Annotated in this window: 54 protein-coding genes and 1 pseudogene; 29 read left to right on the plus strand and 26 right to left on the minus strand. The window is 68.8% G+C overall.

Annotation, left to right across the window (positions count from 1 at the left end):
* The 5 genes from NBRGI_RS12590 to NBRGI_RS12610 all read left to right on the plus strand — a co-directional run.
* Nucleotides 1-791, plus strand: a 791-nt coding sequence (locus tag NBRGI_RS12590) for a 1-deoxy-D-xylulose-5-phosphate reductoisomerase (protein ID WP_029895772.1), incomplete at its 5' end; no start/stop codon positions are given.
* A 203-nt stretch (nucleotides 792-994) separates the two neighbouring features.
* Nucleotides 995-2194, plus strand: coding sequence for a M50 family metallopeptidase (locus tag NBRGI_RS12595; protein ID WP_029895775.1), 1200 nt, complete (start codon nucleotides 995-997; stop codon nucleotides 2192-2194).
* Between the two features lie 140 nt (nucleotides 2195-2334).
* Nucleotides 2335-3492, plus strand: coding sequence for a flavodoxin-dependent (E)-4-hydroxy-3-methylbut-2-enyl-diphosphate synthase (gene ispG, locus NBRGI_RS12600; protein WP_029895777.1), 1158 nt, complete (start codon nucleotides 2335-2337; stop codon nucleotides 3490-3492).
* Nucleotides 3493-3556: 64 nt separating this feature from the next.
* Nucleotides 3557-4423: a GNAT family N-acetyltransferase gene (locus NBRGI_RS12605; RefSeq protein ID WP_029895780.1), complete on the plus strand. Its 867-nt coding sequence runs from the start codon at nucleotides 3557-3559 to the stop codon at nucleotides 4421-4423.
* Between the two features lie 53 nt (nucleotides 4424-4476).
* Complete coding sequence (locus NBRGI_RS12610; protein WP_029895782.1) at nucleotides 4477-6285, plus strand: penicillin-binding transpeptidase domain-containing protein; 1809 nt, start codon at nucleotides 4477-4479, stop codon at nucleotides 6283-6285.
* Between the two features lie 6 nt (nucleotides 6286-6291).
* On the opposite strand, the gene NBRGI_RS48115 is transcribed toward NBRGI_RS12610, so the two are convergent.
* From NBRGI_RS48115 to NBRGI_RS12655, 9 genes are all read right to left on the minus strand, one after another.
* The gene (locus NBRGI_RS48115; RefSeq protein ID WP_158439858.1) at nucleotides 6292-6450 is read right to left on the minus strand and encodes a hypothetical protein; all 159 of its coding nucleotides are present in this window, start codon (nucleotides 6448-6450) and stop codon (nucleotides 6292-6294) included.
* Nucleotides 6451-6755: 305 nt separating this feature from the next.
* Nucleotides 6756-7727, minus strand: a complete 972-nt coding sequence (locus tag NBRGI_RS12620) for a hypothetical protein (protein ID WP_029895784.1) — start codon at nucleotides 7725-7727, stop codon at nucleotides 6756-6758.
* Nucleotides 7711-8160 carry a hypothetical protein gene (locus NBRGI_RS12625; protein ID WP_051727697.1) on the minus strand — a complete coding sequence of 150 codons (450 nt, stop codon included), beginning with the start codon at nucleotides 8158-8160 and terminating at the stop codon, nucleotides 7711-7713. The genes NBRGI_RS12620 and NBRGI_RS12625 overlap by 17 nt, the downstream gene beginning before the upstream one ends.
* A 4-nt stretch (nucleotides 8161-8164) precedes the next feature.
* A complete protein-coding gene (locus NBRGI_RS12630) occupies nucleotides 8165-8887 on the minus strand; it encodes a WXG100 family type VII secretion target (protein ID WP_029895788.1) in 723 nt (240 codons plus the stop codon).
* On the minus strand, nucleotides 8884-9204 hold the full coding sequence (locus NBRGI_RS12635; protein WP_029895790.1) for a type VII secretion target: 321 nt from the start codon (nucleotides 9202-9204) through the stop codon (nucleotides 8884-8886). The genes NBRGI_RS12630 and NBRGI_RS12635 overlap by 4 nt, the downstream gene beginning before the upstream one ends.
* Nucleotides 9205-9345: 141 nt before the next feature.
* Nucleotides 9346-9846, minus strand: a complete 501-nt coding sequence (locus NBRGI_RS12640) for a peroxynitrite isomerase (protein ID WP_014986983.1) — start codon at nucleotides 9844-9846, stop codon at nucleotides 9346-9348.
* 118 nt (nucleotides 9847-9964) lie between these two features.
* The gene (locus tag NBRGI_RS12645; RefSeq protein ID WP_029895792.1) at nucleotides 9965-10474 is read right to left on the minus strand and encodes a hypothetical protein; all 510 of its coding nucleotides are present in this window, start codon (nucleotides 10472-10474) and stop codon (nucleotides 9965-9967) included.
* On the minus strand, nucleotides 10471-11526 hold the full coding sequence (locus tag NBRGI_RS12650; protein WP_036558765.1) for a MerR family transcriptional regulator: 1056 nt from the start codon (nucleotides 11524-11526) through the stop codon (nucleotides 10471-10473). The genes NBRGI_RS12645 and NBRGI_RS12650 overlap by 4 nt, the downstream gene beginning before the upstream one ends.
* Nucleotides 11527-11559: 33 nt before the next feature.
* Entirely contained in the window at nucleotides 11560-11907 is a 348-nt protein-coding gene (locus tag NBRGI_RS12655) for a winged helix-turn-helix transcriptional regulator (protein ID WP_235210929.1), read from the minus strand.
* Nucleotides 11908-11980: 73 nt separating this feature from the next.
* Between NBRGI_RS12655 and NBRGI_RS12660 the strand changes: the two genes are divergently transcribed.
* From NBRGI_RS12660 to NBRGI_RS12670, 3 genes are all read left to right on the plus strand, one after another.
* Nucleotides 11981-12730 carry an SDR family oxidoreductase gene (locus NBRGI_RS12660; protein ID WP_029895798.1) on the plus strand — a complete coding sequence of 250 codons (750 nt, stop codon included), beginning with the start codon at nucleotides 11981-11983 and terminating at the stop codon, nucleotides 12728-12730.
* 52 nt (nucleotides 12731-12782) lie between these two features.
* A complete protein-coding gene (locus NBRGI_RS12665; RefSeq protein WP_051727698.1) occupies nucleotides 12783-13724 on the plus strand; it encodes a phosphotransferase in 942 nt (313 codons plus the stop codon).
* Between the two features lie 191 nt (nucleotides 13725-13915).
* Nucleotides 13916-14368, plus strand: coding sequence for a hypothetical protein (locus tag NBRGI_RS12670; protein ID WP_029895803.1), 453 nt, complete (start codon nucleotides 13916-13918; stop codon nucleotides 14366-14368).
* On the opposite strand, the gene NBRGI_RS12675 is transcribed toward NBRGI_RS12670, so the two are convergent.
* Nucleotides 14369-14869, minus strand: a complete 501-nt coding sequence (locus NBRGI_RS12675) for a hypothetical protein (RefSeq protein ID WP_235210930.1) — start codon at nucleotides 14867-14869, stop codon at nucleotides 14369-14371.
* Nucleotides 14870-14934: 65 nt separating this feature from the next.
* Nucleotides 14935-16299, minus strand: a complete 1365-nt coding sequence (locus tag NBRGI_RS12680; RefSeq protein WP_036558769.1) for an APC family permease — start codon at nucleotides 16297-16299, stop codon at nucleotides 14935-14937.
* Nucleotides 16300-16506: 207 nt separating this feature from the next.
* Between NBRGI_RS12680 and NBRGI_RS12685 the strand changes: the two genes are divergently transcribed.
* Nucleotides 16507-17349, plus strand: coding sequence for an ABC transporter permease (locus NBRGI_RS12685; RefSeq protein ID WP_370627737.1), 843 nt, complete (start codon nucleotides 16507-16509; stop codon nucleotides 17347-17349).
* Nucleotides 17346-18167, plus strand: coding sequence for an ABC transporter permease (locus tag NBRGI_RS12690; protein ID WP_029895810.1), 822 nt, complete (start codon nucleotides 17346-17348; stop codon nucleotides 18165-18167). Before NBRGI_RS12685 ends, NBRGI_RS12690 begins: the two co-directional genes overlap by 4 nt.
* 2 nt (nucleotides 18168-18169) lie before the next feature.
* On the opposite strand, the gene NBRGI_RS12695 is transcribed toward NBRGI_RS12690, so the two are convergent.
* Entirely contained in the window at nucleotides 18170-19030 is an 861-nt protein-coding gene (locus NBRGI_RS12695) for a helix-turn-helix domain-containing protein (RefSeq protein WP_029895813.1), read from the minus strand.
* A 179-nt stretch (nucleotides 19031-19209) separates the two neighbouring features.
* Between NBRGI_RS12695 and NBRGI_RS12700 the strand changes: the two genes are divergently transcribed.
* Together NBRGI_RS12700 and NBRGI_RS12705 are read left to right on the plus strand one after the other, a co-directional pair.
* The gene (locus NBRGI_RS12700; RefSeq protein WP_029895814.1) at nucleotides 19210-19635 is read left to right on the plus strand and encodes a ribonuclease domain-containing protein; all 426 of its coding nucleotides are present in this window, start codon (nucleotides 19210-19212) and stop codon (nucleotides 19633-19635) included.
* Nucleotides 19636-20105: 470 nt separating this feature from the next.
* On the plus strand, nucleotides 20106-20462 hold the full coding sequence (locus NBRGI_RS12705; protein WP_029895816.1) for a DUF4254 domain-containing protein: 357 nt from the start codon (nucleotides 20106-20108) through the stop codon (nucleotides 20460-20462).
* Between the two features lie 188 nt (nucleotides 20463-20650).
* Here the strand turns inward: NBRGI_RS12705 and NBRGI_RS12710 are convergent, their stop codons facing one another.
* From NBRGI_RS12710 to NBRGI_RS12745, 8 genes are all read right to left on the minus strand, one after another.
* Nucleotides 20651-23938, minus strand: coding sequence for a hypothetical protein (locus NBRGI_RS12710; RefSeq protein ID WP_029895818.1), 3288 nt, complete (start codon nucleotides 23936-23938; stop codon nucleotides 20651-20653).
* Between the two features lie 60 nt (nucleotides 23939-23998).
* Nucleotides 23999-24595 (minus strand): DUF4126 domain-containing protein, encoded by a 597-nt coding sequence (locus NBRGI_RS12715; RefSeq protein ID WP_029895820.1) that lies wholly within the window; start codon nucleotides 24593-24595, stop codon nucleotides 23999-24001.
* A gap of 216 nt (nucleotides 24596-24811) precedes the next feature.
* Complete coding sequence (locus tag NBRGI_RS12720; protein ID WP_029895822.1) at nucleotides 24812-25609, minus strand: ABC transporter permease; 798 nt, start codon at nucleotides 25607-25609, stop codon at nucleotides 24812-24814.
* A 3-nt stretch (nucleotides 25610-25612) separates the two neighbouring features.
* Nucleotides 25613-26512 carry a 2-aminoethylphosphonate ABC transporter permease subunit gene (locus tag NBRGI_RS12725; protein ID WP_029895823.1) on the minus strand — a complete coding sequence of 300 codons (900 nt, stop codon included), beginning with the start codon at nucleotides 26510-26512 and terminating at the stop codon, nucleotides 25613-25615.
* The gene (locus NBRGI_RS12730) at nucleotides 26509-27684 is read right to left on the minus strand and encodes an ABC transporter ATP-binding protein (protein WP_029895825.1); all 1176 of its coding nucleotides are present in this window, start codon (nucleotides 27682-27684) and stop codon (nucleotides 26509-26511) included. The genes NBRGI_RS12725 and NBRGI_RS12730 overlap by 4 nt, the downstream gene beginning before the upstream one ends.
* Before the next feature lie 28 nt (nucleotides 27685-27712).
* Nucleotides 27713-28786 (minus strand): 2-aminoethylphosphonate ABC transporter substrate-binding protein, encoded by a 1074-nt coding sequence (locus tag NBRGI_RS12735; protein WP_029895827.1) that lies wholly within the window; start codon nucleotides 28784-28786, stop codon nucleotides 27713-27715.
* Between the two features lie 66 nt (nucleotides 28787-28852).
* Nucleotides 28853-29542: a phosphonatase-like hydrolase gene (locus NBRGI_RS12740; protein WP_029895828.1), complete on the minus strand. Its 690-nt coding sequence runs from the start codon at nucleotides 29540-29542 to the stop codon at nucleotides 28853-28855.
* 8 nt (nucleotides 29543-29550) lie between these two features.
* The gene (locus tag NBRGI_RS12745) at nucleotides 29551-30678 is read right to left on the minus strand and encodes a TIGR03364 family FAD-dependent oxidoreductase (RefSeq protein WP_029895830.1); all 1128 of its coding nucleotides are present in this window, start codon (nucleotides 30676-30678) and stop codon (nucleotides 29551-29553) included.
* A 95-nt stretch (nucleotides 30679-30773) separates the two neighbouring features.
* Between NBRGI_RS12745 and NBRGI_RS12750 the strand changes: the two genes are divergently transcribed.
* The gene (locus tag NBRGI_RS12750) at nucleotides 30774-31544 is read left to right on the plus strand and encodes a GntR family transcriptional regulator (protein WP_235210931.1); all 771 of its coding nucleotides are present in this window, start codon (nucleotides 30774-30776) and stop codon (nucleotides 31542-31544) included.
* A 31-nt stretch (nucleotides 31545-31575) separates the two neighbouring features.
* On the opposite strand, the gene NBRGI_RS12755 is transcribed toward NBRGI_RS12750, so the two are convergent.
* The 3 genes from NBRGI_RS12755 to NBRGI_RS12765 all read right to left on the minus strand — a co-directional run bounded on the left by NBRGI_RS12755 (nucleotide 31576) and on the right by NBRGI_RS12765 (nucleotide 35197).
* On the minus strand, nucleotides 31576-32703 hold the full coding sequence (locus NBRGI_RS12755; protein ID WP_081878020.1) for a monodechloroaminopyrrolnitrin synthase PrnB family protein: 1128 nt from the start codon (nucleotides 32701-32703) through the stop codon (nucleotides 31576-31578).
* A 210-nt stretch (nucleotides 32704-32913) separates the two neighbouring features.
* Nucleotides 32914-33924 carry an LLM class flavin-dependent oxidoreductase gene (locus NBRGI_RS12760; protein WP_029895836.1) on the minus strand — a complete coding sequence of 337 codons (1011 nt, stop codon included), beginning with the start codon at nucleotides 33922-33924 and terminating at the stop codon, nucleotides 32914-32916.
* Between the two features lie 130 nt (nucleotides 33925-34054).
* On the minus strand, nucleotides 34055-35197 hold the full coding sequence (locus NBRGI_RS12765) for a PucR family transcriptional regulator (protein WP_051727700.1): 1143 nt from the start codon (nucleotides 35195-35197) through the stop codon (nucleotides 34055-34057).
* A gap of 138 nt (nucleotides 35198-35335) precedes the next feature.
* Here NBRGI_RS12765 and NBRGI_RS12770 point away from each other — a divergent pair, with 138 nt between their 5' ends.
* The 8 genes from NBRGI_RS12770 (at nucleotide 35336) to NBRGI_RS12805 (ending at nucleotide 42533) form a co-directional block, all read left to right on the plus strand.
* Nucleotides 35336-36874 (plus strand): class I adenylate-forming enzyme family protein, encoded by a 1539-nt coding sequence (locus NBRGI_RS12770; protein WP_029895840.1) that lies wholly within the window; start codon nucleotides 35336-35338, stop codon nucleotides 36872-36874.
* 39 nt (nucleotides 36875-36913) lie between these two features.
* Nucleotides 36914-37729 (plus strand): alpha/beta fold hydrolase, encoded by an 816-nt coding sequence (locus tag NBRGI_RS12775; protein WP_051727701.1) that lies wholly within the window; start codon nucleotides 36914-36916, stop codon nucleotides 37727-37729.
* Entirely contained in the window at nucleotides 37726-38640 is a 915-nt protein-coding gene (locus tag NBRGI_RS12780; protein WP_029895844.1) for an NAD(P)H-dependent flavin oxidoreductase, read from the plus strand. The genes NBRGI_RS12775 and NBRGI_RS12780 overlap by 4 nt, the downstream gene beginning before the upstream one ends.
* 41 nt (nucleotides 38641-38681) lie before the next feature.
* Entirely contained in the window at nucleotides 38682-39545 is an 864-nt protein-coding gene (map, locus tag NBRGI_RS12785; RefSeq protein WP_014986950.1) for a type I methionyl aminopeptidase, read from the plus strand.
* Between the two features lie 58 nt (nucleotides 39546-39603).
* The gene (locus NBRGI_RS12790; protein WP_029895847.1) at nucleotides 39604-41157 is read left to right on the plus strand and encodes a cobyric acid synthase; all 1554 of its coding nucleotides are present in this window, start codon (nucleotides 39604-39606) and stop codon (nucleotides 41155-41157) included.
* Nucleotides 41158-41248: 91 nt separating this feature from the next.
* On the plus strand, nucleotides 41249-41536 hold the full coding sequence (locus NBRGI_RS12795; protein ID WP_200882160.1) for an AbrB/MazE/SpoVT family DNA-binding domain-containing protein: 288 nt from the start codon (nucleotides 41249-41251) through the stop codon (nucleotides 41534-41536).
* On the plus strand, nucleotides 41533-41925 hold the full coding sequence (locus NBRGI_RS12800; protein ID WP_014986947.1) for a PIN domain-containing protein: 393 nt from the start codon (nucleotides 41533-41535) through the stop codon (nucleotides 41923-41925). The genes NBRGI_RS12795 and NBRGI_RS12800 overlap by 4 nt, the downstream gene beginning before the upstream one ends.
* A gap of 44 nt (nucleotides 41926-41969) precedes the next feature.
* Nucleotides 41970-42533, plus strand: coding sequence for a hypothetical protein (locus NBRGI_RS12805; protein ID WP_014986946.1), 564 nt, complete (start codon nucleotides 41970-41972; stop codon nucleotides 42531-42533).
* On the opposite strand, the gene NBRGI_RS12810 is transcribed toward NBRGI_RS12805, so the two are convergent.
* Nucleotides 42513-43583 carry an alpha/beta hydrolase gene (locus NBRGI_RS12810; protein WP_370627739.1) on the minus strand — a complete coding sequence of 357 codons (1071 nt, stop codon included), beginning with the start codon at nucleotides 43581-43583 and terminating at the stop codon, nucleotides 42513-42515. The two genes, NBRGI_RS12805 and NBRGI_RS12810, sit on opposite strands and share 21 nt — an antisense overlap.
* A gap of 213 nt (nucleotides 43584-43796) precedes the next feature.
* Here NBRGI_RS12810 and mqo point away from each other — a divergent pair, with 213 nt between their 5' ends.
* The 7 genes from mqo to NBRGI_RS12845 all read left to right on the plus strand — a co-directional run bounded on the left by mqo (nucleotide 43797) and on the right by NBRGI_RS12845 (nucleotide 51722).
* A complete protein-coding gene (gene mqo / locus NBRGI_RS12815; protein WP_036558776.1) occupies nucleotides 43797-45311 on the plus strand; it encodes a malate dehydrogenase (quinone) in 1515 nt (504 codons plus the stop codon).
* 18 nt (nucleotides 45312-45329) lie between these two features.
* Complete coding sequence (locus NBRGI_RS12820) at nucleotides 45330-45779, plus strand: GNAT family N-acetyltransferase (RefSeq protein ID WP_029895853.1); 450 nt, start codon at nucleotides 45330-45332, stop codon at nucleotides 45777-45779.
* Between the two features lie 126 nt (nucleotides 45780-45905).
* Nucleotides 45906-47978 (plus strand): magnesium chelatase subunit D family protein, encoded by a 2073-nt coding sequence (locus NBRGI_RS12825; protein ID WP_051727703.1) that lies wholly within the window; start codon nucleotides 45906-45908, stop codon nucleotides 47976-47978.
* Nucleotides 47979-48099: 121 nt separating this feature from the next.
* Nucleotides 48100-48714: a cob(I)yrinic acid a,c-diamide adenosyltransferase gene (gene cobO / locus NBRGI_RS12830; RefSeq protein WP_029895857.1), complete on the plus strand. Its 615-nt coding sequence runs from the start codon at nucleotides 48100-48102 to the stop codon at nucleotides 48712-48714.
* Nucleotides 48715-48835: 121 nt separating this feature from the next.
* Nucleotides 48836-50503 (plus strand): cobyrinate a,c-diamide synthase, encoded by a 1668-nt coding sequence (locus NBRGI_RS12835; RefSeq protein WP_235210934.1) that lies wholly within the window; start codon nucleotides 48836-48838, stop codon nucleotides 50501-50503.
* 225 nt (nucleotides 50504-50728) lie between these two features.
* Nucleotides 50729-51115: a cobalamin biosynthesis protein gene (locus tag NBRGI_RS12840; RefSeq protein WP_029895861.1), complete on the plus strand. Its 387-nt coding sequence runs from the start codon at nucleotides 50729-50731 to the stop codon at nucleotides 51113-51115.
* Nucleotides 51116-51353: 238 nt separating this feature from the next.
* The gene (locus tag NBRGI_RS12845; RefSeq protein WP_235210932.1) at nucleotides 51354-51722 is read left to right on the plus strand and encodes a VOC family protein; all 369 of its coding nucleotides are present in this window, start codon (nucleotides 51354-51356) and stop codon (nucleotides 51720-51722) included.
* 200 nt (nucleotides 51723-51922) lie between these two features.
* Here NBRGI_RS12845 and NBRGI_RS12850 read toward each other — a convergent pair whose 3' ends face one another.
* The gene (locus NBRGI_RS12850) at nucleotides 51923-53020 is read right to left on the minus strand and encodes a DUF7064 domain-containing protein (protein WP_029895866.1); all 1098 of its coding nucleotides are present in this window, start codon (nucleotides 53018-53020) and stop codon (nucleotides 51923-51925) included.
* Nucleotides 53021-53028: 8 nt separating this feature from the next.
* Complete coding sequence (locus tag NBRGI_RS12855; protein ID WP_029895868.1) at nucleotides 53029-54159, minus strand: phosphotransferase family protein; 1131 nt, start codon at nucleotides 54157-54159, stop codon at nucleotides 53029-53031.
* Nucleotides 54160-54584: 425 nt separating this feature from the next.
* Between NBRGI_RS12855 and NBRGI_RS12860 the strand changes: the two are divergent.
* Nucleotides 54585-54888: pseudogene (locus NBRGI_RS12860) on the plus strand (DoxX family protein); the annotation flags it as partial.

The raw sequence follows: 54888 nt of genomic DNA on the forward strand, positions 1-54888 counted from the left end.
ACAAGGAGTCGTTGGTTGCGGGTGGTTCACTCGTCACCCGCGCGGCCGCGCCCGGCCAGATCGTGCCGGTCGATTCGGAACATTCCGCGCTGGCCCAGTGCCTGCGCGGCGGGCGTGCCGACGAGGTGGACCGCCTCGTGCTCACCGCGTCGGGCGGTCCGTTCCGCGGCTGGACCACCGAGATGCTGGAATCGGTGAATCCGGCTGAGGCCAAGACACATCCGACGTGGTCGATGGGCCCGATGAACACGCTCAATTCGGCCTCGCTGGTGAACAAGGGCCTCGAGTTGATCGAGACGCACCTGCTGTTCGGCGTTCCGTACGACCGCATCGACGTCACCGTGCACCCGCAGTCGATCGTGCACTCGATGGTCACCTTCACCGACGGTTCCACGCTGGCGCAGGCGAGCCCGCCGGACATGAAACTGCCGATCGCCCTGGCCCTCGGCTGGCCGGACCGGGTGCCCGGCGCGGCCGCCTCCTGCGACTGGGGCACCGCCGCGACCTGGACTTTCGAGCCGGTCGACAGCGCGGTCTTCCCGGCCATCGATCTGGCCCGCCGGGCCGGCGAAGCGGGCGGCAGCGTCACCGCCGTGTACAACGCCGCCAACGAGGTCGCGGTGCAGGCGTTTCTCGACGGCAAGATCCGCTTCCCCGAGATCGTGCGCACCGTCGCGGCGGCGGTCGAGGCCGCCGACCAGTGGCGGCCCGAACCCACCTCGCTCGCCGAGGTCCTGGCCGCCGACACGTGGGCCCGGGATTTCGCCCGTGGCCGGGTCGACCGGGACTAGGCCGGGACCGGCGTCCGAGGGTTTCCGACTCGCGAGGTGAGCCTCGGCTGGCAGACTGAGCACCCGGGGCCGGCGGGTGTCCGGTTACTGTGGTCGTGGGCTCGCGGCCGCGACGGATTCGCGCACCCGGGTTTGTGGGCGGCCGGACCGGGCGGCCGCATGTCATCAGGCGAGCTGCGCACAGCAGGAGGGCTGTAAATCACATGGTGTTCGCGTTGGGTTTCGTGCTGTTCGCTCTAGGCATCACGATTTCGATTGCGCTGCACGAATGCGGGCACATGTGGACCGCGCAAGCCACCGGTATGAAGGTGCGGCGGTACTTCATCGGATTCGGGCCGAAGATCTTCTCGTTCCGGCGGGGCGAGACCGAGTACGGGCTCAAAGCACTCCCGCTCGGCGGCTTCTGCGATATCGCGGGCATGACCGCGCTGGACGAGTTGCAGCCCGAAGAGGTCGAACGCGCGATGTACCGCCAGGCCACCTGGAAGCGGATGGTGGTGATGTCGGGCGGTATCGCGATGAACTTCCTGCTCGGCTACATCCTGGTGGTGTTCCTCGCGGTCGGGTGGGGCCTGCCCCGGTTCGATCAGCCGCCCGCCACCGCGCTAGGTGCGATGAGCTGTGTGGCGCAACAGAATCCGGACGGCAGCATGCAACCGTGCACCGGCACCGGTCCGGCGCAGCGCGCGGGATTGCAGCGCGGTGACGTGGTGACCGCGGTCAACGGGGTGAGCGTGAAGACGTGGAAGGAATTCCAGTCCGAGACCCAGAAGCAGAACGGCCCGTTCACCTACACCGTCGATCGCAAGGGCCAGAGCCTCACCATCCCCGTGACCCCGGAGCGGGTCGTGCGCTACCCCGAGGGCGGCGGCGCGGGGCGTGAGGTCGGCGCCGTCGGCGTCGGCATGGACTTCTACGAGCCGGTCCAGTACAACGTCCTGGCCGCGATCCCCGCCGCGGGCGCGTTCACCGGCGACATGTTCGTGCGTACTTTCCAGTCGCTGGCTCAGTTACCGCAGAAGGTGACCGCGCTGTGGAGCGCGGTGACCGGCGGCGAGCGCGACGCGGAGACCCCGGTCAGCGTGTACGGCGCCAGCAAGATCGGCGGCGAGACCGCCGAACGCGGCCTGTGGAACGTCTTCATCCTGGTGCTGGCCAGCCTGAACTTCTTCCTCGGCGCGTTCAACATCCTGCCGTTGCTGCCGCTCGACGGCGGCCATATGGCGGTGGTCCTCTACGAGAAGGTCCGCAACACCATCCGCGGCTGGAAGGGACTCGCGCCCGGCGGGCCGGTGGACTATCTGAAGTTGTTGCCGGTCACCTACGTCGCGGTGGTGATCGGCGGCGCGTACATGGTGCTCACCTTGGTGGCCGACATCGTGAATCCGATCAAACTGTTCTGAGTTTCGTCGGCGCGGTACCCTGTCGCCGGCACTCGGGGGAGTACGTTGTCGCGGGCGTCACAGGGTGGCCGTTCGGCGGGCGCGACTAAGCTCGTAGGCGAACGGCCCGGAACGTACGGACGGAAAGTAGGCAGCCGAAGGTGACCAGCACAATCGGATTGGGGATGCCCGCCGCGCCCGCGGCCGTTCTCGCTCCTCGACGCAAGACCCGCCAGCTGATGGTGGGCAATGTCGGAGTGGGCAGCGATCACCCGATCTCCGTGCAGTCGATGACCACCACCAAGACCCACGACATCAACGCCACCCTGCAGCAGATCGCGGAGCTCACCGCGTCGGGCTGCGACATCGTGCGGGTGGCCTGCCCGCGTCAGGAAGACGCGGACGCGCTGGCGACGATCGCGCGCAAGAGCCAGATCCCGGTGATCGCCGATATCCACTTCCAGCCTCGCTACATCTTCGCCGCGATCGACGCGGGCTGTGCCGCGGTGCGCGTGAACCCCGGCAACATCAAGGAATTCGACGGTCGAGTCGGCGAGGTCGCCAAGGCGGCCGGCGCCGCGGGCATCCCGATCCGGATCGGTGTCAACGCCGGTTCACTGGACAAGCGGATGCTGGAGAAGTACGGCAAGGCCACCCCGGAGGCGCTGGTCGAGTCCGCGCTGTGGGAGGCGAGTCTGTTCGAGGAGCACGGCTTCGGCGATATCAAGATCTCGGTCAAGCACAACGATCCGGTGATCATGGTGGAGGCGTACCGGCAGTTGGCCGCGCAGAGCGACTACCCGCTGCACCTCGGTGTGACCGAGGCGGGTCCGGCGTTCCAGGGCACGATCAAGTCCGCGGTGGCGTTCGGCGCACTGCTCTCGGAGGGCATCGGCGACACCATCCGGGTTTCGCTGTCCGCGCCGCCCGCCGAGGAGATCAAGGTCGGTGGCCAGATCCTGCAGTCGCTGAATCTGCGCCCGCGCAAGCTCGAGATCGTCTCCTGCCCGTCCTGTGGGCGCGCTCAGGTCGACGTGTACACCCTCGCCAACGAGGTGACCGCCGGACTGGAGGGCATGGAGGTGCCGCTGCGGGTGGCCGTGATGGGTTGCGTCGTCAACGGACCGGGTGAGGCCCGGGAAGCGGATCTCGGTGTGGCCTCGGGTAACGGCAAGGGCCAGATCTTCGTGAAGGGCGAGGTCATCAAGACCGTGCCGGAGGCGCAGATCGTCGAAACCCTGATCGAAGAGGCCATGCGGATCGCCGAGGAAATGGGCGAGGGCGCCGGTTCGGGCGAGCCCGTGGTCACGGTCGGCTAACAGCGGAACTGTTGCGTTCGGCATAGCCGTACCACATCGCGGATATTCGTGGCAGGCTGTCAACGTGCGGAGTCTGCTGGAGCCGACGCGAAGGGCGAAATACGTCCCCGCGCGGCAGCTCGCGAATCGGGACCTGGCGCAGGTCCTTCGAGTTCTGGACGCCGATCCGGTGGCCTCGTGTATGGTCGCGGCCCGGCTCCAGGAATTCGGCCTCGATGCCGCGCGCTGCGGGCAGGGTGAATTGTGGAGCCGCGGCGGGCCGTCGGAATCGCTGTGTTTCTCCGGCGCGAATCTGGTGCCGTTGCGTGGCGACCACGACGCGTTGCGCGCCTTCGCTGATCGTGCCGTGCGCTGGCCGCGAATAGCGTCCTCGGTGGTCGGGCGGCGCGAATTGGCGTTGCCGCTCTGGGAAATGCTGGTCGGTCATTGGGGTCCGGAACGCGAATTGCGCGGCGAGCAACCATTGCTCGCGCTCGCGCAACCGCCACTGGCGACTCCTGATCCGAATGTGCGCCGGGTGCGCCCGGACGAAATAGATCGCTATCTCGGTGCGGCGATCGCCATGTTCATCGAGGAGGTCGGCGTCGATCCGCGCGCGGGCGACGGCGGCCGCGGATATCGGCGGCGCATTCAGAGCTTGATCGAATCCGGCCGGGCCTGGGCACGTTTCGAGGACGGCGAGGTCGTGTTCAAGGCGGAGGTGGGGGCGCTGTCGCGGCGCACCGGTCAGATCCAAGGCGTCTGGGTGCATCCGGAACATCGCGGCAGTGGCCGCGGCACCGCGGGCACCGCGGCCGTCGCGAACGCCGTCGTGGCCTCCGGGCGGACCGCGAGCCTGTACGTCAACGACTACAACGCGATCGCCCGCCGCGCCTACAGCCGCGTCGGATTCCGGCAGATCGCGACCTTCTCCACCATCCTGCTCGACTGAAACACGGTGTGCCGCCGGGGTTTGCCCGGAGGTGGCCACTACCATCGGTGCCGATGCAGACCAGGACGGTACCGTTGCGAAAATCGCTGCTCGGCGCGCTGAGCGTGGCGGTGCTCACGCTGTCCGCCGTCGGCTGTGGCGGCGGTCCGCAGGGGCCGACGCCGATCGCGGACGATTTCGTCGAGGCCTTCGCCGGGCGCGACCCGGCGGCCGCGGCCCGGTTCACCAACCAACCCGAAAAGGCGACCGCCGCAATGAATTCCGCGTGGGACCAGTTGCAGGCGGAGGGACTGGACGCGCGCACCGGCTCGGCGCGGGTCAGCGGTGACACCGCGACCGTCGACTACACCTACGAGTGGCGGCTGCCCAAGAACCGGACCTGGCGCTACACCGGCCAATTGCAGATGGGCCGCAGCGAAGGCCGCTGGGTGGTGCGCTGGACCTCGTCGAACATCCACCCGAATCTCGGCAACACCCAAACGCTCGCGCTGCGTGCCACGCCCGCGCCGCGGGCCCGGGTGAACGAGCAGGCGGGCAGCGATGTGCTGGTGCCCGGCAAGGTGTCCCGGGTCGCGTTCACCGCCGCGAACGCGCCCGACCCCGGCGCGGTGGCGACCGCCCTCGCGGCCGCGCTGAACCGCTTCGATCCGAAGCTCACCCCCGAAGCGATCCGGGACGCGGCCACCGCGACCACGGGCGTGTACACCGTCACGGTGCTCAACGAGAACGAATTCGACCAGGTGAGTACCGATCTCATCGGGTTGCCCGGCGTGCAACTCACCTCCGAATGGGATCTGGTGCCCACCGATCGCAATTTCGCGCCGGACCTGCTCGCGCAGGTGCGCAAGACGGTGATCGCGGAGGTCGACGGCAAGGCGGGCTGGAGTGTGGTCACCATGAACGCCAACGGCGCCGATACCGACGTGCTCACCGAGGTGCCGGCGCAACCCGCGCCGTCGTTCTCGCTCAGCGTGGACCGCAACGTGCAGAACGCCGCGCAACGCGCGGTCGACCTGCGCCCCGACCAGACCATGATGGTGGTGCTGCGTCCCTCCACCGGCGCGATCCTGGCGATCGCGCAGAACAAGGCGGCCGATCGGGACGGGCCGGTGGCGACCATCGGCCAATATCCGCCCGGTTCGGTGTTCAAGACGGTGACCGCGGCCGCGGCGATGTCCACGGGTATCGCGACGCCGGACACGGTGCTGCCCTGCCCGAGCCGAATCATCATCGGCGAGCGCATGATTCCCAACTACAATCTCTTCACCGTCGGGGACGTACCGATGATCACGGCGTACGAGCGGTCGTGCAACACCTCGTTCGCGACCATAGCCAGCAGGTTGCCAGGTACCGCTTTGCACAACGCCGCGATGAAATTCGGACTCGGCACCGGCTACACGATCGCGGGCCTGCCGACCTTCACCGGTTCGGTACCGCCCGCGGACGAGCTGGTGCAGCGCACCGAGGACGGCATCGGCCAGGGCAAGGTGGTGGTCAGCCCGTTCGGCATGGCGTTGATGGCCGCGACGATCGCGCACGGCTCGCTGCCGGTGCCCTACCTGATCGCGGGTCGCACCACGACCATCGATGATCCCGGCGCCGCGCCCGACCCGGCGGTGATCGCCGGGTTGCGTGCGATGATGCGCCGGGTGGTCACCGGCGGCACCGCCGAGCGGATCGCCGATCAGGGCGAGGTGTACGGCAAGACCGGCGAGGCCGAGGTGGAGGGCGGTTCGCACTCGTGGTTCGTCGGCTATCGCGGGGATATGGCGTTCGCGACCCTGCTGGTCAAGGGCGGCAGTTCGGATAATGCGGTCGCGGTAACCCGCGATATGTTCGCCGCATTGCCCGGTGGTTACTGACGGCTGCTACCGCTGGCTGCTGCCGGGTCCGGCCTGTTGATTGCTGGAGGACGCGCCGTGCTCCAGAATTATGGCGCCGGCGTCACCGCCGTCCAGGATCTCGACGGTCGCCGCGCCGCCGAGAATGATCGCGACGCTGGCCAGAATGGTGGTGGAACGCTTCATGGTTCGGCTCCCTCAGGTAAGGGGTGTCGACGGGGTTCTTGCTTCAGGTGGGTTCGCCACGCGAAGTTGACTGGAAGTTTGCTGGTTGATCGAACCGTAATCTCTGGGCGATTCGGTGAACAAGGACATGTGGCCGATGGCACAGCGCAGGCCATAGTGGTATGGGTCACATTCTCGAATGGTCTGCGGTGAGATTACCCAGCGGGCCCGCGGCCTTGTCGCGAAATCCATCGATGCTGGAACAAGTACGCGGAACGGGCCATTCGGACAGATAAAATCCCGCGCCCATTGCTATTGGTCGGACGCTATCCGGATTTCGCCGGATCGGTCTGTTCTGCCGAGGCGTTGGAATCGCCCGGGACGGCGAAATGTCCCTTTCGGAATCGGCGCAACGCCGCATCGGTGCCGAGTTCGCGGCGGTGCTCTCCGTGGTGCAGGTAATAGCGCAGGGCGTGGAACACCAGGGTGGGGTCGGTGTCGATTTGCTGATGGGGTATTTCGTAGGCGAGGTAACCCGCATCGGGGAAACGTTCGTCCGGTGTGGTCGTCGGATCGTCCGGACCGAGCACCGCGGGATCATCGACCAGGACGACGATCATGTTTGTCGCCGCGGCGGTAACGAGCGCGGCCGGACTGTTGCGGACATGGGCGGCGTGAATGCCGGAAATATCGGTCCAGTCGAGCGTGATCGGGCCCGTGCCGTGGTCGGTGCGCAATTGCCGCGGGGTGAGCAGTATTCCGGTATTCGCCCGCGTCACGTACGGCCGAAAAGTATGGCGCGCCAGGAAAAGACCCAGCGCGCCCACGGTACTCAGGCCCGCACAGCCGAGATATCCGAGCGACGGGTCCGTGCCGAATTTCCAGACCATGAACCAGACGCCGCACCCGATCAGCAGCACGCCGCCTGCGGCCAGCGCCACCGGCCGGACTCTGGACGGCAGCCGCACCGGGATCGCCAGCGCGGACTGGGCCTCGGGGCCGGTGATCACGGTGCTCGCCTGGACCACCGCGTCTTTCGGCCAGGCTCGCCACAGCGCGCACAGCACGCCTACGGTCACCGCGGTCCAGATACCGGCGCCGAGCAGTGTGCCCGCGTCGGCTGTGCCGCGCACCAGGCGGCCGAGCTCGAGCACGACCGCGCTGAGCGGAATGAGCAGTACCACCGCGACGCAGCAGGGCAGGACCGCGTACCGATGCGAGTAGAACGCCCGCCGATCCCATCCGCCAGGAAACGGCAGGTCGAATCCGCTCCGGTAGCGGTTATTCGAGCCAGCCACGGCGCCGATGCTCCTCGAAGTACCGGTCGTCCGCGTCCGGTTCACCAGGGTCGACGACCGGGTCGCGGTGCGGTGTACGGTTCTCGGGGCGCGCTGCGGCCGGGGGATCGGGCTGATCGTGCGACGCGCCGGACTCGCGCAGCTGATCCAGTTCCGCTTGCCCGAGCGCGGCGAGTCGTTCGCGCTCGGCGGCCGACATCGCGCCCGCTCGATGAAACATGCCCTGGGCGATGCCGTCGAGCAGTCGCGCGAATCCCTCGGATTTGCCGAACTCGCGCATGCTCGCTCGGCCCGCCAATACCTCGCCGAGGTTGCGGCGCAATTCCGGGTCCGCGGTCGAGGACGCGAGCACCTCGAGCGAGCGACGCAGGTGGCGGGCGGCGCCGAGATCGCCCCGCGCCACGTCGAAGACGACCTCGGGTTGTTGTGGCATTCGGTCACACTCCCGGATGGTCGTAGGTCGAAGTGCCCAGCGGCGGCAGCTCGCTCGGCGGTCTGTTGGACAGTTCCAGTGCGGTGGCGCCGAGGCCGACGACGGTTTTGAACGCGCCGGTCGTCACGGTCAGGATCTGCTCGAATCTGGCGAAGATCATCACGGCGTGGGCGGCGGCCACCGCGGCGGCCGCGGCCGCGCCGGGAGCGCCGACGAGCGTCGAGGACAGCACCGCGGCCGCGGCCATCTCGGTCAGCCACATGATCGTCCAATCGACGATGTCCTGCAGCAGGTCGCCGAGCAGCCGGGCCAGGTTGAGCATGGAGTTGCCGATGTTGTTCAGGGTGCGTTCGATCTCCTGGAGTGCCCTGACCTGGAATTCGACGCCGCCCGCAAGGTGGTCGAAGTAGCCGCGGGCCTGGTCGGCGGCGTTGCCGCGCCACGACTCGGACAGCAGGCGCTGCCACTCGGTCGCGAGCGAATCGTGGAAAGCGGCGTTGAATCCGGCCAGGTTCCCCGCGGCGTCCGCGGCCTGCTTCACCCCCGCCCAGTCGCCCGCGACGAACTCCGAGGCCAGGCCGAATACATCGGTGCCGGTGATGCTTTGGATTGCCTGACCGATGTAATAGGCCGGGGAGACATAGTTCCCGCCGAGGAAGAAGGGAATCCAGCCGGGCAGCGGATCGGTGGCCTCGGGAATCTGCAGGGCCGTCGCCGGGCCGGTCACTTCGGCACCCCGACGTAGGTGCGGTCCAGGCGGATCGCCGTGGCCAGATCGGTGGTCCGGTACATCTCGGCACTCTCGGCGAGTTCCGTCGACGCGGTCTCGCTCAGCACCCGCAGGTGGGTGTAGTTGGACTCGAGATTCCGGCGTACCTCATCGAGCATGCTTTTGACCTGCGCATAGATCCGGCCGTCGTGGTCGCCGAAGGCGAACCAGGTGGCCGCGTAATCCTTCGCGGAGCCGGCCTGGCCCGCCAGGTCGGCTAGTGCGGCGGCGAACTCGTCCAGCTGATCGGGCCGTACTCGGAGCTCTTCGGCCATCGGGTCCTCCCGTTGTCGTCGTCCGGTACCAGGTCGGCTACGCCGGAGGACGACGACGTCGGCGGCCGTCCGGGTCCGATACTGGTTCGACGCGACACGACGGCGTTCGGTTCCATCGAATCGGGAGAGATTTCTTCCGGGCTACTCGGCGCGGATCAGGGTGGCGGCGAGGTGGTGTTGCAGCGGCTCGCCGACCGCGGCCATGCGCACCGTGTAGTCGATCGTGTCGCCCTTGACCTGAAAGGTGCGGCCGAGTGCTGTTACGAGTTTCGCGGTACTGGAACGGCCGATGCTGGTCGAGTCGAATTCCAGGTGCAGCGCGCCGTCGTCGACGGTCAGTGCCCCCTCGCATATTTCGGTGATCCCGGTGGGATGGGCCAAGATCAATTCCACCCGATCCGGCCGCGGGCAGCGCAGATATCCGGTTTCGGCGTGCATCGGGCGGCCGTCGTCGGCCGCGCGGGTGCGCTGCCGGTAGGTGAGGAACGGACGGCCGAGATGACCGAACCGGACTTCTTCCAGATAATCGAACGGCTGGATGGTCGGGTATTCGCCGTGTCCGTTGCCGCGCCAGGTGCCGAGCAGCGCAGCCAAGGGGGCGATATCGGGATGGGGTGCGATTGGCGGTTGGGATTCGACCACGGCGCACAGCCTAAACCTGTTGGTTCTCGGGGGTTCACATACCGTCGAATCCCGTCGACATCAAGGCTGGCTCAACCTGAACGACAGGCTGATTTCTGGTTGGGGGAAAGCGTCGGCCCTACGCACCGGCGCCGGGTCGGCCGGTGGGGGCGGACGCGCGGGGGCTGGTATCGCCGGCCTGCACGGCTGTTTCCACTTCGTCGAGCGCGGTGTCGATGACCGTGCGGTACGGGCTGTCCGGCAGGTTCGGCAATGTCCTACGGGTGGCGGCGATTTCGCGGCGGGCGGCGGCGAACGAGCCGAGCCTGCGGTAATTGTCCGCGAGGTTCAGGTGCAGCGACGGATAGAAGCCGCGGACCTGCAGCGACGAATGGTACTGCTGGGCCCGGGCGTCGGTCAGGCTGTCGGCGGCATCGAGGGCGCGGATATCCCAGGAGAGTGCCTCGGCCGGGTCGTCGTGCAGGTCGGCCAGGTAGTGCGCGAGTGCGCAGCGGTGCAGCGGATCCCCTTGGGGGCCGAGGGAACCCCAGAGGTCCAGCAGTGCGGTGCGGGCGGCGTCGGGCTGCCCGGCGCGGCCGAGTTCCACCGCGTGGGTGATGGCGGTCATGGTGGTGTCGGTGGTGGTCATCGGTTCTCCTGCGGTGCGGGGCGGGTGGGCATGACGAGGGTGGTGAAATCGCCGTCGGTGGCGGAACGGACGACGACCGGCCGATCGGCGGCGGCGATATCGATCATGAGATCCGGGCCGAGCGCGCTGTGGATGGCCGGCCGCAGCGTCGCGGTGGTGAAAGTCAACGCGAGATCGGGACCGGTGCGCTCGGCGGGCAACCGCCGGTGCGCGCCGTGGGCGTCCGAAACCGTGAGCCCGGTGCAGTCGGTCGCGAATCGAACGGTGGCGGAGTCGCTTTCGAGAGCGGCGAGTAGCGGTTCGCGGGCCGTGACCACGCGCAGCCGCGGCGGTGCGAGCGCGTCCAGCATGGCGCGGTAGTCCGGGAACCGCTCGTCGACCACGGGGCAGCACCGCTGTTCGCCGGCGCCGACGAGTCGCAGCCCCTGATCCGTTGGCGCCGCGACGATTTCGTCGATCCGGCCGAGCCATTCGATGATCGGGCCGAGTTCGCGTGCGTCGACGACCAGGGACCAGTCCACCCCCTGGCGCTCCAGCGGTACCACGCTCCTGGTCGAGAGTCGGTACCGATCGGTGGCGGTCAGCGTCAGTGACGTGGCGTCCACTTCGAACGAAATGCCTGCCAGGACCGGGATTCCGGGATCCACCGCGGTCGCGGTGCGTACCTGCTCGAACGCCGTGGCGAGCAGCGCCGCGGGCACGGTGACCCGGTCGCCGCCCAGCGCCTGTTTGATCGTCACCGCGGCCTGTTCGGCCGCGCGTGCCCGCCGGTGCAATTCGGCCACGTGCCGATCCAGCAGTTGCTCGGCGCGCTGGACGTCGCCGGTCAGGATGTCGGCGATCGACTCGAGCGGCATCTCGATGGCCCGCAGCCTGCGGATCAGCGTCGCGCGCGCCCGCTGGTCCGCGGTGTAGTACCGGTATCCGGTGAGCGGGTCGACCTCGGCGGGCACCAAGAGCCCGCAGTCGTCGTAGAAACGCAGCGCGCTCGCCGTGAGCCCGCTGGCTCGCGCGAGCACGCCGATCGTGATCAACCTGTCGGAATCTGCCACCCGGTCATCATGAAGTCTCAGGTAGGCCGAAGGTCAAACCGCCGGTTCGCCCCCGGTGGGCGTCCAGTGCCGGGACCAGTCCCAGAGTGGGTGCAGCGCGGCGGTGAGGCCGGTTCCGGCGGTGGTCAACTCGTAGGACTTATCCGCGTTCTTGACGATCAGGCCCGCGGTTTGCAGGTGCTGGAGCCGGACCGAGAGCATGCTCGACGAGCAGTTGTCCATGCGCCGGCGCAGCTCGAGAAAGCCGAGGCGGCCTGGTTCCAATTCCCACAGAATGCGCAGCACCCAGCGCTGGCCCAGCAGCTCCATTGCGGCGAGGATCGGCGCGTTCGCCGGATCTCGCCCGCCGTTCGGTGGCGTCGCCCCGTTTGCGCTTCTCATTTAGAACTACCATAGTGGTTCTGAATTAGAAGCAATTCGCCGGGCCGCCGGGCCCGCGATCGAGAGGGCGACAGTGGGCGAAGCAGACGGACAGCGGGTCGTTCTGATCACGGGCGCGTCCCGGGGCATCGGTGCGGAAACGGCCCGGATCCTGGCGGCCGGCGGTGATCACGTGATCATCAACTATCGCGAAAAGCTCAAGCGCGCCAAGGTGCTCGCCGACGAGATCGTGGCCACCGGGGGCAGCGCGTCCATCGCGGGGGCGGACATCTCCGACGAGGACTCGGCCCGCGCGTTGATCGAGGGTGTCGTCGCGCAGTACGGCCGGATCGACGTGCTCGTCCTCAATGCCTCGGGCGGTCTCGAGCGCCAGGCCGCGCCCGGCTACGCCATGGCGATCAACCGGGACGCGCAGACCCGACTGGCGCGATTCGCGTTGCCGCACATGCCATCCGGCGCCCGGATCGTCTTCGTCACGAGCCATCAGGCGCACTTCCACGGCCGCAAGCCGGTACCCGCCGACTACGAGCCCATCGCCGCGAGCAAGCGCGCCGGTGAGGACGCGCTGCGGGCGATGATTCCCGCGCTCGCCGCGCGAAATATCCCGCTGCACATCGTTTCCGGCGACATGATCGACGGCACGATCATCGTGCAACTGCTGGAACGCCGGAATCCGGACGCGGTCTCGGCCCGGCGCGAGCAGGCGCCGCTGCCCACCGTTGCCGAATTCGCCGCTGCCGTAGCCGAAGCCACCACGTCGACCGCCGAGTCCGGCCACACCACCTACGTCGGCGGCCCCGACTACCTGGCCGACGCCGGCTGACCGAGGTACCTGATCACTGGAGATCGGCGCGGCCACCGCACAGGATGTGGGCATGACCGGCATCGAGGAGGACACCGCCTTCCGGATCGACTGGGCGCAACTGCCGCACGAGGTCCGCGCGGGTATCGAGGAAAGGCTCGGCGGCACGGTGCGGCGCGCCGTCGGTCAGCGCGGCGGATTCAGTCACGGACTCGCGGCCCGGGTGCGGTTGGCAAATGGCGCGCGGGTTTTCGTGAAGGCGATCGACGCCGCGGACGATCTCGCGACCGCGTACCGATCGGAGGCGCGGACCGCGCGGTGTTTGCCGGAGCGAATGCCGACGCCGCGCTGCCGGTTCGGCGAAGAGATCGCCGGGTGGTTCGTCGCGGCGTTCGACGAGGTCGCGGGCGCGCATCCGCGATTGGCCGACCCGGGGGAGTCGTCCGATGTGCTGCGCACTGTCGGACGGATGGCGCGGGTGCTGACGCCGAACCCGGTGCCGCATGCCCCGACCATCGCGGACGCGCTGGGCTCGGCGTTCGTCGGGTGGCGCACTTTCGCCGAGCAGGGCCCGCCCGCCGACCTGGACGACTGGTCGCTGCGGCGGCTGGACCGGCTCGCCGAACTCGAAAGGACCTGGCTCGCGGCCGCTTCCGGGGAAACGCTGCTGCACACCGATCTGAGTCCGAGCAATATGCTCCGGCGGGCGGACGCGGCGGTGCTCGTGGTCGACTGGGCGTGGGCCTGCCGGGGCGCGGCCTGGGTCGACCTGGTCCTGCTGGCACCGTCGTTCGCGGCCGCCGGGGTCGATCCCGACCTGATCATCACGACCCACCCGGTCACCGCTGCGGTCGATCCCAGGGCCATCGATGCGGTGGTGTGCGCGATGGGTGGATACTGGGCCACCAACTCGCGCAAGCCCGTGATACCGAGTTCGCCGAAGCTGCGCACGCATCAGCGTCGCTTCGCCGGGCTTGCCCGGGATTGGCTGCGGCGGCGCGTCGGTTGGGCATAGCCCCAGGAAATTACTTCCGAGTGGCAGATTAAGGTGTGGTCACTCAGAGTTAGCCGAAGCCCGGTGCGCGCGGCGGCCGACTGGTGGGGAGCTGGGCGAATGCTGCGTGTCGGACCGACGGAAGTGGGTGAAAACGACGTGGAGGGGGGCACTCTCGTTCACGCTATCGATGTGTGTCAGGCGCCGCTGACGTGAACCGTTCGGGTAACGACCGGGTCATCCCCGGCAAGTACCTGCTGCTGGCGGCGCTGCGGGGGTTTCCGCACGCGGACCACCCGATGCTGGAGGCGGCGGGTGAGCTGGCACAGCTGCATCTGGCGCGCGAACGCACCCCGGCCACCGAGTCGATCAAGATCGAGCGGCGGCGGATCCAGCTGGTGCGCACCATCGATCGCTGGGTCACCCTGGCCACTCCGGTCCCGGAACTCGCCGCGGTCGAACACCCCGAAACGGTCGGCCGGCTGGTGGACCGACTCGCCGAGATGACCGCGCAGGCGAGCACCGCACTGACTTATGCCCCGGAACCCGTCTTCTACGACGCGTGGGTGCGCATCGAAGCGCTGGCCGCCGGCTATCAGCAGCTGGTCGAGGATCTGCGCCACGGCATCCGCCGCTTACCGGACGATCCCTACGACGACCGGTGACTACCGGCCGCGGCCGAACAACCGGAACGAGCGAGCCCGCCGCCGCGGCAACGTCGCATAGACCATCGTCATGTCGGCGAACACCTCCGCCTCCCGCTCGCGATCCTCGCCGAAATCGCTGCGGCCCTGCACATGTTCGATCGATCGCGGCGACATCGCAGGCAGCAGCACCGCCAGCGACGGCGGCAGTGGATCGGTGCGCGCCGGCCCCTGCTCGCCGTGACCGAGCAGCATGTGCCCCACCTCGTGCAGGACGATGTGGTCGGCGTTGCGTCCGGTCGCTTCGCTGTCGTAGACGATGATGTCGTCGTGCGTGCGCGCGACCCACAGACCCCCGCCGCCGCAACCGATCTCGTGCAGCAACGCCTTCGGCGCGGTGTGCAGGGTGATGGAGCGACCCCGGTGCGCGGCGACGGCGGCGAGGTACGCGGACAGATCCCACGGGTTGGGGAGGGGCACGGTTCGGGTGGCATCACCGAAACGAGCGTCCATGCTGGTCATCTCGGCACACATTACCCACCGGTTCGCTTCGCGTCACCCGCTGATCCGGGCCGTCGGATCGACTACTACGCGGGCGGTGCGGCGTGCAGATGCTTGATCGCGAAGTGGTTCACACCCCACAGCACGACGCCGATACCGAGCAGGATGCCGGCGATCACATACTGCTGCGGATTGCGGTCGGTGAACGGTGTCACGAGGAAACCGCACGTCAGCGCGCCGATGATGGGCAGCGCGGTCGGCGTGCGGAAATGCTCGTGCGAGACCGGATCTCGTCGCAACACCAGAACGGCGACGTTCACCACGGTGAACACCGCGAGCAGCAGCAGCGCTGTGGTTCCGCCGAGTTCGGGCACCTCGCCGACGAATGCGATCAAGCCGAGCGCGAGCAGGGTGGTGAACAGGATCGCCACGAACGGCGTGCGCCGCCGCGAATGGACGCGGCCGAGCTGCCGGGGCAGCACACCCTGCCTGGCCATGCCGTAGAGCAGGCGGCTGGCCATCAGCATGTTGATCAGCGCGGTGTTCGCCACCGCGATCATGCTGATGTAGGCGAAGACATGGGTCGGAAACGCCGGTGCGCCGACCTGCACCACCTGCAACAGCGGGGTGTCGCCCTGGCCGAGTTCGGCGATCGGCACCAGGGCTACCGCGGTGATGGACACCAGCACGTAGATGAGCGCGGTGATGGCGAGACCGGCCAGCAGCACCTTCGGGAAGATCCGGCTCGGCTGCTTGCACTCCTCGGCCATGTTGACCGAGTCCTCGAAACCGACCATCGCGTAGAACGCCAGGGTGGTGGCCGCGATGACGCCGCCGACGGCGGTCCGGTCGCCGGTCTCGAACTCGGTGATCCGGCTGAAATCGCCGTCCCCGACGCCGAGCGCCCAGCAGCCGATCCCGATGACGATCAGCAGGCCGGTCAGCTCGACGCAGGTGAGCACCACGTTCAGCTTCACACCCTCGCTGACACCGCGCAGATTGATCGCGGCGACGACGAGCATGAAGCCGAGCGCGATCAGCGTGATCACCGCTCCCGGGCCGAGGTCGAGATCGAAGGCCGCGGAGAAGTTGGCGCCGAAGGCCCGGGAGGCGGTCGCCGCGGAGGTGATACCGGAACTCATCACCGCGAACGCCACCATGAAGGTGACGAACTGGATGCCGAAAGCCTTGTGGGTATAGAGGGCCGCGCCCGCCGCGTGCGGATACTTGGTGACCAGTTCCAGATAGCTCATCGCCGTGACCAGTGCGACCAGGAACGAGACCACGAACGGCACCCACACCGCGCCGCCCACCTCGTTCGCGACTTTGCCGGTGAGCGCGTAGATCGACGACCCGAGAATGTCGCCCACCACGAACAGCAGCAGCAAGCCCGGGCCCATCACCCGTTTCAGTTCCGGCTCGGCTGCCCGCTCGGCGGTTGTGTCGGCCATGGTTCCCCTCCCGATCTTTGTGCGACAGATGGATGAAGTACCCGGAATCAGTCGAAAATAGTCGACCGAATCCGGCTTTCGCCGTAACCCGGTCCGACTGGTGAACCGGACCGCCCGCTGTCTCGGTATCCCATAGACAACCGTCCGCGACATGCGGACGGAGCCGGGTTCCCTGGGAACCGGCACGGTTGTCCGCAGGATGAGAGGGTGCGGTCGCAGGATGAGAGCGTGCGGATGAGCCTGCCCGCGGCGGCGCCGCGGCCGCGGTTCGGCGCGGTGGCGCAGTGGTGGGTGCTGACCTGCCGGCTGGTGCGGCCGTCGTGGCGCAACGGCGAGCTGGTCACCGCGGTTGTCGCGCCCACGGTGTTCACCCTCGGGTTCTATGTGCCGCTGAACCTGGTGATGAGCGGATACGGGCACGGACTGAGCAGTTACGCGCAGTTCCTGCTGCCGATGATCGTGATGCAGGCGGTGGCGTTCTGCGCGACCTCGGCCGCGTTCCGGGCCGCGTCCGATGCGCGGGACGGGCTCACCGTGCGGTTCGGGTCGCTGCCGATGCCGTCCGTGGTGCCGTTGGCCGCCCGGACCGCCGCGGCGCTGTACCGTGCCGCCGTTTCGTTGGCGGTTGCCCTGGTATGCGGCTGGGTGATCGGCGTGCGCTTCTACGGAAGCCATTTGGAGACGGTAGGTTTCGTGGTCTTCGCATTGCTGGTGGCGTTGGCGCTCACCCTCGGCGCGGACCTGATCGGCAGTATCGTCGCCAAGCCCGAGGCGATCTCGCAGGCGCTGATCTTCCCGCAGCTCGTTCTCGGCCTGGTGTCGACGGGTTTGGCGCCGGCTCACCAATTCCCCTCCTGGCTGCAAGGATTCGCGCGCAACCAGCCCGTGTCCCAGTTCGTCTACGCGATGCGCGCGCTGGCCGGTGATCCGAGCGGCAACGCCGGTGTCGTGGGCTGGTCGGTGCTCGGGCCCGGATCGGCGTGGGTAGGCGGCCTTTTCCTGATGTTCGGTGGGCTCGGTGCCGTGGTCGCCATGCGGAGGTCGGGATGACCGGAACTCGCGCCGCCTCGGCATTGCCGGTGGTATCCGGCCGCACCGAGACGTGGCGACTGCTGGCGCCGCAGACCGTCATCCAAACGCGGCGGTTGCTGCTGCGCTGGGGGCGTGATCCGTTGACAACGGTGCAGTCGCTGGTGTTTCCGGCGCTGTTGTTGATCGTGTTGAATACCGTGCTCGGCAAGCAGATCTCGGTCTTCGCCGGTGCCAGTGCGCTGTACGGGTCGGTGCCGATGGTGGCTCTGGTGGGGGTGATGTCCGGTTCGCTGGCCGGTGCGATCACGCTGGGCCGGGAGCGCGACCAGGGACTGCTGGCCCGGCTATGGGTGCTGCCGGTGCACCGGGCGTCCGGCTTGGCGTCGCGCATCCTCGCCGAAGCGGTGCGAATCCTGTTGTGCACCACGGTGTTGTTCGCCGTGGGGGTTCTGCTCGGGTTTCGCTTCGAGCAGGGCGTCCTGGCCGGGCTCGCGCTGTTCGGCGTGCCACTGCTGTACGGGCTGGGTTTCGCGACACTGGTCACCGCCGTCGCCACGTGCACTACGAAAGCCGCTCTGGTGGAGGCAGTTTCGCTCGGCTCGTCGCTGATGATGTTCTTCAGCACGGGTTTCGCGCCGCTGAGTGCGTATCCGCGCTGGGCGCAACCGATCGTCGCGCATCAACCGATGACCCATGCGATCGACGCGATGCGCGGTTTGTCCCTCGGCGGTGCGGTCCGTGCGCCGCTGCTCGCCACGATGGCGTGGTCGGTGGGGGCGATCGTGCTGTTCGCGGTGCCCGCGGCCGTCGGCTACCGCCGCGCCAGCCGCGCCTAGGCCTAGCCCATCTTGCCCGCGGCGTCGGTGATCATCGCCGCGGAATCGCGTGGGCTCAGAGCCATGGCACGCAACTGGTCGAAGATCACGCCGAAGCGCCGGATCTCGGGATGGCCCTCGATCAGCTCGTCGCCCGCGATGCCCTCTACGTAGACCAGTTCCGGATCGGCCGGGTCGGGAAAGTCGAGCAGCGTGAACGAACCAGCCATCCCGGGGTGGGCGCCCGCGTCGAACGGCAGGATCTGCAGAATCACGTTCTTGCGCTTGGTTTCCTGGAGCAGCCGGTCCAGCTGGCCGCGCATCACCGCGGGTCCGCCGACGGTGCGCCGGATCGCCGCCTCGTCCATCACCACCCACAGCTCGAGCGGTTCCTCTTTGGTGAGGTTGGCGGCGCGGTCCATCCTGGCGCGGGCTCGGTCCTCCATCACCGACGCCTCCACCTTCGGCATCGAGGTGTCGATCACCGCGGTCGCGTACTCCATGGTCTGCAGCAGTCCAGGAATGGTGGAGGTCTGGTAGTGCCGCGCCGACAGCGCCTCGGCCTCGAAGTTGATGTAGGCCGCGTAGACCTCGGAGACGCTGCCCTCGTAAGCCCGTGACATACCGGGCTTGAGCGCGTCCGAGAGTAGTTCGCCGGCGTCCTCGCGCTGCTCCTCGCTCACGCCGTACAGATCGAGCATCGCCTGCAGGGTGCGTCGTTGCGGCCGAGCCTGCGCGGTCTCGATCCGATACAGCGTGGTGACGTTGATGCCGGTCTTCGCGCTGACCTCTTCTTTGCTGAGTCCGGCGTGTTCGCGCATCTCGTGCAGCATCGCGGCCAATCTGCGCAATCGCACGGTCAGGACGGTGCGCTTGCCTGCCATGACAACATCCCTCCGATGTGCGCCAGCGAAAATCAGAGCGTACCCCGTTCCATGCTGCGCGGAACCGAGGTTTGCGGGCACACATGACATTTCATGCCCGCCGCCCGGCAGCCCAATCTTCACCGCACGGAAACCTGCGGAAACCTGGTGTTCGGCTCGGGGCAGTAGGTTCTGCGCCTATGACTGGGGTGGCATCGATAGCGAAGCGTGTCGGGTTCACCGTTGCCGCGCTGGTGGCGGGCCTGACCCTGGTGCTCGGGTTGTCGACGGGTGCGCAACAAGCGGCACGGCCGGTGCCTGCCGATTCGATCACGCTGGTCGGCGCCAGCGTTCCGCAGCGGGCCTGGGACACGCTCGCGCGCATCGACGCGGGCACCTGGCCGCCGAACGACGGCTCCGGGACCAAAGGCGGCGGCACCTGGCAGAACCGCGACGGCACCCTGCCTCGCACCGATGCGGCAGGCAACGCGATCGCGTATCGCGAGTGGGACGTCAACATCAAACAGCCGGGCCACAACCGCGATGCCGAGCGAATAGTCACCGGCAGCGATCGGTCCGCCTGGTACACAGCCGACCACTACGCGACGTTCACCAGAATGCGCTGAGCGCCGGTTCGATCATCGACTTCCCGTACGGGCTCGGAAGCTTCCGCTTCCGAGTCCGTTTTGTCGTCGTTCGGAGACGGACCGGTCGGTAGTTCGTGATTGCGCGATCGTAGCCAGGCCGATCGGTCTATTAGTCATAATGGCTGGTCCTGGCGTTGTCACTGGGAGTCCTAAGTTGTTGGGGCAGTGCGGGGATGGGCAGTGAAACGGCGGTAGGACACAGTTGGTGCAGCAATGCGGACGCACTCTTGCGTTCTTGCATCTGTAAGAGCATGATCCAGCTAGCCTAGTTGTGAAGAACCGATCCGATGACCGGGATAACCGAATCGAGAGCCAATTATGTTGGTACAAAGCGCGTTGGTGTCGGGTGAAGTCGGGGTGGAGGCATGAGTGCGCCAACGGTGGGGGTACTGCCGACTGCTCCGCAATTGTTGTGTGCCTTTCAAGGGCGCCGTTTCCAGGACCGGGAAATGCTGCGTTCGGCACATGCGCTCGCCGAGCTACATGCTCGGCGGCGCCAGGTCGGAGACTCCGCTCTGATCATTGAAATCGACTGCCGCAGAAGCGAACTGGTCGACGACATCAATGATTGGATCGGCAAGGAGATACCCCAGCATCGCAATGGCGCGTCGCTGCACACCGAAAGTCTCGGTGCGGTGGTGGACCGAATGGCCCGCAGCTGGGTGGACGCCAATCAAGCCATCGACACCGAGGGCGCGCGCAGCGACAATACCCATAAACATTGGTACCACTTGGCCGAACTCGTTGACGGGTACACTGATTTGGTAACCGACGTGGCCGGTGGCCGCCGTCGATTGCCTTCGTGAAAGTGGCGCTCGGACCCGACAGCGCCACAGCCTCCTAGGCGACGTGCCGGGCGCAAATCATCCGACCAGTGATTTCGCCCGGGCATTCACGTTGTCGCACAGTGACGGCGGGCGCAACGGGGCGCCTCGCCCGGCGTGCCGCGTGGTCGACTGGCGCGGCACGCCCGCTGAAAACCCGCCTTCCGCAATCACTCCGCAACAGTGAAGACCTCGTGCGCGGCGAATCGCACATCCTCCTGCTCGTGCGTCCGCATTCGGGCGAGTAGTTCGACCCAGTCCGCGCTCCAGCCGAAATGACTGCCGCACTGCGAGATCAACGTCAGCGCGCAGAGCGCTGCCGCCGTCGAGTCGGCGGACACCGCCCGTACCACCGCTGCCATGGTGTCCGCGTCAACGACATTCGGAGCGGCCGCCAGCCGGGCCCGCAGCCGTTGCGCCGGATAGGTCAGCAGTGCGCCCTGCGCGTGCGCACATGCCTGCCGGATGGCCAGCACCCCGGAATCCGCTTCGGCCCACTGGATCCGGGTGAGCCGTAGATCGATGGCCGCACGTTGCCAGCCGGGCTCGTGCGCGAGCCGGGCGGCGACGGTCGCGGCGGTCGTGCGGGCCTGCTCCGAACTTTCGGCCGCGGTGGCCAGCGCGTCGAGCAAGGTCGAGAGTCGCTGGCGCGCAGGCAGATCACGATCGGACAGCACGACGCCCGCCGAGGCGAGCAGTCGATCGACGGCCGCCGGAACACGCGCGTGGAAACCGCCGTGCACGAGCACGGGCACCACCTGCCGCCACAACCCGACCTCGCTGAGGTCGGTCAGCCTGCGCACCAAGAGGTCTCCGGTGTCGCCGGGCGCCCAGCGGTGCCAGGTACCCAGCACCCGCAGCGCCGTGCCGGCGAGCGCGGTATCCGGATCGGCGGCCACCGTATGGACGAGTTCGGCCATGCGATGCCGCTGCGCGACCGGAAGGTCGCCGGGGGTGAGCGCCAGCACCTCGCTCGCCACCTCGGGCAGCCGTACGGCCGCGTCCAGGATCTGCCAGGCCTCGTCGTGCCCCAGCAGCCAACGGCAGCCGAAGACGATGGCGCGCCGCACGTCTCGGTGCTGGCCCGGGCGATCCCAGAGCGCTCGCAGCGTGGCCATCGCTTCGGGCGCGTGCAACGCCGCCAGCAGACGCACGCCCTCTTTCACGGAGGTGACCTTGGGGGCGTCCAGCAGTGGTCGCAAGGCCACCGCGAGCTGGTCGGGGGCGATACTCCCGGCGCGGGAAGCCATGCCGCTCACCGCGACCCGGGCGCGGTCGCCGGTCACGTAGCGGCCGAGTATGTCGATGGCGGCCGCGGCCGGATCGCTGCGGCCGAGCGCGGTGAGCGCGGCCTCGGCCACCGTGAGCTCCGGGTCGTCCAGATACTCGCATAAGCGGGCGACGCTCTCGGGCAGGCGGCCCAAACGTTGGATCGCCCATGCTTTCTCCCACGGTGCGGTCTGCTTCGACCGCGCCAGCGCGGTGAGCGCGCGGGCGTACAGCTCGACCTGTCGCGGCGTCCATCCGCCGAACCCGGTCGAGAAGTCCGGCACCATACGCACTTTGGGTGAACTGAAGCGGCCCGGGTTCGCCCCGGCGAGGACCAGGCCGAGCAGATCGGTGCGCCGCGTCGCGATCAACTGCCGCACCCGGGGCAACGCGATGAGGGAACGGTCACGGTGCAGCAGGACGGCCAGGTGCTCGTCGCGGGTGGCCGGGTTCGCCAGCACCAGATCGACGGCGGTACGGATGACGTGGTCGTCGCGCGCGCCGCAGGCGCGTAGGAGCAACTGCTGCAACGCCGGGACCTGCCAGGCGCGCCGGTCCAGGCCCTGGGTGAGGCGCAGCGTCAGATCCCACTCGTCGCGGGCGGCGGCGCTGTCGAGCCGCGGGCGCAGGGTATCGAAGAGGCGGTGCTCCGCGCCGTGCGGCAGGTCCCGGTGCAGCTGCCACAGCGGTACCGAACTCTCTTGCGCGGCAAGGCTTTCGATAATGCGTAAGGCCGCGCCCGCGAAGGCGGTTTCGCCGGTGCGGGCCCCGTGCACGAGCAGCGTACGGGCGATCCGGCCGACTGCGTCGATGGTCGCGGACGATCGGTCTCGCGCCTGTACGGCATCGGCGGTCAGCATTTCCAGCGCGGGCAGGTGGGCACCGCGTAACAGCGTGGGCGGGATCCGGCCGATCGCCTGTAACGCGATGCGCCGCACCGGGTCCTGCTCGTTGCGCAGCCGGCGCAGCAGGTCGAGCAGCGCGCCGACCGCTTCGGGATCGCGGCTGCCGATCGCGGCGGTCACCAGCAGCGGATAGGCCTGCGCGCGTTCCTCGGCCGTCGGTCGGCGAATGCTCTCGCGTAATGCGGGTTCGGCCTCGTCCCACGGCAGGCGGGCGATCAAGCGCTCGCGGACGGCTCGAACCTCGGTGCCGCCGTGCTTGGTGAGCAGCAGCCGGACGAGTGCCGTCCGCTCGTCTCGGGGCACCTGGTCCAGCGCGTCGAGATCGACCCGCGCGGGATCGGTGCCGGGCCGGATGAACACCTGGATCACCGCGGCCCGCCGGGCCGGCGCCAGCGTGCGCAGGAAGGCCCGTCGCTGGTGGTCGGGGTAGGCGGCGCACAGGGCGATCAACCGCTCGTCCGGTAGTTCGCGCAACGCGGTGAACAGGGCACGTCCGGTCAGGCCGGTGCCGCGTCCACTCGGATGCAGGATCAAGGCGCCGACCGCGTCCACGTCGTGCCGGGCCAGCGCGCCGACGGTGCGGTGCAGCCCGGCGAGCGGCACATATCGGACCGCGCGGGCGGCAAGGGCGAGGAGCCGGTCCGGGTGGTGTAGTGCGCAGGTGTCGGCGCCCGCGGCGATCCAGGGCCACAGGTGCGGCCACTCCGCTTCACCGGCCAGCGCGGCGAGGCCCTCCAGATGACCGAGCACGAGATCGGAGTGTTTGCGGTGCAGCGTGCGCCAATTCGGCGTGGCGTAGTCGAGCCGTGGCAGGTACTCGGCGACCACCGCCGCGGAGCAGTACGGCAGGATATGCGCCGCCTCCGCATCGCCGAAATGCGTTCTTATCTCGGGCAGTAGCGCATCGGCCAGATCCGGGCCCGCCGAACGACGCCCGATCGCGCGATACAGCGTGCGCCGGACACGGTGCGGAAATCGCGACACCCGTGCGACCAGCTCCGCCGGGGCGACGCCGACGCGCACCAGTCCGGCGAGCGCGCGGCACCCGAATTCCGCTTCCGCCGAATCGAGTTGAGCGAGCAGGTGGGCGCGGTCAGCGGCGATCGTGGCCAGTTGGCCGGCGAGGACGCGCTCGTAGTGGCCGCGCGCCCCGAGGTCGCTGAGCAGTGCGCCGAGCTCGGGTGTGCCGCGCAGGCGCAGGGCCGTGCCGGCGATCGCGCGCCTGCGCTGCGGTGCGGCCAGCGGTTCGAGGTCCTTCAGGAGTTTTGTCGCCGGTGCTGCCATGGTTCGACGGCCCGCCTTTCGGATACCGCTGGGTGGGAGCTGACGAGGTCCGTGGGGGAATCAGATCGCGGGCGCGTGCCGCGCCGCCCTGCGCTCCCGGCGGCGGCGCAGATAGCGGCGGATGCGGGTGGCGAGGAAGGCCACCAGGACCGAACCGAGCACGAGCAGCACGCCCGCGATGATTGCCGCCGGGATCGGATGGAAGATCGCCAGCGTGATGATCCCGGCGACCGCGGTGTCCTCCGCGGTGCTCGCCACGACATTGCTGACCGGCTCCGGCGAGGTGTTGATCGCCATCCGCATGCCCGCCTTGACCAGATGACTGGCCAGCGCGCTGAAGCCACCGACCGCGCCGGCCGCCAGCTCCGGCAGCGAACCGTCCTGTCCCGCAATCAAAGCCGCCACCACCGCGCCCGAGAGGGGACGCACCACGGTGTGGAACGCATCCCAGAACGAATCCAGGTACGGGATCTTGTCCGCCACCGCTTCGATCAGGAACAGCACCGCGGCGGCGATCAGCACATCGGTCCGCTGCAGCGCCGCGGGCACCGAATCGGCGAGGCCGGTGCGCCCGAAGAGGCCGAGCAGCAGGACGACGGCGTACGCGTTCACCCCGCTCGCCCAGCCCGCGGTGAAGATCAACGGAAGTGCGGTCACCTCGCCATCCTAGGGCCTGTTTCATGAGTCACGGCGGCGCCTTCGGGGTCCAGCTCGCCGCCTGGCCGCGTTGTCGTCGTCGCCGATACAACCCCCGGTATCGGCTCCTCCTCCGCCTTGCCAGGCGACGAGCTGGACCCCGAATGCATCCACCGTGACTCATGAAGCAGGCCCGGGCGGGGCGGCGCGCACCGGCCGGGACCAACGCGGCCCGGGTCAGCGCAGGGTCGCGCGGCTGCGGATCCGCCCGAGCAGGATGAGCGCCACCAGGGTGGTCAGCACGAGCAGGGTGGTGCTCGCCGCCGCGTCGAAGACCTCGCCGCGATCGGTCTGGGCGAAGATGCTGACCGGCAGCGTCTTCCAGGTGGCCGGGTACACCATGACGGTGGCGCCGAGTTCGCCCATCGACAGCGCGACGGCCAGGCCCGCGGCCGCGCCGAGAGCCGGCAGCAGCAAGGGCAACGTCACCTGGAACAGGACCCTGGCCGGTCCCGCGCCCAGCGATTCGGCGGCTTGCCGGTAGCCGGGGTCGATCCGGTCCAGCGCGGCCGATACCGCACTGAACGCGTACGCCAGCACCAGCACCGAATGCGCAAGGACGACAATCCATTTCGTGCCGCCGAGCAGGGCGGGCCGCTCGTTGAACGCGATCAGCACGCCGAGGCCGACGGCGACCGACGGGACCGCGACCGGCAGGTGGAACACGGCATCGGTGCAGCGCCGCCACCAGCCGGGCGCCTCGCGCGCCGCCAGCGCCGCCCAGGTGCCGAGCACCAGCGAGACGGCGCCGGCCAGCAGCGCGGTCTGCAGGCTCACCGAGAGGCTGGCCGCCTGCTCGCCGGACAGCGCCCGCCCGAAGTTGGCGAAGCCGAGGTCCGCGGGCAGCGGGCCGGTCCAGCTGCCCGCCAGCGCGGCCGCCGCCACCGTCGCGATCGGGGCGAGGAACACCACGAGCACGACGAGCGCGAACCCCGCCAGCACGACGGCTCTGCCCTTTTTCGTCCACACCAGCATGATTCAGTCCTTCTTCGCGGCGGCACCGGTGAACCGGGCGAACACGAGCCGGTAGCCGATGTAGAGCGTGAGCGACAACAGCACCTGTACCGAGGCGAGGACCGCGGCGCCGGGCAGGTCGAACGTGACGATGCCGCGCGTGTAGATCAGCGCGGGCAGCGTCAGCACGCCCTTCGCGCCGGTGAACAGCACGATGCCGAACTCGTTGAGCGTCAACAGCAGGACCAGGCTGCCGCCCGCCGCCAGCGCGGGCCAGGCCTCCGGAAGCACCACCTGACGCAGGACGCGCCACGGCGAAGCGCCCAGGCTCGCGGCGACATCGAGTTGTTCCCGCGGCAACTGCGCGAAAGCGGCCAGCAGCGGCCGCACCACGAACGGCGTGAAAAACGTGATCTCGGCGAGTATTACGCCGAGCGGGGTGGTGAGGAAGTCCAGTGCCGGCTCGGTGCCGCCGGTCAGCTCGGCGATCAGCGCGTTGACCGCGCCCGCGGTGCCGTAGAGGAACGTGAACGCCAGCGTGATCAGGAACGACGGCAGCGTCAGCACCGTATCGATGAGCCGGCCCACCACCTGTGCGCCGGGGAACGGCACGAAGGCGAGCACGATGGCCAGGAAGGTGCCGAGCAACAGGCACCCGGCGGTGGACAGGGCCGCGATGGACACCGTGCGCCACAACGCGTTCCGGAACGATTCGGAGCCGAGCACGTCTGACCACACTGTGGTGCCCCGGCCGGACGGCGTCACGGTCGACTCGGCGAGTACCCGGACGATCGGGTACACCGCGATGCACAGCACGACCAGCATCGGCGGCAGGCTCCACAGCACTGGTTTCCAGTTGCGTTGCCGCGCAGGTCGCTGCGGGCTCGGCCCGGTGATCGGTTCGAGCAGAACAGGCGTGCTCATGCGTCCGACCCCACCGCGCGGGGGATGAGGACACCGGCCGGGTCGGGGAAGCGGACCCCGACGACCGTGCCGACCGCCGTCTCCACGTGACCGGGGACGTCGGCGGTGACCTCGTCGGCCAGCCCGTCGATGGCGAGGTGCAACCGGGTCGAGGCACCCCGCCAGACCGCGGTGGTCACCGTGCCGCGCAGCGCGTCTCGTTCGGAGGTGGCGCCGATCCGGATGGTGTGCGGGCGCACACACAGCAGCGCGGGCGAGTCCGGAGCCCAATTCTCCTGACCGACACCGGGTGTGGGCGCTTCCGCCCGCAGTGTCCGGGTGCCGACGGTGACCAGCGCCGCGCCGCCGGACACCCGGTTCACGGTGCAGGACAGCAGGTTCGCTCCGCCGAGGAAGGCGGCGGTGAAGTCGGAAGGCGGGCGACGCCAGAGATTTTCGGCGGTGTCGATGTCGACCAGGCGAGCGTCACGCATGACGGCGATGCGATCGGCCAAGGCGAGTGCCTCGGTTTGGTCGTGGGTCACATACAGCATGGCCGTGTCCGGCAGCGCGGCCCGCAACTGCTGTAACTCGCCGAGCATGGATTGGCGCAGCTGGGCGTCTAGCGCGGCGAGCGGTTCGTCGAGCAGCAACACCTTGGGCCGGATGGCCAGCGCCCTGGCGATCGCCACCCGCTGCTGCTGGCCGCCGGACAGTTCCCGGGGCAGTCGCTTGGCGTAGGCCCCCATGCCGACCATGTCCAGCGCCTCGGTGACCCGCGCGCCGATCTCCTCGCGCGGCACGCGTTGTGCCTTCAGGCCGAAGGCGACGTTGCCGTGCACGGTCATATGCGGGAACAGCGCGTACGACTGCACGACGACACCGATCCCGCGCTTGGCCGGGGAGAGTTCGGTGACGTCGCGACCGGCCAGCCGGACCGCGCCCGAGGTCGGCCGGACGAATCCGGCCAAGGCCTTGAGTGCCGTCGATTTGCCCGAACCGCTCGGTCCCAGCAGGGCGACCGTCTCGCCCGCGGCGACGCGCAGGGTGAAATCGGCCAGCGCGACCGTGGTTTTGCGGCCGCTGCGATAGCTGACGCCGACCCGGTCGAAGACGATCGCCGGTTCGGCGACGGCCCGTGTCGTGGTCGGGGCTGAGGTGGATGACTCGGTGCGCGCGTCACCGGTGGACATGATCGACTCCCTTGTGCGCTAAGCTGTTTCAGCTACCGGTGGCCTTCTGGTACGCGGCGAGGTCGCCGTCCAGATCTGTGAGCACCTTGTCCCAGTCGACCGGCAGCAACTCGACACCCTGCAACACCGAACTCGGCGACGGCCCGGAGCCGGCGGCCGGGGTCTCGCGCAGTTCGGCCCGCGCGGGCACCGCGAAAGCGTCTGTGCCCAGCGACCGCTGCGCCTGGGCCGAGAGCAGGAACTCCATCAACTTCTCGGCGTCGGCCTGATGTGGCGCACCCTTGGCCAGGCCCATCACGTACGGCACCGCGACGGTCGCCTTCTTGCCGTCGGCCGCGGCCGGGAAGAACACGCTGAACTTCGAGCCCTTCTCCTTGATGGTGGTCAGGTTCATCTGCACGTCTCCGTTGGCGATGCTCAGCTCGCCCTTGTCGACCTTGGCCTGCAGCTTGCCGGTGGACGAGGACGGTCCGACGTTGTTGGCCTGCAACTTGGCCAGGTAGTCGAGGGCGCCCTGCTTGCCGAGCAGCTTCTGCAACAGGATCAAGACCGCGGTGCCGTCGCCGGCCTGGCCGGGCGTCGAATACTGCAGCTTGCCTTTGAATTCCGGCTTCAGCAGGTCGTCCCAGGTGAGCGCCTTCGCGTCGACCGCGGGGTTGGCGATGAAGCACAGGTAGTTGTTCGCCAGCGTGACGTATTTGCCCTCGGCGTCCTTGTCCGCGGCCGGGACGGCGCTGGTGTCCACGCCGCTGTCCTGCAGCAGCCCAGCGGCTTTCGCCTTCTGGATGAACGGCGGCAGGGTGACGACGACGTCGGCCTGCGGGTTGGCCTGCTCCTTGTCGACCCGGTTGACGACCTCGCCCGAGCCGGCCTCGACCAGGTTGACCGCGATGCCGGTCTGCTTCTTGAACTCGGCGAACTGGTTCTGGTACCAGCTGCCTACGCCGTCGGCGGAATAGACCGTGACGGTCTTGCCGCTCCCGCTGTCCGTTCCGGTGCCGCCGCAGGCCGCGGTGGCCGCGACGGTGGTGACGGCGGCGACGAACAGCGCGGCCCGGGACAGGCGGCGTGCGAGGCGGGTCTGCGTGTTGGAAGTACGCACGTGACTACAACTTTCGGTTCGTGATGGGGTCGGCGTCGAAGGAATGGTCGGGCGTGGACGGGCCGGTCAGGAACGTTCGGCCAGGATCAGTTCGGCGAATTCGACGACCGAGGCCACCACGTGGGTGGCGCCCGCCGCGCGCAGCTGCGCCTCGTCGTGCGCGCCGGTGAGCGTGCCCGCGACGATCTGTGCGCCCGCGGCCAGGCCGGTGGCGATATCGCTGGTCGTATCGCCCAGTACCGCAACCCGATCCACCGCATCGGCCTGCAGGCGCAGCAGTGCGGTGAGCACCAGGTCGGGATAGGGGCGTCCGCGTCCGGCGTCGGCGGGCGCCAGCGTCAGATCGGCGATGTCCTGCCAGCCGAGCGCGCGCAGCAGACGGTCCTGGGTCGAGCGGCTGAAGCCGGTGGTGAGCGCGACCTTGACGCCCGCACCGCGCAGCTTGCCGATCGCCGTGGCCGCACCGGGCACCGGTGCGATCTCGACCTCGTCGATCAGCGCCTCGTACGCGGCCTCGAAGGCAAGGTTGGCCTGCTGGGCGCGGTCCTCGGCGCCGAGTAGCGCGCGGAACACGGCGATCTTGGACTGGCCCATGGTGTCGAGCACGTAGGTGCGGGCCGCCTCGCGCTCCGGTCCCTCGGCCGCGATGCCCGCCGCCGTGGCGGCGGCCTCGAAGGCGCGCAGCACCAGGCCGCCGTCGGCCACAGTGGTGCCCGCCATGTCCAGCACGGCCAGTTGAATAGTGTTGTCCGACAAGGCAATCCTCACAGATTCAGGAGTTCGGCGGTTTCCTCGCCGAGTGCGGGTCCGAGGGTCATGCCGCGGCCGCCCGGGCCGGTGACGACCCAGGTGTGGTCTCCGGCCGCGGCGCGGGTGACGAGTGCGCAGGGGTCGGTGCTCTGGCTGTACACGCCCGCCCAGCGCCGAACCACCTGCGGCAGTGCGCGTCCGAGCAGTTCCTCGGTGACCGCGGTGAGATGTTCGTACGGCGCCTCGTCCACGTCGAAGGCGAACGGCTCGTCGTATTCGTGGGTGTCGCCGATGGTCAAGCCGCCGTGCAAGCGCTGCACGCAGAGCAGCTGCATCTTGTGCTCGGCGGCGGTCGCCGATTGGGACTGCTCGCGATTCAGCGTGTCGACCGCCGCACCCGCGAAGCCGGGGTAGTAGCGGAAGCTGTCGCCGTCGGCGATGGCGGTGGTGAGCGGTTCGCCGAGCGGCGCGGTCTGCATCATCTGCAACCGAACCCGGCGCACCGGCAGCACGCCGGCCAGCTCGCGGGCCAGTCCGGTGTGTGCCGCGCCGGGGCACACCAGCACCAGGTCCGCTTCGAATCGGCGGCCCTGGTCGTCGCGCACGGTCGCACCGGCGGCGGTATCGGTGACGGACCTGGCTTCGGTACCCGCGTGGAAGGTGTAGCGACCGGTGGCCGCGAGGTAGGCGCGGATCGCGGGCAGCGCCTGCCGGGACTCCACCGCGGCATCGGCCGAACAATGCAGCCCGGCAAGGAATTTGCCGCGCAGTGCGGGGTTTATCGCACGTACCTCGGCGGGCTCCAGCAATGCGAAACCGCGGGATTCGGCCGACGGGTCCGCCACGGCTTGTTCGGCGACCGCCAGCTCGGCGGGCGTGCGCACCAGCGTGATCGATCCGGCGGGACGGAAGCCGACGCCGGGGACCTTGCCGCCGAGTTCCTCCCACAGCTGCCGGGAACGCAGGGTCAGCTCGAGTTCGCCCGCGGCCCGGCCGGAGACCCACACCAGGCCGAAGTTGCGGACCGTGGCGCCGCGCGCCTCGGTCTCCCGCTCGACCTGCACAACCTCGTGACCGCGGCGGACGGCGGCCAGGGCGTGTGCGGTGCCGAGGATCCCACCGCCGATGATGACCAATCGCATGCGACCATGGTGCACATTGGTCTAGACCAACGGGTGTTAGTGGTGCGAACGGTAGGTTAACAATTGGTATAGACCAATTGCGGTACGCTGTGGGCATGGACGCGACGGAGGTGGGCAGGGTCGGTGCCGCGGCGGGCGGCGGTGGCGGGCGCGCGGAGTTCGCGCTCCCGGACCGGTTGCCGAAGTCCTATCGCGTGCGCACCGAGATCGAGGCGATCCTCGGGGAACTGCACGAGGGGGATCCGGTTCCGTCCGAACGGGATCTGGCCGTGCGATTCGAGGTGGCACGGGAAACGGTGCGGCAGGCGCTGCGAGATCTGCTGGTGGAGGGGCGGATTCGCAGACAGGGTCGTGGCACGGTGGTCTCGCGCCCGAAAATGGTGCAGCCGCTGTCGCTACGCTCCTACACCGAAGGGGCGATCAGTTACGGGCGCGTGCCCGGCCGGTTGCTCGTCGGCTGGGACGACGTGCCCGCCGATGCCGATGTGGCCCGTGATCTCGCTGTGCCCGTGGGTACTTCGGTCATGCACCTGGAGCGGGTGCTGCTCGCCGACGGCGAACGGATCGGGCTCGAGAGCACCTTCCTGCCGCTGCATCGGTTCGCCGATCTGCGCACCAGCTACGACCCCACCACTTCGCTGTACGCGGCGGTGCGCGCCGCGGGCGTCGCCTTCGGCCGCGCTACCGAACGCATCGAAACCGTCCTCGCCTCACCCCGCGAGGCCGCCCTGCTCGAATGCACCACGGCGCTGCCCCTGCTGCTCCTGCACCGCCGCAGTGTCGACACCGACGGCGCGCCCATCGAACGGGTCCGCGGCCTCTACCGGGGTGATCGCATCGCCTTCGAAGCGCGCCTCGATGAATAGATCTGTGTAGCAGTCGGTTTCGTGGGGCTGGTCAGGTTCGTGCGCCTTTGCGGCGGGTGCGGGCCCAGTCCGCGCAGCGGCGGGTCAGGGCGAGCACGTGGTCGAGGACGGCGGGACTGACGCCCGCGATGCCCATGGCGTAGCGCGTGCCGTCGGTGTAGGCGGCCCGGGCGAGCATGCCGTGCTTGGTGCGAAAAGTGACCAGTCCGTCCAGGATTCGGATGACGCCGTCCATGGCGTAGGCCGCCTTGGTCGAGGGCGGACCGTCGGGGCGGTCGAATTCCCGGACGAGCCTGGTCACCAATGATTCTGCGTCCGTGGTGTGTTCGAACATCCGCCGCCACCGGGGGAGGCCGTAGTTCAGCAGATCGTCTTGGAAGTACGTCATGCCGACGCCTCCGTGATCGGCCGACCAGACGAGCCGGTCGATCAGATACAGCGGCACGTGGACGGCGGCGGGTCCGTAGTACGAGCGGTCGGCCACGACCACGTCCGCCATGAACGGCCGCAATCGCGCGGCGTAGAACTCGATCGGATCGACGGTGCGGTACAGGCCGCTCATCAACTGCGGCAGGGTCTCCAACTGGTCGGCTGCCGCGTGGCAGATCTCGCCGAAAGCTGTGTCGTCCGGGTGGAGTTCGGCCAAACCCGCCAGCTGTGGCGCGATCTCGCTGATCAGCAGCGTGCTCACGCGGACGGCATCCAGTACGACATTTTCCTGATGCTCGCCGAGGAACATCCGCTGGCGCTTCCCTCGCGGATTCCACGCGCCGTAGTGCAGCACGGTGTCCCGGGGCACCATGCCCGCCGAATGGCCCCACGCGAGCAATACGCCGGTGGCTTCGGGTACGGCATCGAGCGGCTCGACACCGTGTCTGCGCAAAGAAGACATGAGCATGCCGACGTCTCGCATAGCCGCCAGCCGATCGGCGATATCCGGTAACTCGGCCTCGCGCGCCCGGGACAGCAACTCGCGGAACGCGGTCGCGAGCTGGCGTAGATCGGCCGCCGCGTTCATTACCGGAAGATTCGCCAGCACCGCGTCGGCGGAGAGCGGATCGCGGCGCGCGACCTGTCGGCACGACAATTCATCGATGTTTATCGAGTAGGGATTGTCCATCCTGGTCAGCGGCCGTGACTGGAGTCTCGAGCTCGGCATCGGTTCCTATCTCGACCCGCGAGCGACGAACTCGCCAGATCTTGTCCATGCCGTCTCAGTAGTACGGTCCGATGTTTGGGTGCTATTAGGCAAACAAACGTCCGGCGACTATGTCAATAATTGTTCCGGCTAACGCTGGGTAAACTAAATCGTTGCGCCTTAACCTATTTCACCGAGCCCTTAATTCGAGGGCTCGGTGACGGTTCCGGATCAGCGCACCTGGGGTGCCACCTTCTCGCCGAGCAATTCGATGTTGTGCAGGACCTTTTCGTGCGGGAGGGTGCCGACGCTGGTGTGCAGCATGAAGCGGTCCAGTCCGAGGGTGTCGCGAATATCGGCGATCTTTTCGGCGACATAGTCGGCGGTGCCGACGAACAGTGAGCCTTCCTTCGAGCGCAGGGCCTCGAACTGGGGACGGGTCATCGCTCCCCAGCCGCGTTCGCGACCGATCGTGCTCATCGCGAGGGCGTAGGGCTCGTAGAAGTCGGCGACGGCCTGCTCGTCGCTGTCGGCGATATAGCCGTGCGCGTGCACCGCGACGGGCTGCTTGTCGTGGCCGCCTTCGGCGAGTGCGCGGTGGTACAGGTCGACCAGCGGCCTGAACCGGGCGGGCTGGCCGCCGATGATGGCGATGGCCAACGGCAGGCCGAGCAGGCCGGCGCGGACCACCGACTCCGGGCTACCGCCGACCGCGATCCATACCGGCAGCGGCCGATTGTCGGTGCGCGGGTAGACGATTGCGTCGCGCAGCGGTGCGCGGAACTTGCCGTTCCAGTTCACCGGACCGTCCTCGCGCAGGTGCAACAGCAGCGCCAGCTTCTCCTCGAAGAGTTCGTCGTAGTCGCTCAGGTCGTAGCCGAACAGCGGGAAGCTCTCGGTGAAGGACCCACGCCCGGCCATCAGCTCGGCGCGGCCGTTGGACAGTCCGTCCAGGGTCGCGAAATCCTGATACACCCGGACCGGGTCGTCGGAGCTCAGCACCGTCACGGCGCTGGTCAACTGGATCTTCTCGGTGCGCGCCGCGATCGCGGCCAGCACGACCGCGGGTGCGGAAGCGGCGAAATCCTTGCGATGGTGTTCCCCGACGCCGTATACCTCGAGCCCGGCCCGTTCGGTCGCCACGGCCTCGTCCACCACCTGGCGCAGCCGCTCGGCCGCACTCGGCGCAGGCCGATCGCCGACGGGGTACAGCTCCGCGAACGTCGTGAGTCCCAATTCCACGATGGACCCTCTTTCCTGGGTAGTGTCGATGTCAACTACCACCCTAAACGGACCACGGTCCGTAGGTATTCCGCGCCGGCTCTGCGCTGCGATCCCGGCCTGTGCGTCTGCCCGAGGTTCTTGTACGGATTTACAAGATGGTGGTTCGGAGGTGGTGGCGGCGTAGGGCCCACCAGAGTTCCAGAGTGGTGGCAGGGGTGCGGAGGTCGTGGCCGGTGAGGGCTTGGTAGCGGTCGATGCGGTAGCGGACGGTGTTGGGGTGGACGACCAATGCGCGGGCGGTGGTTTCGATGTGCAGGCCGGATTCCAGGTAGGTGTGCAGGGTCTGGCGGTAGAGGTCGGGGCTGTCGGTGCGCTGCAGCGGGTCGAGGTAGCGGCGGACGAGGTGGTCGCCGACCTCGGTGTCGGCGAGGACGGCGGGCAGCAGGCCGAGGTCGGCGACGCTGTGCGCACCGGGGAGGGTGAATGCGGCCGCGGTGTTGAGTGCGCGGGTGGCCTGGACGAACCCGGTCGGGAGTTGGTCGATCGGGGTGGCCGGACCGAATCCGGTGGGGACGGGGGGCGCGTCCGGGAGCCGATCGGTGAATCCGGCGAGGTCGCCGTCGATGGTCGTCACGAACCCGATCCGACCGGACCTGGTGAACAGGTGCGCTAGCTCGGCCGAGCCGTTTTCCGCGGTGGGGCGGGCGCGGAACGGGATGACCGGCTGCTCGAGGTCGAGGCTGTATTGCTGGGCGCGCAAACCGATTTCGGCGCGGGTGAGGGTGCCGGTGAGCGCGGCGCGGGTGAAGTCGGCGCGGGCCTGGTGGTCGCGGCCCGCGTTCGCGAGTTCCACCTCGCGGTGGCCGCCGGTGAGCTCGAGAATGGCCACGTCGACGATGTCGAGCAACTGCCGGGTGAGCGCGAGTTGCACGTGGCCCGACAGACGCTGTGCCTGACCGATCTCAACGACTTCGTCGAGGATCACCCGCACCGCCAGCCGCCACGCGCCGAGCATCTCCGCGAGCGCGATGCCCTGACCCGCGCGGATGACGCCGAATTCGTGGAAGGCCCGCAACTCGGTGCTGGACGGGCCGCGCTCCTCGACCATGGCCAGCAGCATGGACTCGATCATCCGAGCCGTCAGCGGGCGCAACATGTCCGGGCCGAGGCGTGCGTACGCCGGGATCTCCGTGCGGGCCGCACCGACGATGCGGTCCAGCACCTTCGATTCGCGCGCGGCCAGCTCGGTGACCAGGCGTCGTTTCGCCGTCGCGGTACTGGCACCTGACATGCGGGCAGTGTAAGACGAGCCGTTTGTAATCGGCTACAAGGGGGCTGCCGACAAGTCCGGAAACCGCTCCATGGTGGCAACGGGGCCATTCGGACGATGCTCGAAGACGTTCCAGTCGACGGAAGGACCCGGGCACCGATGGATGTGACCACGCTCATGCGCCAAGCCGCCGAGCTCAACGCCGACCGCACGGCGATCATCACCGAGCAGGGCACGCTGACGTTCGCGCAAGCGTGGGCGCGCGGGGTGCAGCTGGCGAATGCGTTGCGCGCGTTAGGTGTTCGCACCGGAGACCGGGTCGCCGGTTTGGAGGACAACAACCTGGGCTGCGTGGACACCGTGCTCGGTTGCGCCATCGCCGGCGCGGTACGGGTGCCGCTGTATCCGCGGAATTCCGCCGCGGCGCACGCGCACATGATCGGCAGCACCGATGCCAAGGTCGTGCTCACCGACGAGACCTTCGCCGACTCGGTGCGCGGGCTGGCCGGGCAGCTCGACTGCTTGGAGCGGGTCATCGTGCGGGACAACACTTACGCGGGGTGGCTGGCCGAGCAGGACGATACCGACCCGCGACTGCCGATCGATCCCGACGCCTGGTACGTCATCCGGTTCTCCGGGGGCACCACCGGCCAGCCGAAGGGCGTGGCCTACAGCCAGCACGACTGGGTGCTGAACTGCCGGAACTGGGCGTACGGAGTCGAACGGATCGGTCGCGCGAGCGTGGTCGGTCACGCGGGCCCCATCTCGCACGCGTCCGGGTACCTGTTCCTTCCGGGCTGGCTGGCGGGAGCGGCCAACCTGATGTTCGGTGCGTTCGACCCGGGCAAGGTGCTGACGATGATGGCCGAGCATCGGGTGAGCCATATGTTCGCCTCGCCCAGCCTGCTCGCCGCGCTGGCCTGGCAGCCCGCCGCGGCCGAACAGACGTGGCCGCATCTGCGCACGATCCTGGTCGGCGGCGCGCCGATCACCGACGCCACGGCCCTGCTCGGCCGAAAAGTGTTCGGCGACACCTTGTGTCAGGGCTTCGGGCAGACCGAGGCAGTACCGATCTCGTTCATGGCCGCCGAGGAATGGTTCGGCACGGTCGAAGGGTCCGAACCGATGCGCTCGGCCGGTCGGGTGGCGCCGTACGCCCAGGTGGAGATCCGCGACGAGGACGGCAACGTCGTGCCGGTCGGCGAGGTGGGGGAAATCGTGGCGAAGGTCGAGGGTCAGATGCGCGGCTACTGGCGCGACGCAGAACTGACCGAGACCAGGCTGGTCGACGGTTGGGTGCGGACCAGGGATATCGGGCGGCTGGACCGCAACGGATTCCTCTACGTGCTGGACCGGGCCGAGGACATGATCGTCTCCGGTGGCTTCAACATCTGGCCCGCCGAACTGGAAACCGTGCTGGCCGACCATCCGGCCGTGGTCGAGGCCGCGGTTTTCGGGATACCGGACCAGCGCTGGGGTGAAACGCCGATGGCGGTGGTCACCGTCACCGATCCGGCCGCGGTCACCGCGAGCGAACTCGTCGAACTGTGCCGGGAACGGCTCGGTTCCTACAAGAAGCCGAGCCGTGTCGAGCTGACCACCGAGCCGCTGCCCAAGAGCGTGGTCGGCAAGCTGCTGCGCAAGCAGTTGCGGGAACCGTACTGGGCCGGTCACCCGAGCCGGGTGTCCGGTGCTTGAGGGCTCGAAGTCCTGGCCCGACAACGAAGGAGGCTTACCATGACCGGCTGGAATCGCATCGACGTCGGCACCGGCAGGCCGCTCGTGCTGTTGCACGGCGGCGGCTCCTCGGTGCGCAGCTGGCTGCCGGTGGTCGATCTGCTCGCCACCGAGCGGCGAGTGCTCGCGCTGGACTTCCCCGGCTTCGGCCGGACGCCTGCGCTCGCCGAGCCGGAGTTCGACATGGCGGTGGCGATGCGCGAGCTGGCAGCTGAACTCGCGCGCATCGGCGTGCGTACGCCGGTGGACATCGCGGGCAACTCCATGGGCGGCTGGCTGGCGCTGGAAGCCGCGAAACGGGGGCTGGCCCGCAGTGTCGTCGCGATCGGGCCCGCCGGGCTCTGGGCCGACAGCATGCCGTTGCGCACCCGCGCGCAGTTCGCCGCGGGATTCTTCGGCGCGTGGCTGTTCCACACCCGCGCCCGCGTGCTGCTGCGATCGCCGCTGCTGCGTGCGGCCGCGCTCTCGACGCCGGTCAAGCATCCCCGCAATTTCACCTACGCCGAGGCGATCGATTTCTTCGACGACCTGCGCATCTCGGCGCCCACGTTGCGGCGTGCCCTGCACTTCGCCCGCACGTCCAGATTCGAAGGGGGACAGGGCATCACCGTGCCGATCACGCTGGCGTTCGGCTCGCACGACCGCATGGTGCGCGCGGGGGACAGCCGTTTTCTCGATCAGCTGCCCGATGACGTCCGGATCGTGCGGCTGCCCGACTGCGGGCACATGCCGATGTGGGACAAACCTGTGCTGGTGGCCCGCACCATTCTGGCGGGCACCGGGAGCGCCGTCGAGCGCAACGGGCTCGGTGCATGAGCACCTTCGATCGAATCCGGCGCAGACTGCGGCTGCCGATCATCGCCGCGCCGATGTTCCTGGTGTCGGGCCCGGAACTGGTGCTGGCGGCGTGCCGGGCGGGCGTGATCGGTGCGTTCCCCACCGCCAACGCCCGGACCAGCGCGCAACTCGGCGAATGGCTCGGTCGCATCCGGTCCGGGCTCGCGCCGACCGACGCGCCGGTCGCGGCGAATCTGATTGTGCACAAGAGCAACCCACGGTTGGCGGACGATCTGGGGGTGCTTCAGGAGCTGCCCACCGATCTGGTGATCACCTCGGTCGGCTCGCCCGCGCCGGTGATCGAGGCGCTGCGGCTGACCCGGACCCTGGTGTTCGCCGATGTCGCCTCGCTGCGGCACGCCAGACGGGCCGTCGAGGCAGGCGCCGACGGACTCATCCTGCTCACTGCGGGTGCGGGCGGCCAGACCGGCTGGGCCAACCCGTTCGCCTTCGTGCGCGCGGTCCGCGAGTTCTACGCCGGGCCGGTGGTGCTCGCAGGTGGTATCGCCGACGGCGTCGCCTTGCGTGCGGCGCTGGCACTCGGGGCCGACCTGGCCTACCTCGGTACGAAATTCCTTGCTACTACGGAGAGTCTCGCGCCCGCGGCACACAAAGAGATGGTCGCCGCGACCACGCTGGACGACGTCGTCCTCACCTCGGCCCTGACCGGTCTGCCCACCAGCATGCTGCGGCCGTCGCTCGACATGGCAGGCCCAGCGCTCGACCGGCACACCGGCGGTGCCGACGTCGGCACGTTGCTCGCACAGGCGGACCGAGCCGAGCCTTGGCGCGATCTCTACAGCGGCGGTCACACCGTCAGCGGCGTGCACGCGGTGTGCTCGGTCGCCGAAGTCGTCGAGCGGACCGCGCGGGAGTTCCACGACCAGTAGGGCCGTCGGCGCGTGCGTCGCGCGCCGATTACGCTGTTCACATGTCTGTCCGCACTCGTAAGCCGCTGACCCCCGGGACCCTCTCGCCCACCCGCGAGGTCCCGCGCACGATCGAGCGCCCCGAATACGCGTGGAAGAAGACCGTCAACGAGGGCCGCGAGCCCTGGGTGCAGACCGCGGAGACGATCGAGAAGATGCGGATCGCGAGCAAGATCGCGGCGCAGGCGCTGGAAGAGGCGGGCAAGGCCGTCGCGCCCGGCGTCACCACCGACGAACTGGACCGGATCGCGCACGAGTACATGTGCGACCACGGCGCCTACCCGTCGACCCTGGGCTACAAGGGCTTTCCGAAGTCGTGCTGCACCTCGCTGAACGAGGTGATCTGCCACGGCATTCCGGACTCCACCGTGATCGAGGACGGCGACATCGTCAATATCGACGTCACCGCCTACATCCACGGCGTGCACGGCGACACCAACAAGACCTACCTGGCCGGCGAGGTGGACGAAGAGGTGCGCCTGCTCGTCGAGCGGACCGAAGAAGCCACGCTGCGGGCCATCAAGGCGGTCCGGCCCGGGCGAGCGCTCAACGTCATCGGCCGGGTGATCGAGTCCTACGCGAACCGCTTCGGCTATGGCGTGGTGCGCGACTTCACCGGTCACGGCGTCGGCCCCACCTTCCACAGCGGCCTGGTGATCCTGCACTACGACCAGCCCGCCATCGAGTCGATCATCGAGCCCGGCATGACGTTCACCATCGAGCCGATGATCAACCTCGGCGGGATCGACTACGAGATCTGGAACGACGGCTGGACCGTGGTCACCAAGGACCGCAAGTGGACAGCCCAGTTCGAACACACCCTCGTGGTCACGGAAACCGGCGCGGAAATCCTGACTTTGCCGTGAGTGGTCGGCTCGGACCGAAGCTCGCGCCGCGGGGTGGTCAACGAAGTCGGCCGACGCGGTGAAGGGTGCGCTGCTCGTCGCGGGCACGACCTCGGACGCGGGCAAGAGCGTCGTGGTGGCCGGGATCTGCCGGATGCTGGCGCGGCGCGGCGTGCGGGTCGCGCCGTTCAAGGCGCAGAACATGTCGAACAACTCGGTGGTCACCCTCGACGGCGGGGAGATCGGCCGGGCGCAGGCATTGCAGGCCCGCGCCTGCGGCCTGGAGCCGAGCGTGCGGTTCAATCCGGTGCTGTTGAAGCCGGGCAGTGACCGGCGCTCGCAGTTGGTGGTGCGGGGCAAGGCGGTCGGCACCGTCGGTGCGCGCGACTACTTCCGGCATCGCCAGGAACTGCGCGCCGTGGTCGCGACCGAACTCGCCGCCCTGCGTGCCGAATTCGATGTGGTGATCGGTGAGGGCGCCGGATCGCCCGCCGAAATCAACCTCCGGGCAACCGATCTCGCGAACATGGGCCTCGCGCAGGCCGCGTCCCTTCCCGTGCTGCTGGTCGGGGATATCGACCGCGGCGGCGTGCTCGCGCACCTGTTCGGCACCGTCGCCATCCTGGCACCCGAAGACCAGCAATTGATCTCGGGTTTCGTGGTGAACAAGTTCCGTGGCGATGTCGAGCTGCTGCGACCCGGCCTGGACCGGCTGACCGAACTCACCGGCCGTCCCACCCTCGGGGTGCTGCCGTTCGCCGAGGACCTGTGGATCGACGCCGAGGATTCGCTGAGCACCGTGGCGGACGCGCCGGTCGGCCGTCCGCGCCCACCCGTCGGCACCGAATGGCTGACGGTCGCCGCCATCCGGTTGCCGCGCATCTCCAACTCCACCGATGTCGAGGCGTTGGCCTGCGAGCCGGGGGTTTCCGTGCGCTGGGTGAGCGAACCGTCCCGGCTCGGGGAGGCCGACCTGGTGGTGCTGCCGGGCAGCAAGGCAACCGTGTCGGATCTGGAATGGTTGCGGCGCAACGGACTTGCCGATGCGCTGGTAGCCCGGGCCCGCGCCGGACGGCCGATCCTCGGTATCTGTGGCGGCTACCAGATGCTGGGCACCCGGATCGTGGACCCGGTCGAGTCGGGCGCGGGGGAAGTCGCGGGACTCGGCCTGTTCGATCTGGAGATCTCCTTCGCCGATCCGAAGGTGTTGCGACGCAGTAGCGGACACGGCCACGCGGCAGAAGTAGCGGGAATTCCGCTGCACGGCTACGAGATCCACCATGGGCGGGTGGTGCGCAGCGGCGACCCGGCGTGGTTGCGGCTCGACGGCGAGCCGGAAGGTTCGGTCCGCGCGGCTGTCTGGGGCACGCACCTGCACGGGCTGCTCGAATCGGACGAGTTCCGCCGGGCCTGGCTGCGTTCGGTCGCCACAGCTGCGGGCCGGACGGGTTTCGTTGCGGCCGAAGACACTTCGGTCGACGCCGTCCGCACGAGCCAGCTGGATCTGCTGGCCGACCTGATCGAACAGCACCTGGATATCGCCCAGCTCGAACGGCTCGTCGGCGCGGGCGCGCCCGCCGGATTGCCGATCTTGCGCACGCATGCGAGCACCGACGTCGACCTGAACTGTTGACGCGGCGAACCCTGCCCCTTACCTTTCAGTAAGGAATTCGACCCCGGGTAAGGCACGGGTCCTCGGCGCGGAAGTTTGGTCGGTGAGCGAAATGGCAGCAGACAAGAGACCCGGCGGCAGGTCGGGCAATGTGGTGTCCGCGACCGTGACCAGCAAGGGGCAGATCACCATCCCGATCGACGTCCGGGTCGCGATGGGGCTGCGGGCGGGGGTCCGGGTCGCCTTCGTGCCGACCGCGAACGGCACCTACGAACTGGTGCCCGAAACCCGGACCATCAAGTCGCTCAAGGGAATCGTCGGCTGGTCCGGCTCGCCGATCGGGCTCGTGCAGATGAACGAGGCCATCACGGGCAACATCGTGGAAGGCAAGCAGAAATGATCGGTCTGGACGCCAACGTGCTGATCCGCTACCTCACCCAGGACGACCCGGAGCAGTCCGCGCGGGCCAACCAGGTGATCGACGGGCTCAGCGAGACCCGGCCCGGCTACGTCACGATGATCGTGCTCGCCGAGATCCACTGGGTGCTGCGCCGCGGCTACAAGCAGGATCCCGAGGCGGTCACCGACGTGCTGCTCGGCCTGCTGGACTCCACCGAGATCGTCATCGAGCGGGCCGACACCGTGCGCCAGGCACTGCGCCGGGCCGCCGACGGCGCGGACTTCGCCGACGCGCTCATCCAGCAGCTGGGCCAGGAGGCGGGCTGCGATCTCACCGTCACGTTCGACCACAACGCGGGCGAGCAGGCCGGGATGCGATTACTGGCCTGAGAAGACCGGACTTCGTTCAGCTGAGCCGTGTAGCGTGATTCGGCATGAAATCTCGGCAGATCACGGTCGGTGACCGGGCATGGACCGTGCGGGTCGACGGGCCGGAATCCCGGCACAGCGTGTTGCTGCTGCCCGACCTCGGTGACCCGGCGGACGTCTACGACCAGGTGTGTGCCCGATTGCACAACTCCGATCTGCGCACCGTGGTGCCGGAGACGATCGAGGGCCTCGACGCGGCGGGCGTCACCGCGATCCTGGACGAGATCGGGGTGCCCTGGGCGAACGTCGCCGCCCGCGGTGCGGGCGCGGACCTGGCCTGGCGGGCCTGTGCGGCCGGATTCGGCCGGTTCATCAGCCTCGTGGTGGCCGATCGCGGGCATCCCGCGGCCCCGGGCGCGGACGGCACCGTTTCCGACGCCACGGTGCGACCGGTGGAACTGCCGACCACGGTGCTGGTGACCAAGAACCTGCCCCGGTCGGTCGCCGACGCCTCCGGTCGCTTCGTCTACGGCGAATTCCGGGTGGTCGACGTCGACGTCAGCAATGTGGCGACCGAGGCCGACCACGAGTTGGCCACCGAGATCGTGCTACGCACCAGCACCTGGTGAGCCGGCGGGTGCCTGGGCCAGGTACCCGGCCAGCCAATCCAGCCAGCTGTCGAGTTCGGCGAACGCGTGCGCGCGCGGCTCGGCCGAGGACAGGAACACGTCGTGGCGCGCACCGTCGATCGGCACGATGTTGGTGCGGTCGCCGAGGCACCCGGACCAGCGCTGAATCTGCTTGACGTCCAGCACCGCGTCGGCGACGTCGACGGCGGGACCGTACTTGCGGGCGAACTTCGTCATCCGCGAGCGCAGGATCAGCGACGGCACGCCGATGTCGAGGCCGCCGTGCAATTCGGCGTGACCGTTGCGGATCGCGCGCAGCCAGCCGAACCGGACGGGGAAGCCCTGCAACGGTTTCCAGTCCAGGTTGTAGTCCCACTCACCCGCGACGCTGTGATGCAGGCTGTCGCCGTAGCTGCTGGCCTTGCCCGCGGGCAGCTCGAGCATCTTCCGAAAGCGCCCGACCGCCTTGATGATCGGTGTGCCGACGGTCCGGTAGTAGGACGGCCCTTGCAGATCGAACCAGGGGCTGTTGAGCACCAAGCCCGTGATGCCCGCCTGCGCGGTGCCCCGCGCCTTGTTGAGCCGGTTGAGCCACAGCGCCAGGATCAGTCCGCCGGTCGAATGCGCGTTGAGTACCACCGGCGCGGCGGTCTCCGCGCGCACGATGCGTAAGGCCTCGTTCAACTCCTCGTCATACAGTGCGAGATCGGTCACATAGTGCGGTGTCTGGCCGTCGCGCAGCGAGCGTCCGCACTTGCGCAGATCCAGTGCGTAGAACTGGTAGCCGCGCGCCGCGAAATGCTCGGCGATGTGCTCCTGGAAGAAGTAGTCGGTGAACCCGTGCACGTAGAGCACCGCGCCCGCGGTGGCCGCGACCTTGCCGCCGGGGGCGTATCGAACCAGCGTGGCCACGGCCTCGCCCTCACCGTCGGGATCGGCGCCGAAAGACAGCGTGCGCTGCTGGTAGTTCGCGCCCAGGACATCGGCTTTCCACTGCCCGTCGGCTTGCGTGCGCGTCTCGGGAACGGCAAGTGAAGTTTCCTTTGTCACACACACAATCTATGTCACATTCGGCGGGTTCGGCGCGGGGGATCGGCGTGGTGAGGTGCACAATTGGACTTAGGTGAACGGCGGGTAACCTAACCCCCGCCATGGTTTCCGACCGAGGCATCACACGTAAGTACCGTGCCCAGGCAGGTCCACCCGCCCGGTGGGCCCGCGCAGAAGGACAAGGAAGTCGATCTACCCGTGCCGAACGCTGCGATGACTGAAAAGACCGATGTCGTACTCATCGGTGCCGGCATCATGAGTGCCACCCTCGGCGCGCTGCTGCGGCAGCTGCAGCCCGACTGGTCGATCTCCCTGTTCGAGCGGCTCGACGCCGCGTCGGCGGAGAGCAGCGACCCGTGGAACAACGCGGGCACCGGACACTCGGCGCTGTGCGAGCTGAACTACAGCCCGCAGAACGCCGACGGCTCGGTGGACATCACCAAGGCCGTCGACATCAACGAGCGATTCCAGGTGTCGCGCCAGTTCTGGTCCTACGCGGTCGAGAACGGCATCCTCGGCGAGCCCTCGACGTTCATCAACCCGATCCCGCACGTGAGCTTCGTGCACGGCGCGGACAACGTCGACTACCTGCGCAAGCGCTATGACGCGCTGTCGCGGCACCCGCTGTTCGAAGGCATGGAGTACATCGACAGCCCCGACGAGTTCGCTCGGCGACTGCCGCTGATGGCGCGCGGGCGCGACTTCTCCGATCCGGTCGCGCTGAACTGGACCGAGGGCGGCACCGATATCGACTTCGGTTCGCTCACCCAGGAGCTGCTGGCCTACCTCGGCCGCACCGGCGCGGATCTGGCGTTCGGGCACGAGGTGCGCGACCTGGCCAAGCAGTCCGACGGGTCCTGGCTGATCAAGGTGCGCAACCTGCGCACCCGCGAAACCCGCACGCTCAACAGCAAATTCGTGTTCGTCGGTGCGGGCGGCGGCGCGCTGCCGCTGCTGCAGAAGTCCGGCATCAAGGAGATCGACGGCTTCGGCGGCTTCCCGGTGAGCGGTCAGTTCTTCCGCTGCACCAACCCGGATCTGATCCGGCAGCACGAGGCCAAGGTGTACGGCAAGGCCGCGGTCGGCGCGCCGCCGATGTCGGTGCCGCACTTGGACACTCGCGTGATCAAGGGCACGCCGGGTCTGCTGTTCGGCCCCTACGCCGGCTGGACGCCGAAGTTCCTCAAGGAGGGCAAGCTCACCGACCTGTTCAAGTCGGTGAAGCCGAACAACCTGTTCTCGCTGCTCGGCGTGGGCGTCACCGAGCTGGGGCTGACCAAGTACCTGGTCAGTGAGCTGCTCAAGTCCGAGGCGGGCAAGGTGGACACGCTCAAGGAGTTCATCCCGCGCGCCGTCGGCCGGGACTGGGAGCTGATCACCGCGGGCCAGCGCGTCCAGGTGATCCGGCGCAAGGGCGCGGGCGGTGTGCTCGAATTCGGCACCGCCGTGGTCGCCGCCGCGGACGGGTCCATCGCCGGCCTGCTCGGCGCGTCGCCGGGCGCCTCGACGGGTGTCACCGCGATGCTCGACGTCATGCAGCGCTGCTTCCCCGCGGAGTACGCGGGCTGGACGCCGCGGCTGAAGGAAATGATTCCGTCGTTGGGCGTCAAGCTCTCCGAGGACCAGGCGTTGTTCCGCGAAGTTTGGGACTGGACGTCCAAGACGCTGAACCTCACGGGTGATTCGGGTAACACGCCGAAGCATGCGGGGGTCGCGGCAAACGTCTAGTTGTGATAGCAACAGGCGATGATGTCAACGGTTGCTCTCAAACGGTCCTGGGCGTTGGATCTCGACACCGCCATCCTCTATCAGCTGTTGAAACTCCGGGTAGAAGTCTTCGTCGTCGAACAGAAATGCGCGTACCCGGAGTTGGACGGCCTCGACCTGCTGCCGGAGACCAGGCACTTCTGGCTCGATGACGAGGGCGAGGTCATCGCGACCCTGCGGTTGCTGGAGGAACACGTCGACGGCGTGAAGACGTTCCGCATCGGCCGCCTCTGCACCGCGGTCCCGGCGCGCGGCCACGGCTACACCACCCGGCTGTTGCAGGCGGCGCTGGCCGAGGTCGGCTCGGCGACGGTGCGCTTGAGCGCGCAGACCTACCTGGTCGACATGTACGCCAAGCACGGATTCAAGCCCGACGGCGAGGAATTCGAAGAGGACGGCATCCCGCACCTGCCGATGCGCAAGGGCTAGAACCCATCGAGGCGAGTCGATCGACTCGCCTCGATCTTTTTCCGGCCGTCCACGGCGTGGGGCAGCGTCGGCGTCCCGGGGTGGCGCGCATAGAGTTGTGGCGTGTCGTTGTCCCATGCCGAAAGACTGTCGTCGCCCGGGTCGTCCGCGCGTTCGGCCGCCGACGGGGAAGCCGGGTTCCCGTTCTCCGCCGTGGTCGGTCAAGAGCGGTTGCAACTCGCGTTGATCCTGTGCGCGGTGCACCCCGGCATCGGCGGTGTGCTGGTGCGCGGCGAGAAGGGCACCGCGAAATCGACCGTCGTGCGGGCGCTCGCGCAGCTGTTGCCGCCGGTGGTGGACGAGACCGGCGCCCGGCCCGCGCGGCTGGTGGAACTGCCGGTCGGCGCCACCGAGGACCGCGTGGTGGGTTCGCTGGATCTGGAACGGGTGCTGCGCGATGGCGAACAGGCGTTCCGGCCCGGTCTGCTGGCGGCCGCCCACCACGGCGTGCTCTACGTGGACGAGGTCAACCTGCTGCACGATCACCTGGTCGACGTGCTGCTCGACGCCGCGGCCATGGGCCGGGTGCACATCGAGCGCGACGGCGTCTCGCATTCGCATCCGGCCCGATTCGTGCTCGTCGGCACCATGAACCCGGAAGAGGGCGAGCTGCGTCCGCAGCTGCTCGACCGGTTCGGGCTCACCGTCGACGTGGCCGCCTCCCGGAACGTGGACGTGCGGATGGCCGTGGTGCGCCGGCGGCTGGACTACGAAGCCGACCCGGCGGGCTTCGCCGCGAGCTACGCCGCCGCGGATCGCGCTGTCGCCGAACGCATCCTGGGGGCGCGGGACCGGGTGGCCGGTGTGCGCCTCGATGACACCGAGCTGCGCCGCATCGCCGCGCTGTGCGCCGCTTTCGACGTCGACGGCATGCGGGCCGACCTGGTGGTGGCGCGGACCGCGACCGCGCACGCCGCGTGGCGCGGGGCCGACGTCGTGACCGAAGAAGACGTGCGGGTCGCCGCGGAACTCGCACTGCCGCACCGGCGCCGTCGCGATCCGTTCGACGAGCCGGGAATCAGCGAAGAGCAGCTCGACGACGCGATGCGCGAGGCCGCCGACGAGGTGGCGCGCGAAGACGCGCAACGATCGTCCACCGACGACGGAACGTCCAGTGCGGGCGACGAGTTCGAGTCCGGGGACACCCGGCCGGAGGCCGGGGATGCTCAGCTGGATGCCGGGGCTTCTCGGCCGGATGCCCCCGACGAATCCAGCACGCAGACAACGGAACCCACGGCCAGCGACGAGGCGGCGGGGCCCGGTCCCGACGACGATCCCGACTCGCCGCCGGACGGACCAGGGGGTGGACGGCCGGCCCGCGAAGGTCGCACCGGCGCACCGGTTTCCGCTGCGGCGTCGCCGCCGCGCTTCGAGGTGCCCGGCATCGGTGAAGGTGCGCCCGGTCGCCGCTCGCGGGCGGAATCCCGGCACGGCCGGGTCGTGCGGCCCAGCTCGGAGACCAGCACCGGTCTGCATCTGCTCGGCACCGTCTTCGCCGCCGCGCCGCATCAGCACGCGCGCGGGCGCGGCGACGGGCCGCTGAAACTGGTCGCCGAGGACCTGCGGGGCGCGTATCGCGAAGGGCGCGAGGGGAATCTGGTCGTCTTCGTGGTCGACGCGTCCGGGTCGATGGCGGCCAGGGACCGGTTGTCCGCCGTCACCGGCGCGGTCGTCACGCTGCTCCGGGACGCGTATCAGCGGCGCGACAAGGTCGCCGTGATCACCGTGCGTGGTCAGGACGCCGAACTGGTGCTGCCGCCGACCTCGTCGGTCGATATCGCGGTCCGGCGGCTGTCCGGAATGCGCACCGGCGGCAAGACGCCGCTGGCCGCGGGCTTGCTCAAAGCTCGCGAGATCGTCCAGCGTGAACGCGTCCGCGATCCGCGTCGCCGTCCGATGCTGGTGCTGCTCACCGACGGTCGCGCCACCGGCGGGGTCGATCCGGTGCCGCGCGCCCGGAGCGCGGCCGCGCTGCTCGCGCAGGACGGCGTCACCTCGATCGTCGTCGACTGCGAGCGCGGCATGATCCGGCTCGGACTCGCCGCGGAACTCGCTCGCGAACTGCGCGGCGGATACCTGAGACTGGCTGAGCTGACCGGGGATTCGGTCGCCGACATCGTGCGCGCCGGATCCGGGCGGGTGGGGGCGCGTGCCGCTTGATCAGCGGCGGTTGCCTCCGGTAGGGCGGGCGGTTCCGGAGGCCGGTCCGGTGCCGAAGGACGCCCGGTAGGTGTGCTCGATCCGCGGTTCGGCGACGAGCCGTGACTGACAAGGAGATTCGATGCCCAAAGGCGTTCCGGAGACCGTGCCCGAAGACGGGCTCACCACACGGCAGAGGCGCAATCAGCCGGTGCTGGCGGTGCACACCGGGCCGGGCAAGGGTAAGTCGACCGCGGCGTTCGGCATGGCCTTGCGCGCCTGGAACCAGGGTTTCGACGTCGCCGTGTTCCAGTTTGTGAAGAGCGCCAAATGGAAAGTGGGGGAGGAGGCCGCTTTTCGCACCCTCGGCACCCTGCACGAGCAGACCGGTGCCGGCGGTCCCGTCGAATGGCACAAGATGGGCGAAGGCTGGTCCTGGTCCCGCAAGCAGGGCACCGACGAAGACCACGCCGCCGCCGCGCTGGCCGGCTGGCACGAGATCGCCCGTCGGCTGCGAGCCGAACAGCATCGCTTCTACGTGCTCGACGAGTTCACCTATCCGCTCAAATGGGGGTGGGTCGACATCGACGAGGTCGTCGAAACCCTGCGTACCCGGCCCGGGAACCAGCACGTCGTCATCACCGGGCGCGACGCGCCCGGCGCCCTGCTCGACGCCGCCGACCTGGTCACCGAGATGACCAAGGTCAAGCACCCCATGGACGCGGGCCGCAAAGGCCAGCGCGGCATCGAATGGTGAGTTCGTCGAGGGGGAACTGGTGGCGGCGAAACCCGAGTGGGTTCCGCCGTCAGTTCCCCCTCGGTGAGTGCGCGGCCCCCGGCTGCGTGGGGTGGGGGCGCTGATGGCGGGCGTGCCCGCGGTGGTGATCGCCGCCCCTGCCTCGGGGAGCGGGAAGACGACGGTCGCGACCGGGTTGATCGGTGCGCTGGGGCGGGCCGGGCATCGGGTCGCACCGTTCAAGGTGGGGCCCGATTACATCGATCCCGGGTACCACGGACTGGCAGCGGGACGTCCCGGCCGCAACCTCGATCCGGTGCTGGTCGGCGCGCAACGCGTGGTGCCGCTGTATCGGCACGGCTCGCTCGGCTGCGACCTCGCGGTGGTCGAGGGGGTGATGGGGCTGTTCGACGGCCGTATCGACGAACACCACGCCGCCCCGGTCGCCGAAGGATCCACCGCGCAGGTCGCCGGATTGCTCGGTGCGCCGGTGGTATTGGTCGTCGACGCGCGTGGGCACAGTCAAAGCCTGGCCGCGCTCCTGCACGGCTTCGCAACCTTCGACAGCGGAATCCGGCTCGGCGGCGTGATTTTGAACCGTGTCGGCAGCGAACGACACGACCAGGTGTTGCGCGCCGCCTGCGACCGCGTCGGCCTCCCGGTCCTCGGCTCCCTCCCCCGTATGGCCGAACTGGAGGTCCCCTCACGGCATCTCGGCCTCATCCCCGCCGTCGAACACGGCTCCGCAGCCACCGCCGCCGTCGCGGCCATGACCGATCTCGTTGCCGCCCACCTGGACCTGCGCGCCATAGCGGCACTGGCCCGCTCGAGCGTCGCGGGCGCGGCGTGGGATCCCGAGGCGGTCGCCGCGGAGGCATGCGGCGGTTTCGCCGTCGTCGGTGCGGGCGGACGGTCTGTCCACGCCGGCGCGGTTCCTGGTGGCGGTGGCAACGGCGTCCGGGAGGGGGACGAGGCGCTCGGTGGTCGAGATGGTGGATCTGGGCTGGTCGGTAGGGTTTCGAACGATGGTGTTGCTGAGGGCGGCGGGGGTCGTGGCGGCGCGGCCGCGTTCGGTGGTGTGGGTGTCGGGGGCGGCGGTGATCATCGGAGCGGCGTCGACCTCGTCCGGGGGACCGGTGGCCAGGTGGGTCGCGGTTCGGCGCAAAGGGGCGGTTTTCGTGCGGGGGCGGGGCCGGTGATCGCGATGGCAGGGGGTCCGGCGTTCACGTTCGGGTATGCGGAGCATCGTGAGTTGTTGAGCGCGGCGGGGGCACAGGTTCGGGTGTTCGATCCGATGCGGGACGAATTGCCCAGCGGGACGGCCGGGTTGGTGCTGCCCGGTGGGTTTCCCGAGGAGCATGCGGCCGAGTTGGCCGCGAACACGAACCTGCTCGCGGCGGTGCGGTCGCTTGCCGCGCAAGCTCTGCCGGTGCATGCGGAATGCGCGGGCCTGCTGTACCTCACGCGCACCCTGGACGGCCACCCCATGGCGGGCGTGGTCGACGCCGACGCCGAATTCGGACCGCGCCTGACCCTCGGCTACCGAGACGCCGTGGCACTGGCCGACTCCGCACTGTGGCGGGCAGGCGAGCGAGTACGCGGCCACGAATTCCACCGCACCCGCCTGACCGCCTCGAACACCGCCGCCCCCGCATGGGGTTGGCGCGGCAACGACGGAGCCCGCGCCGTGGAAGGCGCTCTCGTCCACCGAGTCCACGCCTCCTACCTGCACACCCACCCCGCCGGAAACCCCGAAGCGACAACTCGTTTCGTCGCGGCCGCTGCGGAGTTCGCTCGTGCCCGCCGTTGACGCCGAGTGCGGTGTCTCGCAGTCCCGGTGTGATCGCCTACTCAGGCTGGAGCGGGCCGTTACGGGTATCCGCGCCGTGACGCCGAGTGTGGTCGTTCGTTGTCGCGGTGTGGGCCGACTGCTCGGGATGGGCAGGAGACCGTGATGGAGTCTGCGCTGTGACGCTGAGTGTGGTTATCCGCGTGGTCGGGCTCGGTGGGGAGCCGACTGGAAGGCGCGCGGCGGATGGGTGAGTTCGTCGTCGGGCTCGGGTTGCGGCCGGGGACATCTGCTGAACGCATTGTGCGGGTGGTGCGGGAGGTGATGGGAGAGCGCGCGATCGAGTGTTTGGCGACGATCGATCGGCGGGCGGTGGAGGTCGGGATGCAGAGGGCGGCGGCGGAGTTGGCGGTGCGAGTGCTGGCTTTCAGCGCTACGGAACTAGCCGAAGTGACTGTGCCGAAACCTGATTCGCGAACTGCCGCGGCAGTCGGCACGCCGAGCGTCGCCGAAGCGGCCGCCCTCCTCGCCTCCGCGGGCGGCCTCCTCGTAGTCCCGAAGTGCGTAGTAGACGGCGTAGTCGTCGCAGTCGCCGAGCGCGTTCGAGATCCGGACTCTCCGCAGGGTTTATAGCGCGGGTATCAGCGAGTCAGGGCGTGCCTCGAGTCCGACGGCGGCCACGCTGCGCGCGCCTCCTGGTCTCCCGCGCTAGCTCTGCGTTCCCGCACGCGGGGCGGATGAATCCGCCCCGCTATGGCATGGCGTAGCGGGTGCGCGAGGGCGGAAAAGGGGTGCGGGAAGTCGGAAAGGGTGCGGGAAGTCGGAGGGGGTGCGGCACGATGGCGGGGTGGATGTCCGAGGGATCGATAATGTGCTGGTTCCGGTGGGGGACCTGGCTGCCGCGGTCGAGTTCTACGGCAGCAGGCTAGGGCTGTCCGTGCGGTTCACGGTGCCCGAGCGCGGGATCGCCCTGTTCGGCGTCGCGGCTCAGACGCCAGGCATCATGGCGCAGCTGGACCCGGCCGCTGGGCAGGGGACCGCCCCGGCCATGCGGGTGTGGTTGGAGGTGCCGGACGTGCGTGCCGCCGCGGCGGAACTCGAAGGGCACGGTGTCGACATGCGCACCGCGCCCTTCGAAGTCGCGACCGGCTGGAGTGTGGAACTGGCCGACCCCTGGGGCAACGTGATCGGCCTGACCGACTACATCAAACGCCCTGACCTGGCCCGTCCCGCCCCCTGACCCGACCCGTGCCTCCCGCACCCGTCGGGTGGCGCCCGTCGGCCGTGCGGTTGCCGCCGTGACCCACGGCGTGGTCGCCGCCGTGCCGTTACGACTGCGGCATGACGGCACGGCGACAACGGTTTCGGCGGCACGAGGGCGGCGTTTGCGGGCCGGAGTCGGCCCTGCTCCGGGCACGTAGTAGCAGGGCGCAACGTCAATTACGGTGCGACGGAACTCCAGTCGGCGAAGCCGGTGGGATCGTGGCGGCCCATGCTGGCGTGTTCGAACAGGCCCCAGCCTTCGGCGCCGTTGCAGCGGGCGTGGGCGACGTGGTCGATGACGCCGTAGGGGGCGCGGGCGACGATGGCGGGGTCGGTGAGGTCGTAGCGGCTGGACAGGGACCAGTCGCGGCCCTTCCACTGACCGTGCAGCCAGTCCGGGTCGCCGCCGTAACCGCAGCCGACGTGCAGGGGCACGTTGGTGCCGGTGGTCACCTCGATCTCCAGCGGCTTGCCGTCGGGGGTCGTCAGTTCGAGCCGGGCGCCGACGGGATGCCTTGTGCCGGAACGGTAGTCGATGGAGATGCGAGGCCAGCCGAGCTGCTCGACGCGCCCGTCCGGCCAGACCCGGACCGCGTCGTTGAGCGTGCGGGTGCCGTCCGGCTCTTCCTGCACGATCACCACGACGGCGAAGTCGTCGAAGCGCAGCGGGACATACATCCACCAGAAACCGCCGGACGGTTCGCTCGCCGCCCGTCCCGGCGGCTCGGATTCGCCGACCGGCCGGATACCCCACGACCGGTCCCTGGTACCGGTCCACACCGCCGGATCGACGGTGATGTCTTCCCCGTCGACGTGCAGTGTCCCCGCCCAGGAACCCACCTGCGCGAACCGGCTGGCCTGGATGATGGGCCGGTTGCCGTTCAGGATCAGGTGCGGCTGCTCCTGCACGGTGGGGAAGGCGCCTTCCCAGGTGAGGTCGAACGACAGCTCGTCGTGCTCGCACACCACCCGGATCCGTTGCAGCGGTTCCACCACCTCGATCCGGTAGCCGCCGACGCGTTGTTCCAGGCTGCGTTCTTCGAGCGCGTCGGAGAAGCGCACGGTGCGCTGGATGTCGCCGCGGCGGACGCAGGCGTAGGCGTCGGTCACTCCGAGGTTCGGGTACACGCCGAACCCGGTGATGAAGAAGGTGCCGCCGTCCCGGTTGTGCCCGTTGAGGTAGCTGCGGTCGTAGAAGTTTCGGTCGGAACTCGCCACCCGGGCCAGCGACAGCGCGGTCTGGTGAATCGGGTATTCGTCCAAGGGAACTGGCATGGTTTATCTCAATCCCATTCGTAGGTTCCATCGAGCAGCCGTTCCAGGCTCGCCCGATGCATCACATAGTCGTCCCGGTCGGGAGTATCGGTGTCCTCGCCGAAGTGGATCATCCGGCGTTTGACCCGGGCCATCACGATGCCGTGGCGCAGCGCCGCGTAGACGATGTGCCAGTCCAGGTCGCGCACCGTATGTCCGGTCAGCTCTTCGTATTTCGCGACCACGTCGGCCCGGCGCAGGAAGTCGGGCAGGCCCGGCTGTTCGAAGCGGGTGGCGATGTCCTGGAAGAACCGGTGGATGAAGATCACCCACGCGACGTCTAGTTCGCGCGGCCCCAATGCGGCCATCTCCCAGTCCAATACCGCCGCGGGCCGGAATTCGTCGAAGATGATGTTGCCGGGCCGCGCGTCGCCCCAGCTGAGTACGTCGGGGCCGGGATCGCTCGGCCAGTTCGCTTCGAGCCAATCGAAAGTACGCTCGAGCAAAGGGATTTCGAATCCGTCGTCGGCCAAAGCCCAGCGATACCACGCCTTCTGCGCCTCGACGTGGCGGCGCAGGGACTGTCCCGCGCCGCGCAGGGCGGGAAAGCGCAGGGCCGGGTCCGGGATCTCGTGGACTTTCGCGATCACCTCGACGGTGTTCGCGGTGAGCTGGGCCCGCTGCTCGGGGGTGGCATCGAACAGCCAGCCGACGAACACGTACGGCGGATTGTCCGTCGGCACCCGCCCGTCCACCCGCTTCATCACGAAAAAGGGCGCGCCGAGGTGCTTTTCGTCTTCTTCGAGCCAGCACAGGCCGGGTACGGGCACGGTGGTGTGCTCGGCTACGCCGGACATCACCTTGTACTGAGTGGCCAGATCGTAGGTCTCGAACACCGGAAAGGACCCGGCCTCCGGTGCCATGCGCGCGACGAACGAGCCGCGCTCGTGCCTGCCGTCGACACTCCATTCGGCGTCGAACAGAATCGTCGTGCTGGACATGCCGCCGGCCTGCGGGCGGGCGAGACCGGAGACCCGCGGCGGATGATCGGCGGAGACTTTCGAATCCAGCCAGCGCGCGAGATCCTCGGCGAGCACTTCCAGATCGCGTTCGCTGACGGTCAGTTGCTGCCGCTGGGCGGGATCCGGATCATCGGCCATCGTTGTCCTCCTGACACCATGAAGCGGTGCCGCGTGTTCCGACGCAGCCCACATCGGCGGCGGTGCGCCGCGATACGCGACAGTAACGCGTTCCAGTCGGCTCGCGGGCGGAAAACGATCGAGGTCGAAGAACCCGCTCACTGGCCGGAACCAGGCCTTGACATGCGAGTACTCGGCCGGTCGGGTGGTGGGCGCCCGCACCCGCCCCGCACCCGCTCGCGGCCGCTCGGGGCGGCTTCGGGGCACGGGACCGGTGGGTGCCGCACCGGCCGAAAGACGGTAATGGTGTAGCCAGCACGTACGACTTCGACGGCTACCACGTACGACTTCCTACCGAGGAAAAGACGGGGGATTTCCTGGAGGCCCGCGCACCGGGTGACTCGATACCGTTCGCTCACTGTGCATGTTTCGGAGGAGGGGCAGCTGTGAGCGCGGCGAGTACGCAGTCGATCGAACGAGAGATCACCGATGGTCCCGGAGTCGAGGACCCCGCGTCGGCGAGGTGGAATCCGCTGACGCGCATCGCATTCCGATTCTGCTTCACCTACTTCGGCCTGTTCTGTGTGATCTTCCCGCAGTTCTTGTTCGTCTACACCGGGATCTTCTGGGACAAGTTCCCGCAGAACGCGATCAACGGACTGCTGTATCCGCTGAGCCCCGTGTGGAACTGGGTCGGCCGAACCGTTTTCGGGGTGGATGCCGAACTGGACCTGGACTCGGGCAGCGGCG

The sequence above is a fragment of the Nocardia brasiliensis IFM 10847 genome (assembly GCF_000710915.1).
Taxonomy (GTDB): Bacteria; Actinomycetota; Actinomycetes; order Mycobacteriales; family Mycobacteriaceae; genus Nocardia; species Nocardia brasiliensis_A.

Bases quoted from the DNA above. Each gene is read 5' to 3' on its own strand.
- NBRGI_RS12595 (WP_029895775.1), top strand. From the start codon at position 995: ATGGTGTTCGCGTTGGGTTTCGTGCTGTTCGCTCTAGGCATCACGATT.
- NBRGI_RS12610 (WP_029895782.1), top strand. From the start codon at position 4,477: ATGCAGACCAGGACGGTACCGTTGCGAAAATCGCTGCTCGGCGCGCTG.
- NBRGI_RS48115 (WP_158439858.1), bottom strand. From the start codon at position 6,450: ATGAAGCGTTCCACCACCATTCTGGCCAGCGTCGCGATCATTCTCGGC.
- NBRGI_RS12625 (WP_051727697.1), bottom strand. From the start codon at position 8,160: ATGCCACAACAACCCGAGGTCGTCTTCGACGTGGCGCGGGGCGATCTC.
- NBRGI_RS12635 (WP_029895790.1), bottom strand. From the start codon at position 9,204: ATGGCCGAAGAGCTCCGAGTACGGCCCGATCAGCTGGACGAGTTCGCC.
- NBRGI_RS12645 (WP_029895792.1), bottom strand. From the start codon at position 10,474: ATGACCACCACCGACACCACCATGACCGCCATCACCCACGCGGTGGAA.
- NBRGI_RS12655 (WP_235210929.1), bottom strand. From the start codon at position 11,907: ATGAGAAGCGCAAACGGGGCGACGCCACCGAACGGCGGGCGAGATCCG.
- NBRGI_RS12665 (WP_051727698.1), top strand. From the start codon at position 12,783: ATGACCGGCATCGAGGAGGACACCGCCTTCCGGATCGACTGGGCGCAA.
- NBRGI_RS12675 (WP_235210930.1), bottom strand. From the start codon at position 14,869: ATGACCAGCATGGACGCTCGTTTCGGTGATGCCACCCGAACCGTGCCC.
- NBRGI_RS12680 (WP_036558769.1), bottom strand. From the start codon at position 16,299: ATGGCCGACACAACCGCCGAGCGGGCAGCCGAGCCGGAACTGAAACGG.
- NBRGI_RS12690 (WP_029895810.1), top strand. From the start codon at position 17,346: ATGACCGGAACTCGCGCCGCCTCGGCATTGCCGGTGGTATCCGGCCGC.
- NBRGI_RS12695 (WP_029895813.1), bottom strand. From the start codon at position 19,030: ATGGCAGGCAAGCGCACCGTCCTGACCGTGCGATTGCGCAGATTGGCC.
- NBRGI_RS12700 (WP_029895814.1), top strand. From the start codon at position 19,210: ATGACTGGGGTGGCATCGATAGCGAAGCGTGTCGGGTTCACCGTTGCC.
- NBRGI_RS12705 (WP_029895816.1), top strand. From the start codon at position 20,106: ATGCTGCGTTCGGCACATGCGCTCGCCGAGCTACATGCTCGGCGGCGC.
- NBRGI_RS12710 (WP_029895818.1), bottom strand. From the start codon at position 23,938: ATGGCAGCACCGGCGACAAAACTCCTGAAGGACCTCGAACCGCTGGCC.
- NBRGI_RS12720 (WP_029895822.1), bottom strand. From the start codon at position 25,609: ATGCTGGTGTGGACGAAAAAGGGCAGAGCCGTCGTGCTGGCGGGGTTC.
- NBRGI_RS12725 (WP_029895823.1), bottom strand. From the start codon at position 26,512: ATGAGCACGCCTGTTCTGCTCGAACCGATCACCGGGCCGAGCCCGCAG.
- NBRGI_RS12730 (WP_029895825.1), bottom strand. From the start codon at position 27,684: ATGTCCACCGGTGACGCGCGCACCGAGTCATCCACCTCAGCCCCGACC.
- NBRGI_RS12745 (WP_029895830.1), bottom strand. From the start codon at position 30,678: ATGCGATTGGTCATCATCGGCGGTGGGATCCTCGGCACCGCACACGCC.
- NBRGI_RS12750 (WP_235210931.1), top strand. From the start codon at position 30,774: ATGGACGCGACGGAGGTGGGCAGGGTCGGTGCCGCGGCGGGCGGCGGT.
- NBRGI_RS12755 (WP_081878020.1), bottom strand. From the start codon at position 32,703: ATGCCGAGCTCGAGACTCCAGTCACGGCCGCTGACCAGGATGGACAAT.
- NBRGI_RS12765 (WP_051727700.1), bottom strand. From the start codon at position 35,197: ATGTCAGGTGCCAGTACCGCGACGGCGAAACGACGCCTGGTCACCGAG.
- NBRGI_RS12770 (WP_029895840.1), top strand. From the start codon at position 35,336: ATGGATGTGACCACGCTCATGCGCCAAGCCGCCGAGCTCAACGCCGAC.
- NBRGI_RS12775 (WP_051727701.1), top strand. From the start codon at position 36,914: ATGACCGGCTGGAATCGCATCGACGTCGGCACCGGCAGGCCGCTCGTG.
- NBRGI_RS12780 (WP_029895844.1), top strand. From the start codon at position 37,726: ATGAGCACCTTCGATCGAATCCGGCGCAGACTGCGGCTGCCGATCATC.
- map (WP_014986950.1), top strand. From the start codon at position 38,682: ATGTCTGTCCGCACTCGTAAGCCGCTGACCCCCGGGACCCTCTCGCCC.
- NBRGI_RS12795 (WP_200882160.1), top strand. From the start codon at position 41,249: ATGGCAGCAGACAAGAGACCCGGCGGCAGGTCGGGCAATGTGGTGTCC.
- NBRGI_RS12800 (WP_014986947.1), top strand. From the start codon at position 41,533: ATGATCGGTCTGGACGCCAACGTGCTGATCCGCTACCTCACCCAGGAC.
- NBRGI_RS12805 (WP_014986946.1), top strand. From the start codon at position 41,970: ATGAAATCTCGGCAGATCACGGTCGGTGACCGGGCATGGACCGTGCGG.
- mqo (WP_036558776.1), top strand. From the start codon at position 43,797: ATGACTGAAAAGACCGATGTCGTACTCATCGGTGCCGGCATCATGAGT.
- NBRGI_RS12820 (WP_029895853.1), top strand. From the start codon at position 45,330: ATGATGTCAACGGTTGCTCTCAAACGGTCCTGGGCGTTGGATCTCGAC.
- cobO (WP_029895857.1), top strand. From the start codon at position 48,100: ATGCCCAAAGGCGTTCCGGAGACCGTGCCCGAAGACGGGCTCACCACA.
- NBRGI_RS12840 (WP_029895861.1), top strand. From the start codon at position 50,729: ATGGGTGAGTTCGTCGTCGGGCTCGGGTTGCGGCCGGGGACATCTGCT.
- NBRGI_RS12850 (WP_029895866.1), bottom strand. From the start codon at position 53,020: ATGCCAGTTCCCTTGGACGAATACCCGATTCACCAGACCGCGCTGTCG.
- NBRGI_RS12855 (WP_029895868.1), bottom strand. From the start codon at position 54,159: ATGGCCGATGATCCGGATCCCGCCCAGCGGCAGCAACTGACCGTCAGC.